A 57,671-nucleotide genomic window follows, 5' to 3' on the forward strand; every position below is an offset into this window, starting at 1 on the left:
ACAATACCGGTAATCAGGCTAGAGCACCTTAATGATGCCGAGCTCCGCGCTTATGCGCTTGCCGCTAACAAGCTGCCTTCCGTTGCGAACTACGACATGGATGCACTCAGGCTTGAGCTTGAGGAGATCAAAGCCGATGTGCCCGAATATGATCTGAGCCTGACAGGCTTTTCCCTCGGCGAAATCGACCGGATCGCAGGTCGTCATGCCGCGACGCTGTATGACGACTTGGACGAAGAGGAAGAAGTAGACACCTTGTCGCCCCCGAAGAGCGCACGTGGCGACATATACGCACTTGGAAAGCATCGCCTTGTTTGCGGCGACAGCCTTTCGCCTGAAACTTTTACAGCGGTATTGAATGGCGAGTTAGCGGCATGCTGCTTTTCAGACCCGCCCTACAATGTGAAGGTGAACGGTCATGTGTCTGGCTCAGGCCGGCACGCTGAATTTGCGATGGCTTCAGGTGAGATGTCCCGAGCCGAGTTCGAAGCCTTCCTCACTTCCGTGCTGAACAACATACATTCCAACGTACGCGAGGGAGCCATAGCTTTCCTCTGCATGGACCACGCCCATCTGGGAGAATTGCTCATCGCAGGCGATGCTGTTTTCGAGGAGCGCTTAAACATATGCGTTTGGGACAAGGGGCATGGCGGGATGGGTTCCCTTTACCGCAGCCAGCATGAGCTTGTCGGCGTTTTCAAGAAGGGCACGGGCTCGCACGTCAATAATGTCGCCTTGGGGAAGAACGGTCGCAATCGGACGAACGTGTGGAATTTCCCCGGCATGGCTGGGTTCAGCAAGGCGCGAAAGAAGGCCCTCAAACTTCATCCTACGGTCAAGCCCGTGGCGCTGGTAGCCGAGGCGCTTCTTGACGTCACTGGCGTCGGTGATTTGGTACTCGACCCGTTTGGAGGGTCGGGAAGCACCCTGATAGCAGCCGAGCGCACCGGCCGGCGTGCGTGCTTGATCGAATATGAGCCTCACTACATCGACCGCACCATCCAGCGATGGGAGCGACTTACCGGTCTGACAGCAGAACTGACCTACCGCGCTAGCGATGATGAATATGCCGCTCCAGAGGCTGCGACGCCAGCCCTCTCGTCCACCGATGACCAGGAGGCGATTTGATGAGCCGATACGATGATCGACCATATGAGGTCGGCAAAGGCAAACCTCCGAAACGTACCCAATGGAAACCGGGTGAGTCGGGGAACCCCTCGGGGTCTTCAAAGAAGAAGCGCCGCAGCAAAGAGATGGACCTGCCTGAACTCGTGCGTAGCTTCGCAAATGAGAAAATTACGGTGACCAGCGGTGGGAAAAGGACCAAGCGTTCGAAAAGGGATATGATTGCTCTACGCCTTATCAATGATGCGATTGAAGGCTCAGCGGGTCACCGGCTCAAAGCAATCCCATTGCTGCGTTCCCTCGGCCTGTTTGATGTCGAAGCGCAGTTCGATGACAGCAAGGAAGCGCAGCAAGCGAGGATCGCAGAAGTGCTTCGCAGGCTTCAGCAGGAAGCGGAGAGGGATGAAGAGATGGAGAACAGTTTCCCAACCCGTTGAGCCGCTGCCCCTTTGTTCGCGCATCGATCGTTCTTACTGCCTGAGGGTAGCCTGTTCGGTAGAAGCCGTGCCCCTGAGGAGTGTCTGACCTGCGCGACGGGCGGGCTCCCCATTTCAAGCGCCGCTCAAATCCAACGATTGGGAGGTACGGCAACAAGCCGCACCCCCCTTCCTAAAAGCTCAAGCCGCTTCCCAGACCCTGTTCAGGATCTTGGCGGCCATTGCCGCCTTGTCCTGCGGGAGGAACCGACCATAATGTTTGGCGACCATTTCGGGCGTGTCCTGGATGGCGTAGCTTGCCTGCTCGTAGGAGCCGGTCTGCTTAAGGATGTGGGTGGCAAGAACGTCCCGCACATTATGCGGCCCATGCGGAAGAAGACCGTCGATCGCGCCCCGCCCAGTAAAGGGGTTCAAGACGCCGTAGCGCTGGATCACCAGGAATATGCAGCCTCATCGCTTTCCCCGTTTCCGGCAAAAAAAAGGCCGGTCGGCGACCGGCCTTTCACGGGGAGTGATGCCTAGAAGGCCACAGCATATTTAGGCCTCGAAGCGGGCCATGCAAGCCTAAAAATGGTATATGTTACATATTATGTGAGATGCTTGGCCTAGTGACATATCGCGCCCGCACAGTTGCAGTAAGGGAAAAATAGCGATAGCATTCAATTTATCGACGCATAATGATGCGCTGTTCAAAGTTTGTTTCGCACATGCGTAAAGCAAGGAGAGGGATATTGGCGCGCCTGTCAGATAAAATTGCGATCGTTACCGGCGGTTCCAGGGGCATGGGCGCAGCGACCGTACGACAATTTGTGCGCGAGGGCGCGAAGGTCGTTATCGCGGACCTGCTGCCCGAAGGCGAAGCACTGGCCCGGGAATTAGGATCATCGGTACTTTTTCACCGGACCGACATTTCCAGCGAAGCCGATTGGCAGGCCCTGCTCACAGCGACGGAATCCGCCTTCGGCACGCCCGACATCCTTGTCAACAACGCGGCGATGCAGCGTTTTCGTTCGATCCTGGAATGCGAGGTTGATGATTTCCGCAAGGTTGTGGACGTCAATCTTGTCGGCGCTTTCCTAGGCCTGAAGGTCGTGGGTGGCGCGATGGTGCGTCAGCGGCGCGGCTCTATCATCAACATATCGTCGGTCGATGGCATGCGCGGCGCCAACGGCTATGCCGCCTATTCCGCGAGCAAATGGGGCGTGCGCGGACTGACCAAGGTCGCCGCGATGGAATTCGGTCCGCGCGGCGTGCGGGTCAATTCGGTGCATCCCGGCGGCGTTCATACGGTGATGGGCAACCCCACCGGCGCAGCGGTCGAGGACATCGACAAGGGATTTGGCATGGTGCCAGCGCAGCGCAGCGGCCAGCCTGACGAGATCGCCGCGGCCACGCTCTTCCTGGCGAGCGATGAAGCATCCTACATCATGGGCGCCGAACTGGCGGTGGATGGCGGCTGGACCGCGGGCATCTACAACCAGATGCTTTCCGGTGCCCCGGAAGACGCGGATTATGGCGCGCGCACCGCCGCGCATGACATCAACAAGGTTCTGGATGACGCCCTTCGCGCCAAGGCAGGAAATTGATCATGACCACAGTTCAAACGCTGATCGACGAAAGAGACATCAACCGGGGCCTCAGCAGCTTCGCCCGCATTCTTGACCAAAAGCGCTGGGACGACCTGCCCACCGTGTTCGCCCGCCACCTGACGTTCAACTATGGCTCGGCCGGCGAACAGGAAGGGATGCAGGCGCTTGAAGCGCAGATGCGCCAATATCTGGACGTTTGCGGCGGCACGCAGCATTTGATCGGCAGCATCCTGGTTAACGTGGACGGCGACCGCGCGGAAAGCCGCGCCTATGTTCAGGCCCGTCACCAGCGTCGGGATGATCCGGCGGGCGCGATTTTCGATTCCACCGGCGAATATCGTGATCGCTGGGAGCGGCGGCCGGAGGGGTGGCGCATCGTTCGCCGCGACGCGATCTGGTTCCTGCACAGCGGCGATCCGGGCGTTCTGGCGGCTGAAGAAAGTCAACTTGGATGAGCGCTGGTACCTCGCTCGCCGAGCGCTACGGCCCCCGCGCCCTGATATTGGGCGGATCGGAAGGGATCGGCGCGGAATTTGCAGACCTTTTGGCCAGCGCGGGGCTCGATCTCACCCTTGTGGCGCGGTCTGCGGGCGCGCTGAACGAAACGGCGGCCAGGATCAGGGACGCGCATGGGGTGGAGGTCGATGTGATCGAACTCGACCTCACCGCCCCCGATATACCGTCAAAGGCCGGCGACATCATCGCTGCGCGCGATTTTGGGCTCGTCATCTACAATGCGGGCGCGACGCATGGCGTCAATCTGTTCCTGGACCAGCCGGTCGATCGCGCACTCAATCTGGTGGCGCTCAATTGCGCATCGCCAGTCGCCTTTGCACATGCCGCGCTTGGCAAGATGCGGGAAAAGGGACGCGGGGGGCTGATACTTATATCGTCCATGTCGGGGCTCGTCGGCAGTGGTTATGTCGCGGCTTACGCCGCGTCCAAGTCTTTCGAGATCGTGCTGGCCGAGGGGCTGCACTGGGAATTGCAGCGCGACGGGGTCGATATATTGTGCGCCGTCGCCTCGCTCACCGACACGCCCGCCATGCAGCGCTCCGGTATGGTGGAGGTCGAGGGACTGACGCCGATGGACGCCCGGACCTTCGCAACCGGGGCGATCGACGCGTTGGGAAGCGCGCCGGTCTGGTATGCCGTGGGCGACGCCGCGGTCGAGGGGATGCGTGCGATGCCGCGAACCGCTGTCACGGCGAACGCCTCCGCCATGTCAGCCCAGCTATGGGGCATAAAGGTCGATAACTGACGGGTTCAGCGTTCCGCCGTGATCGCCCGGTGCGCGCAGTTTCGGCTTCGGCTGCAGAAGAGGAGAACAGGATTGCGAAGTGCCATTAAACCGGCGCGGACGGCGGGCCGGAGGGGACGGCCTTCGCGGAACGAGGAAAGGGAGATCACGCTGGCGATCCGCGACGCCGCTCTCGTGCTTTTTCTCGAACATGGTTATGGCGCGACGTCGATGAAACGCATCGGCGAACAGGCCGGCGTTGCCCCCAACACGCTATATGCCCGCTTCCCCACAAGGCGACGCTATTCCGCGCAATCGTCGAATGGAAAGCCGCGATCTGGAAGGTGACCAACCCACCCCACCCCGCCATGCCAAGCCGGGATCGTCCATGACCGAGGTGATCGAAGTCGCGCTGACGGGTGTCTTCGATGCGATGGAGCGCGAAGACATCAGCGCGATCGGGCGTTTGCTGGCGCAAGAAGCCGAACGCTTTCCCGAGCTGGCGCAAAATTCATCATGAGAATGCGACGCGCACCGGCCATGAGGGGCTGGTCCAATCCATCCAGCAGAGCAGCGACTGCCCTTTACGAAGATCAGATACATGACCTTGCCTACACCGTTCTCGAATGCTCATCGGGCCACCTCAATCTTCGGATGCTGAACAGCGGCGGCGGACAGGAATACAAAGGCGGGCTGCCAAGCGCATCCCAACTTTGCTTTCTCTTGGCGTCATGAGGAAATGACTAGGATTGGGGAAAAGCCCAACGTCATGGGAACGGCCCTATACCCTGTTCAGAACATGCGGACGCCCTCGGGCACGGTGGGTTCCGGGCCGATCAGAACGACCCAGTTCTCGCTATCGGGGAAGCGCAGCGCTAGAACCTCCGACACGAACGGCCCGATCCGGCGTGACTCAAGATTGACGACGCAGGCCACCTGCTGCCCGGCAAGGGCGTCTGCCTCATCGTCAGGCACGGATTCGGTCAGGCGGCTTACCGTGGCTCATGTGTAATTTGATCAATCAGCCCGCTCTGAGGAGCGGAGCCGTTAAACTGATAACATCAGAATATATAATCTCGAGCGCTCCAAGCGCCGCTCGGCGCACGCCTAGGGGTGCTGAACTGACACAGTCAGAAAAAAAAGATGACACGTTACATATATATGTAGAAATCTATGGGGGCGGCCATATTATGGCTTACGCATTTCACTGTATCACGCTTGCAACGCGTCCTGACCGACATATCGGCGAGCGCACATCAAAAAGGAGGGGATTTCTTCGTTATGCTTAATTTATCAGTTCACGCGCGACTGCTGACCGGTATCGCCATTGGCAGCCTGAGCGTCGCTGCATATGCGCAGGAAGCACCGCCGCAATCGCAGCCTTCGGCACTTAGCGGCTCCGACATCATCGTCACGGCCACTCGCCGCAACGAATCGTTGGTCGATGTGCCATTGAACGTGCAGGCGATCACGTCGGAAGATATCACGAATCAGGCCATCACCAACTTCAGCGACATCGATACGCTGGTTCCCGGCCTTTCGCTCGACACCACGGCGCAGGGCAATGAAGCGTCCATTCGCGGCGTCACCACGGCTTCCGTCTCTGGCGCTCCGCAGTCGCTCGACATTTATTTGAACGACGTGCCGGTGTTGGCCTTCTCGATCTTCTCTGCGCTTTATGACGTCGGCCAGATCGAAGTGCTGCGCGGTCCGCAGGGCACACTTCGCGGCAGGACGGCGCCGACCGGCGCGATCACCATTTCGACGCGGCGGCCCGACATGAACGCATTTGGCGGCTATATCGAAGGTCAGATGCTGTCCCACGAGCGGTTTGGCTACACCCTTCAGGGCGCTGTCGGGGGTCCGATCATTCCGGACGTGCTCGCCTTCCGGCTCGCGGGCTTCTACCAGCAGGATGATCTCAACGGCACCCGGAGCATCAACAACAACGTCGAATCGGAGCAGCGGATCAAGAGCGGTCGCGCCACCCTTCTGTTTACGCCGGGCGATCGCTTCGAACTACTGGCTACCTATCAATATAATGAGACCGACGAAGAGAAAGTTGCCCGCCTCGCCGGAGCGGGCCGCGGTTATAATGGTCCGCCGTTGACGGGTGAGGAAAATTCCGGGGTGGCCGAAGCCCCCGACTATACCAACAGGACATTCCACTTTGCCTCGATCAACGCCAAATATGATTTCGATTTCGCGACGCTGAACTATATCGGCGGCTGGACCAAATCGAAGAATACCCGCAAAGGCCGCCAGCAGATCGACCCGGGCAACGCCATTATCGGCTTCAACTATCTGCCGGGCAATATAGCTGACATCGAAGTTCAGCAGTGGTCGCACGAACTGCGGCTGCAATCGAACACGAAGCCGGGCGATTTCCTGGATTGGACGGTCGGCTATTACCGGGCCAATGGCGGTTCGCGCGTCGATCAGAACATCACCTTCGTCAGCGCGGGTCCGGGCAGCGGCATCCTGGGCGATCCGGCCATCGTCGGTCCCACAGGACCCGCCGTGCCCACCGCGTCGGACGTCAATCTGAACTATCTGACGCGGGGCGTTCTCCGGCTCCAGCCTGGTTCCTTCAGCATCTTCGGTGATCCCGGTCGTGACCTGGAACAGTCGCTTTTCGCCAGCACCACCTTCAACTTCGATTCGGGCACCCACGTCCGTCTTGGTGCGCGCTATATCTGGGGTCACAAGGATTATGACTTCAATCTCGCTTTCGACAGTCCGCTGCGCATCGCTCAGCCGCTGGGCTTCCCGACTGCCGGTGTCTGCGGCTTCCTCCCGCCGCCATTCCCCGGGGCTACATTCGCACCTTCAAGCTATCCGACCAGCTGCGATATCCTGATTCCCCTCCCCAACCCGCCTTCACTTGATCAGCAGGCGAAGCTCAACGACTGGGTGTACGACATCAACATCCGGCAGGAATTGGGCGAACATCTCAATGCTTATGCGAGCTACGCCCGCAGTTTCCGGTCCCCCGGCGCGAGTCAAGGCGATGTCCCAGCCCAGTTCGTGATCGTGAACGCCGAAAAGTCCGACAATTACGAAATTGGCTTAAAGGGCGAACTGTTCGATCGGCGTGCCCGCTTCACCATCGCGGCGTTCCAACAGGACTTTAAGGGCTACAATGCTACCGTATCCAACATTCCGTTCGTGAGTGGCGGTTTGGCTAACGGCACCGTGGCCGATGCTTTCTCCTTGACCTATAATGGCGATGCGCGCGTTCGGGGCTTTGAAGCGGACATCAGCGGCAACATCACCGACCGCTGGAGCGCTCGCGCATCAGTCGCTTATGTGAAGGGCAAGTTCCAGAACGCCTCGCAGCCATGTCGTGACGCCAATTTTGACGGCATACCTGATAATGGTACTCCGACCTTGGGAGACTTCCAGGGAGCAGGCGTGATAGTGGCGACCTGCGCGACCAATGGTCCGATCAATGGGCTGCCGAAATGGACGGCGACGGCGCAGACGGAATATTCGATTCCGATCGGTGACCGTGGCGAAGGGTTTATCCGTGGTTTGCTCAACTATAAGAGCGACGGCCTGATCGTTTCCAGCAATGCCAAGATTCCGGAATATGCAACCGTAGATATCTATGCTGGTGTGAACTACGATAATTTCCGGGCCAGCATCTTCGCGAAGAACCTGTTCGATACGACGCGTTTGGTCGATCAGGGCGGTTTGCTGAACACGTTGGGATCCGTTCCCACCGGATATCGCGAAGTCTTCTACACCCAGGGCCTGCAGATCGGCCTCAACCTGGGCTTCCGCTTCGGCGGCGGCTAAGCTTGCACAAGGAGCGGGCCGGCCAACAGTCCGGCCCGCTCCTCATTTCCGCTAAGATTCTCGCTTTTTTTCCAGTGAATTCCGACGGTAAGTAGATCTCGTCGGCTTCGATGAGCCGCACTAACCCGATCAGCAGCGCCATGATGGTTTGGTGCCAGTATAACAAGACTGCCAGCGGCGATGAGCGGGCCCGCACAAGTTTTCGGCCGTCCTGATCTGCGGCGGTTCTACCAAAAGCGAGGTGTTCGAAATGCTGATGGGCGATGAGCTCGCCCAGATGGTGTTCACGGACGCGCTCTGCGCAGGCGACAGTCTGAATAAAGTCCCCCTCCCTTCCGGGATGGGGGCTTTTCTTTTGCCTCAAATCGCGTTCCGCCGGGCAATCGCGCCAAGGTGGCGGCCGCTGGGTTTGACTGTGCGCTTGAAACTGGCGCGATCGACATCCACCAAGCCAAATCGCTGATGAAAGCCTTCGTTCCATTCCCAATTGTCCAACAGCGTCCAGTGGAAATAGCCGCGGACATCGGCGCCGGCGTCGATCGCCGCCTTTAATCCGGCCAGCGCGCCACTGATATAGTCGACGCGACGAGCATCATTATCGGTCGAAATACCGTTTTCGGTGACGTAGATCGGTACCTTTACCCGGGAAGCAGCATAGCGAACAATATTACCGATGGCAGGGGGATAATATTCCCACTTGCTCTTGGTGAATTCGGCATCCTTGCCTGCCTTGCGCGGTCCTTCCGGTCCAATCAGGTAACGGGTATAGCCTTGCACCCCCAGAAAGTCGCTACGTGCGGCCGCTTCTAGCCACTGTGAGTAGACTTCCTGGCGTTTCTGCGCGACTTTGGCTTCACCTCCGTCAACGGGCTGATCATCACCAATCGACACGATTGCTCCGACCGGGAACTTGCCAGGGCCAGCCTTGAGGGCCGCCATGGCAAGTTCGTGCGCCCGGATCATCGCCGGCACCGCTGCCTTCGGATCGCTGAACAGGAAGGACGAAAACTCATCGCTGCCCACTTTCTTGGCGGCGAGCTTCATCAGCGGGGCCGACATGGAGGCAATATCCATCGGCTGGCCGGTCGCGCTTTGCATGTCCGGTGACCATTTGACAACGAGCGGCGCGTTGGGCTCGTTGAACGGCACCGCCATGCCGATGAGGTCGCCCATATGCTTGGACACCCGTTCGGCGTAGCGCGCGAACAGTTCCGGCGCGTCCGGCTTGTTCCAGGCGCCACGGGCGGCGAACCAGCGCGGCGAGGAGAAATGATTGAGCGTCACATTGGGAAAGATGCCGGCATCGCGGCAGGCGGCGATACAGCGGCGGTAATGATCCAGTTCCGCCAGGGAAAACTGCCCTTCTTCCGGTTCGACGCGTGACCATTCGATGGAAAAGCGATAGGCGTTGAGGCCCATAGCCTTCACCAGCGCGACGTCCTCACCCCAGCGGTGATAGCTGTCGCAGGCATCGCCTGACCTCTCCCTAAAGGGAGAAGGCTTCATATTTTCTACGATCCACAGATCCGAACTGACATTGTTGCCTTCTGTCTGGTGCCCCGCGCTTGAGGCACCCCAGAGAAAGCCCGTGGGGAATCTTCCCTTCGGCGCGTTCCGTGTTGGAGCAGCAGCCGTGCTTGGGGCGGAGAGCAGGGCTGATCCAGCAGCCATGCCCATCAGGATCGATCGTCGATCCAGCGCGTCAGCGAAATCCATGAAATATCCTCTTCACATCCTTAGGGCCGCGCCGCGATCCTCGAAAACGGGACCGGCACCGTGACCGATGATGATTAAAAAGCAAGGTGCTTGTCAATTTAATAGAGCTGCAATAGCAGTCCGCGCGCATCTCATCGCTTCCAGAGGCGACCGCATCATACAATATTCTGGGGAGAGAATTTTACGCGACTTAGGCAGTTTGCGCGCTACGCAGCGATGGCGGGTTCGGTTGGTAGGATTTACCCCACCATCCCATCCAGCAGGCGAGCGAATTCAAGAATGATGCGGCAGATGCCGCGTCCGGCACCGTCATCGTCACCGCAGACGATCGCATTCGCATCAGTCGCTCAAATCTGATTGCCCCCTTCGGCGCTTTCGCTGAGGTCAGCCCACCTCCACCCGGATACGCGACAGCCGGATTTCCTGTATCCGCCAGTCGCCGCCGACGCGGACATAGCGCTCATGATAATGACCATAGCCGTGCATCCATTTGAAGGGCAGCGGCGAGCCCTCCTGAACCCACAGCTTGTCCTCCATAGCCCAAATACCCGTCGCGTGATCCGGCCCCTCAATCCAAATTTCTGGCATATGTCCGTGATGGACGGTCTGGACGTGCTGCAGGATCGGAGCAAGCTTGGCGACATAGGCGGCCGCCCCATGGGTCAGTTGGCTTTCGTCCTGCTGACCGGTGGATTCCCGAAAGTCCGCAACCAGATCGGGAGCGAAAGTCGCTTCCAACCCGGCCCAATCCTTCATGTCCATCGTCCGGAAATAGCGCGCTTTGAGCGCGTGAATTTCCGATGCGGCGGCAAGTTTTTCTGCTTCAGTCACAATCTCATTCCCAAGCTGAAAAGTCAGACCTTACCAGGTCACCTTGTTCGCGGCTTCAATGGCGGCCTGCGTGTCAGGCGGCAGCAGTACGCCGCGCTTCTCTGCCGCCTTTGCCGCTTCCGCGAAGCGTTTGTGGTAGACGTCCGGGGTTCCGTAGAGCGCCTTCAGCCGCTCCTTGGTGAACGGGAATGTCCGGCCCGAACCACCGATACATTCGCCTCGCCAATCATATCGGGCGACCGGCACATCCACCCATGGTGTGCGGAGCCCCCCCTTCACATTACCGTTCGCATCGAAATAGCCGGCCGGCTCAAGCACCGGCTCCTTCGGTCCTTCAAAAGACGCAAGCTGAGGGAAGCTGGGTGCTGCCTTGCCGCTCTTGATCCATCGGTCAACGGCTATGATTGCAGCGCCCGAGACATATTGCACCGGAAGGGTGTTGGCATAATCCACGGGACAACCGCCCGCGTTCAGGCCGAGATCGCGTGTATTGGCCTTACCCACGCGGTCCATATAGGGGCCGGTCGTATGGGAACTGCCCGCGGGCGCCCAAAAACGCAGCATCTTGCCTTCCGGCCGTGGTCCGCGTTCGGCAGAAGCCGTGGTAGTGTTAAGCACGATCACCGGCACGCCAACATCGTTGCGCACGACTGGGGCAGGCGTATCGACGCCCGTCAACTTCAAATGTGCACCCCTGTGAAGATCTTGCAAGAAAAAGCCGTCAAACACTCTCTGACTCGGCTGAATGGCGTTGATATAAATCGCCATCCGTTCGCCAGCGATCGTGTTGCCCACCCCAATTACGGCTTTCGGTTTTAAACCGGAGAATGGATCGGGCCCGCCTGCGATCATCTTGCTCTTCAGAGACGCGGCGATCTGAGTCAGTATGTCATAGGACATGTCTGTCGATGGCACCGACAAGCTGCCATAGCGCTGCGGATCCCAGCGGGCGAGCGTGGTGCCGACCGGGATTTGCCTGCCGGCATAGGTGATCATCTGCGGCGGCTTTTTGTCATCGATGCCTTCATGGTGCATCGACACCCCTACCCAGCCGAAGCCGTTGCGCAGCAGCGTTTCAGCGTTCCAGCGATAATTGGTATCCCGTTCAGTGCCGTAATATTCCTGCATATATTCGACAACGACGGTGCCATTGAACTTGGCGGCCGGTGGTTTACGGACGAGAATGCGCGTCTTGTAGGGCATATCTTCGCCCGAAACGACCTGCCAGCGGCCATCCGCGCCTAGCGTCGTGCCCGGCGCAACCGCATAGGCATGGGCTTTGCCCGAAACGAAATATTCGCTTTCGGTATAACCATAGGGCGCCAGATCGACGATCGATGCAGAATAGGGAACGCCGCGCGTCCCGCCCGTCACCGGCCCTTCGATCGTGACACTGCCGACGCTGGCGTGCTGCGCCTTCGCTTGTCCGCGCGCCGACAGGGCGCTCCCCGGCTGAACAAGCATCGTTGCCGCCAAGAGGGGCATCAACCATTTTCTGTTGGGTTTCATCTCTTCTCTCCGGCTATTTCTTAGGTAAAGCAAAGGCGACGATGCTGTTGCGCCCCTCCGTCATGACGGAACTCATCTTGGCTATTGCGGGGTCGTATGAACCGGCTGCCAGCGCGATGAACTGGCGCCCTCCTGATTTGTAGACAGCAGGCACGCCGCCCGGCACCGAGGGCAGGGGCGCTTGCCAGACCATGCGGCCGTCCACCATGCTCCATGCCCGCAGCTTACGATCCTGCGTCCCAGCGAACAGCAGATCGCCCGCCGTCGCGACGATGGTGCCGCGCGGGAAAAGCGCGCCTGAATTCTTGAGTCCGGGCAGTTCGCCGAAGGGAACCTGCCACAGCTTCCTGCCGCTGTTCATGTCATAAGCGGTAAGGGTGGACCATGGCGTCGCGTTCGCGGGAAACATCTTCTTGCTGAATAAGAAGTTGTAGCCGGTCTTGAGCTTGATCGGCCCGCTCTTCGCGGCTGCTGTCGACCCGTCCTGAACGTCCGGACCTGCAGCAGGTGGAGGCGCACTCGCCTTGCTCGCCTGCTCTCTGCTGAAGCCCAGGAAGAGCAACAGATCCTTCATCTCCTGCGGCTTCAGATTGAACGCGGGCATTACCGCGCGGCCTCGCGTGACGATTTCGCTCACCTGATACACCGTTCGACGCGCCGCGATCCCCGTCAGCGCCGGGATGGCAGGCGGTTGGCCAGCGCGTTTCTCGCCATGGCAGGACGAGCAGTTTTGCGCATAGACGGAGCCGCCGGGATCTTCGGCGCTCGCCCCCAGAAACATGGTGCGCGGCTTGTCAGAAGGCGGCTCCATCCGCAGAATCGCGGGAACATCCATCCCCACCACGAAAAAACGGCCGGTGCGCGGATCGACCGCGCCATTACCCCAATTAGTTCCACCCGAACTGCCCGGGATCTGCAATGTCCCCTGCCTGCTCGGCGGCGTGAATATCCCTTCGTTGCGTAGGCCCGCGATCACCGCCGCCACCTGCTTTCGCTCGGCCGCATCCAGATAAGGATTGAGGTCTGCTGCCGTCATATGCTGGCGCACGAACGGCTCGGGCGCCGTGGGGAACGGCTGCGTGGGAGAGGCCTCCTCCCCCGGAATGTCGCTTTTGGGAACCGGCCGCTCCTCAATTGGAAAGACAGGCCGCCCTGTACGCCGATCAAAGGTGTAGATAAACCCAGTCTTGCCAGCGACCGCGACCGCCTCGATCCGCTTTCCGCCACGATTGAGCGTCAGCAATTTGGGCGCTTGGGGCAGATCATAATCCCACAGGTCGTGATGCACGGTCTGGAAATGCCAAAGTTTTTTGCCCGTTCGGGCGTCTAGCGCAATCAACGAGTTGGCGTAGAGATTGCTGCCCTTACGATTGACGCCATAGAAATTATAATCGGCCGACGCGAGCGGTACGAAAAGGATACCGTTGGCAGTGTCGAGCGTCATTTCGCTCCAGTTGTTGACGCCGCCCACCTTGTTCCAGGCATCCTTGGGCCAGGTCTCATGGCCTGGCTCGCCAGGCTGTGGAATACTGTGGAAGGTCCAGCGCAGCTTACCGTTGCGGACGTCGAACGCGCGAATATAGCCAGGAGGGCCGTTCCATTCGTCGCCACCCGTCGTGCCGACGATGATGAGGTCATCGAAGATCCGCCCCGGCGATTGCGACTCAATCCGCTTGATAGTCGCTGGATCGCGCCCCAGACCCTGTTTGAGGTCGATCGAACCATTTTCGCCGAAGTCTGTCACCGGCTTTCCCGTCGCAGCGTTGATTGCGTAAAGACGATCATGCTGGTTGTAGAATAGCCTGCGCGGCTCCCCGCGCCCCCCGCTCCAGCTGCTCAGGCCGCGCATGCGCACGCCGTCGGCATCGACGCGCCAAAGCTCCCGCCCGGTCGCTGGATCCAGCGCCAATATGCCGCCGCTATAGGGCACGAACATACAGCCGCCGATGACCAAGGGATTGCCGTTGGACTGGCCATTGTTGGGTAACGGAACGCTCCATGCTAGCTGGAGCCGATGGACATTGGCGCTGTTAATATCATCAAGCGGTGAAAATTGCGCGGAATCGGGCCCGCCCAGATAATCGGACCAATCTCCGCCCGAATAGGGCACACCGGTTGCTCCGCACCCCCCGAGCAATGCCGCAACTATGGCGAGGCCGCTGATTGCAGCATAAGACTTTCGCCCGGACATCAAATATCCCCTCCAAAGGACTTTTCTCCCGCGCAAATTACGCTGCGGTCAGCGTCTAAACCCCCGTAACCTGCTACCTCCGAGACCATCGTACGCGGTAGCCAACATCGAGGAGCCGAAGAATAAAGTAGAGATATCTATATATATTATGGTTGGCAAGAGGTTGCATGAATTACCCGTCCATGACATTTCCTTCATGTGGAGATATGGAGCTGGTTTCGGCCCGGCAAACGTCCTTTGCCCGAAAGGCCGGTTCGAGAGGAAAAACGGTTTGCCAGAAGCTATGAAACAGGTGCGTACAATAGGACGGAGAGGACGCCCGTCGCGAGAGGGTGAGCGAGAGATCACCTTGGCTATCCTCGATGCGGCGCTCCAGCTTTTCCTGACTAACGGCTATGGCGCGACATCCATGAAGCGCATAGGCGAGGAAGCCGGCGTGGCTCCCAACACGCTATATGCGCGCTTTCCTGAAAAGGCGACGCTCTTCCGCGCGATCGTGGAATGGAAGACGGCTGTCTGGAAGGTTACCAATCCTCCTCGCTATGCAAAGCCCGGATCCCCGATATCCGAAGTCATCGAAGTTGCGATGAACGCTATGTTCGAAGCGATGGACCGCGAAGACGTAAGTGCGATGGGTCGCCTGCTGGCGCAGGAGACAGAACGTTTCCCGGAACTCGCCCAGATCTATAGTGAAACTGCAGCCCGGGTTGGTCAGGAGGGGCTTATAGAGTCCATGCGTGCTAGCAGCGATTGCGGTTTGTCCGAAAAGGAATTGTCAGACCTGGCCAATACCATGATGGAATGCGCATCGGGACACATGAATCGGCGGATGTTCAACGGGAATAGCGGCCAGGAGAGCCACAGGCGAGCGGCGAAGCGCATCGCCAAACTGCTGTCGTACGGAGCTGCACAGCGCTGAAAAAACCACGAGCGCACGGCGCGCAGGGCTAAAATGAACTGACCACTCTTGTTTATTTCGAAAACTGGCTCCATTCTGGCAGCAGCGCGCACGTCCCAAGATGGTGCCGCGCAGAAGCTAAGGAAATGCCTAAATGATCAAGTTCTTCACGCCGGCTCTTCTCAGCCTGGTGGCTGCAACTGCCGCTCAAGGCCAGCAGCCTGCAGCCACCACTGCAGCTACAGCGCAATATTCGACTGAAAAGACGGATGTCGGTGCATTGATCGGCAATCCCCAGACTAAAGCCATCGTGGACAAGCATATCCCGGGTTTCAGCAACAATCCGCAAATCGACATGGCGCGCGGCATGACCCTGCGCGCAATTCAGCCCTTTGCGGCCGATCAGGTTACCGACGCCGCCTTGAGCGCGATCGACAGCGAACTTTCCAAGCTACTCGCTAAGTAAAGACGTTCCGGCATTCAGTCAGAACATGCACCGGTCGGAGCGCACCTGGTGAGATGCTGGCCCGTGTATTTCGGGTGGGTGGGCGCGAGATCAGGCACCGGCTCGCGGCTGATTTAAAATGAATTGACTTCATTATTTTACCTTGCCGCCGCGAGCTCGTCATCTAGATGATCCCGACCGCACCGGGACTAGTATTGTCAGAGAGGAAAGATCATGAAGCGCGCTCTCAAACTTCTGCTGACGGCCAGTGTAGCGTTTGCAAGTATGCCCGGGCTGTCGCAGGACCTGTTACACGAAGGCTTCCAAAATCCTCCGCAGGAGGCCCGCCCCCGCGTATGGTGGCATTGGCTGAACGGGGCCATTTCAGAGCAAGGCATCAAGCAAGACCTCGATTGGCTGCACCGGTCGGGCATAGGCGGCGTGCAGATATTCTACGGAGCGATGCCCAATAATGACGGCGTCGTCACGCCGCCCGTCCGCTACATGTCGCCTGAATGGAAAACCGCCTTCCGCAGTGCCGTTGCGCAAGCCGCCGACAAAGGCATGGAAGTCACCATTCCCACCTCTGCCGGCTGGAGCGAAACCGGCGCGCCCTTCGTCAAAGCCGCAGATGGGATGAAGAAATTCGTCTGGACCGAAAGCGATGTGGTGGGGGGACGACGCTTTCAGGGCATTCTGCCACGCCCCTCCGACGCATCGGGGCCGATCGGGGGCATCGAATTTGGCGAAAACAGGCTGACGCATGGTGCGATCGGGCCCCAGCCGCCGCGCCTTTATGTCGATAGTCGCGTGATCGCCTATCATGTGCCGGCGACGGAACATGCGCTGCCCTTGCCCAAGGTCACGACTTCGAAAGGGGAGGTGCCCGCGGCCGGACTTTTCGACCGGCGATTGGTGAAGGCGATCGAGATCGACCGTCCCTCCAACAAGAATCCGGGCTGGGTCCGCTTCGATTATCCGAGGCCCGTCACCCTCCGATCGCTAACGGTGGTTCTGGAGCCCAAGAAGCCCGAAATTGCGGTTTCGACCGAAATTCCGGCTTGGCTGGAGGTCAGCGAGGACGGCGTCACCTTCCGCAAGGTGGCCGATATAACAGCGGGCTCCTTCACGCAAAATACGAACAGCTTCGCCCCCGTCACCGGCCGCATCTTCCGCGTGGTCCTGCAACCTGCGCCTGCCACGCTCCCCGCTTTGGACATGGCGCCCGGGGCGCTGCTGCAACCTGGTCTTGCCTTGTCTCCGCCCGGCAAGATGCTGACGATCTCGGAAATGGCCCTGAGTAGCGACGCCCGCATTGAACGGTTCGAGGAAAAGGCGGGATTCGCCTCGTTGCCGGATTATTATGCGGTTCCGACTCCTGCCGTGGGTCCGAGAGACGTCATCGATAGATTGAGCGTCATCGATTTGACCAGCCGGATGAAAGCTGATGGAACCCTGGACTGGACGCCGCCCAAGGGGCGCTGGCGCGTGGTCCGACTGGGCTATTCGCTGACCGGCCATATGAACGGCCCCACCACTGCCGAGGCGACGGGCCTGGAGGTCGATAAGCTGAGCGCCCCACGCGTACAAGCCTACATGAAGCGGTATCTCGATGAATATACCCGGACGCTCGGTCCCGATCTCGTCGGCAAGCGAGGCTTGCAGGCGACGCTCAACGACAGCATCGAGGCTGGATTTCAGAACTGGACCGACGACATATTGGACCAGTTCGCCAGAAGGCGGGGCTATGATCCCGCATCCTGGCTGCCGGTCCTTACCGGCCGCATTGTCGATAGCGCCGCCGCCAGCGATGCATTCCTATATGACTTCCGTCGCACCCTCATGGATTTGATGGCGGAGGCGCATTACGGTTCAGTCGCGCAGGTCGCCCATGCGCGCGGCTTGACGGCCTATGGCGAGGCATTGGAAGCGCCGAACCGTCCATCGTTGGGCGATGATCTGGCGATGCGGAGCCACGCTGACGTGCCGATGGGCGCGATGTGGATGTTCAAGCCCGGCAGGGGGCCGCAACCCGCCCACGCCGCCGACATAAAGGGCGCGGCTTCCGCCGCACATCTTTACGGGCGGACTTATGTCGGAGCGGAATCGATGTCGTCCATGTTCCAATATTGGGCGGCGAGCCCGCGCGAATTGAAGCATGTCGCCGACACCGAGTTCGCGCTGGGCGTGAATCGTTTTTCGATCCACAGCAGTGTTCATCAGCCCTTGATCGACAAAGCGCCCGGTCTCAGTTTGTGGCTGTTCGGCCAATATTTCAACCGCAACGAAAGCTGGGCGAAACAGGCGCGCCCATGGATCGACTATCTTGCTCGCACCTCCTGGATGCTCTCGCAAGGTCGCTACGCCGCGGACGTAGCTTATTTCTATGGCGAGGAAGCCCCGATCGTGACGCTCGCCGACCAGGGCCGCCTGAAGGATGCGCCCACTCGGTACGGCTATGACTTCATCAACGCGGACGCGCTGGCGGAGCTGACTTCCGTCAAGGACGGCACGATCGTCACGCCCTCCGGCATGCGCTATCGGATCTTGCAACTGGGCGGTGCGTCGCAACGCATAACCTTGCCGACCCTGCGCCGGATCGCCGAACTGGTGGAGGCAGGTGCGGTCGTCGTGGGGGACAAGCCGTTATCCTCACCCAGCCTGGCCGACGACATCGGGGCATTTAAGGTGCTGGCGGACAGGCTTTGGAGCGGTGGCCCGGAGACGCGCGTCGGCGCTGGCCGCGTCCTTTCGGCCATGCCGGTGGAGGCCGCTCTTGCCCGGATCGGGGTAACGCCCGACCAAGAAGTGCTTGGCCAAGCTGGAAACGCGTTGCGTTTCCTGCACCGGTTTCTGGATGAAGGTGACCTGTGGTTCGTCAGCAACCCCGAAGGGAATGCCTTCACGGGCGATGTGGCGTTCCGTGCTACCGGGCGTGCGCCCGAATTGTGGGATGCCGAAACCGGGACCAGCAGCCCCCTGTCCTACCGGACGGAAAACGGCCGCACCATCGTCTCGCTGCGTCTCGCCGGCAGCGGATCGGCGCTGATCGTGTTTCGCCAGCCCACCGACCAAACGACGCGCACCGTGACGCCACCTGCCGAACGCACGCTGGCGACGATTGATGGCCGCTGGTCGGTCACCTTCCAGCCCGGTCGTGGCGCGCCCGAAGGCGCCGTGAAGATGCCCGCAGGCTCCTGGACCGACAGCAAGGAGACGGGCATCCGCTATTTCTCGGGCGTGGCAACCTATTCCAGGACAGTCCGCGTCCCCCGTACGAAGGCGGGGAGCCGGACCATTCTGTCGCTCGGCGAGGTAAATGACCTGGCAGAATTGTGGGTCAACGGGACGCACGTGCGGACGCTGTGGCACGCACCCTATCGCGCCGACGTGACCGATGCGCTCAGGCGCGGCGGTAATCGTTTCGAAATCAAGGTGGCGAACCGCTGGGTGAACCGCCTGATCGGCGATGCGCAGCCTAGGGCAGCCAAGATCGGTTGGATTGTCGCGCCCGCCTATTCGGCCAAGGCTCCCCTTCTGCCATCCGGCTTGAATGGACCGGTCACTTTGATCGAAACGCACAATTGAGCAACACCTGACAGCAACGGAAACAGGGGGAAAGGTAATGAAGCGCGCGCTGAAATGGGCCATTGGATTAATCGTTGGGCTGTTCCTCGCCCTGATGCTGTTCGCCGTCATCGCGATCGGTCCGGCCAATTTCGGCCGCCTGGTCCTGGGCATCGGGCGCGATTATGATCATCAGCCGCCGGTCCTGCCAAAGACCCTCTCGGGAACGTCGATCCTGATTTTCTCCAAGACCAATGGCTATCGCGACGATCCCCAAATTAAGGCGGCGAATGCGGCGATAGAAGCGATTGCGCGCAAGCGGGGCTGGACCAGTTACACGACCGAGAACGCCGCCATCTTCAATCCCGAGCAGTTGAAACGCTTCAAGGTGGCGGTCTGGAATAGCGTCAGCGGCGACGTACTATCCCCCGAGCAACGCGAGGCGTTCAAGGGCTGGCTGGAGGCTGGCGGCGGCTTTGTCGCGCTGCATGGTTCGGGCGGGGACCTGGACTATGCCTGGAAATGGTATGTCAACGACCTGATCGGCGCGCAGTTCATCGGCCACACCATGGGTCCGCAGTTCCAGCGCGCGACGCTGATCGTCGAAGACCGGCAGCATCCCGCGACGCGGCACCTTCCTGAGCGCTGGTCGCGGACTGACGAATGGTATTCTTTCGCCTCCAGCCCGCGCGCCAAAGGCTATCACATTCTCGCGACCCTGGATGAAGGAAGCTACCGCCCGAAGATGAAATTCCTGCCTTTCACAAAGGCACGCGATCTGCAGATGGGCAAGGATCATCCGATGATCTGGACACATTGCCTCGGCAAAGGCCGAGCCTTCTACTCCGCACTGGGGCACCCGGCTTCCGCCTATACCGAACCGGAGCATCTGCGCATGATCGACGGTGCGATCGCGTGGGCTGCGGGACTGGAGGGGCCGTCCTGCGGAAAGTCCATAGCTGCTTCGGTTCGTTGATCCGCACTGGTCTAGATCGTCAGCCATTTCGACAGTTGCCGACCCATTGTCGCCATTCAACTGGTAATTCGTCGTTCTCAGGTCCCGTCGGTCCGCCTTTCCATTTGAGACGTTTTAATTCTGAAAACCAGAACGGCGATTTGCCACACCTTTGGAATTGTGCTGGCACGCGATAGGCGAAGTAGCCGGGCCGCTCATTTGAGAGGGTCAGAAACTCGCCCATATAGCTCTACCATTCACCCGGCCTCGTCAATGGATTCACCTCCCTTATCTTCGAACAGCTGTACAATGCTGCGTGAAGTTTCTCGGGTGTGAAAGGCTTTTCCAAAATAGCGACGTCCAGGCCGTCCTGAAGCAGCTCTCGTGCATCTGCATAGCCGGTGATAATCATCGCAGCCAGTTCGGGAAGAATGCGCCGCACCTGCTTCACTAGCTGTGTTCCAGAGATTTTGGGCATCGCATAATCAGTGACGAGTATATCAAACTGGCCTATATCGCTGCGGATCATGTCCAAGGCAGACAATCCGTCTGCCACATCAGTCACCCGATGGCCCATATCCTCCAGCAGGGCCGCCGTTGTCGCACGCACAGCGTCATGATCATCGACCAGCAATATGCGCAGGGCCGTTTGCGGGCTACTTAGATCATCGTTAGACAGAAGGTTCAGTTCTGGCGCTCGCTCCAGCTGCGCCTCAGGCAACCAGATCTCAACGCAGGTGCCGGCGCCGAATTGACTGTTCACCCGTACAGTGCCGCCGGATTGTTGTGCAAAGCCGTATACCATGCTGAGGCCCAACCCGGTTCCCTTCCCCACCGCCTTCGTGGTGAAGAACGGCTCCATTACCTGATCCAGCAAATGTGGCGCTATTCCGCAGCCGGTGTCGGTGACGGTAAAAGTGACGTACCTTCCGGCTGACAGGTCGCTCAGATCTTCATTTTCGATCACTTCCGCATTCCGGGCGCCGACCGTGATGATGCCGCCGTCGGGCATTGCATCACGGGCGTTGATGATCAGGTTCATCAGCGCCAATTCAAGCTGCGCGGCATCGGCGAACACATCAGCGGTGCCGTCCTGCACGTCCCATCTGAGTTCGACCAGGCCGCCCAAGGTATGATCGAGCAAGCTTGTCACGGATGTGGCAAGCTGATTGACGTCGATCACACCTGGCGCCAGCTTCTGGCGACGGGCAAAAGCGAGCAGATGCTTCACCAACTCTGCACCCTGTTCGGCAGCGTGACGCATCATGTTGATGATGCTCTTCTGCTTTTCGTCTAGCGCCACCCGCCTCTCGATCATTCCCAGACCGCCAAGCACCGCCGCCAGAAGATTGTTGAAGTCGTGCGCAATGCCGCCGGTCAACTGGCCGATGGCATCCATCTTACGGACCTGATTCAGCTGGACCTCCAAGTCCTTCCGTTCGGTGACATCAAAAAGCGTACCCGCATATTCAACAGGATTGCCGGAGGAGTCTCGAAGCAATACTGCCTGATCTATAAAGTGCCTGTACTGCCCATCGGCACACTGCCAGCGATATTCGACCGACATGGATCGCTCGGTGGGACGCTGTGCAACCGCTTCCAGAACGCGCTCGCGATCTTCCGGGTGGAGCCGGTCGACCCAAATAGACGGGGAATGCTGAATTTCTTCAAAGTTGAAGCCCGTCACCGCCTTGAAATTGCCACTGACGAACTTGGGCATGCGCGGACTGACGTGGAGCTCCTCCAGATAGAGGATGATCGGCAGGGACTGAAGGATGGCTGCCTGGCGCTGCCCGATCAGGCGCAGTTCCTTTTCGGCGCGCAGCCGCTCAAGATTGGCTTGCAAGGCTGCGTCGAGCAGTGCCTGCTCCTTGCGGGCCTTGCGTTGCACTTCCTTATTCATGGTGAACAGGTCCACGAACACGGCAACCTTCGAGCGTAGCACGACGGGCTCGACGGGCTTGAACACATAGTCAACGGCACCGAGCGTATAGCCACGCAAGAGGTGCTCATTTTCCTTGTTCACGGCTGACAGGAAAACGATGGGCACTCGCTTAGTCTGCTCTCGCGACCGGATCATCTGGGCGGTCTCATACCCGTCCATTCCCGGCATGAACACGTCGAGTAGGATGACTGCAAAGTCACCCTTAAGAAGGTGGCGCAATGCTTCTTCGCCCGACTTTGCGACCACGACCTCTGCCAGATCCTCCAACACATGGGTGATCGCGAGCAGATTGCGTTCATCATCGTCCACCACCAGCACGCGCGCCAATTCGGAGCCCGGCCCTTGCACCTTGTCGCCTGCCTCGGCCGCTGCGGACGCGATGGCAAAGTTTTCCTGCATGGAAGTAATCGTCACCTTAATTGCGCTCCGCCGCCACCAGCGGGATGATATTATCCTCCTCCCGGGCCCGCGAAATCCACACTCTCAGCAGCGCGAGCAGCAAATCGATGTCGACCGGCTTGGCGATATAGTCCGAGGCTCCAGCGTCCAGGCATTTCTGCCGGTCCCCCTTCATCGCCTTGGCCGTCACCGCGATCAGGGGCAGCGCCGCAAGTTCGGCGCGCTTCCTGATCTGCTGCATCGTTTCATAGCCATCCATTTCGGGCATCATGATGTCGATGAGGGCGATATCGATACCGGGCGTCTGCTCCAGTATCAGGATACCGTCTCTGCCGCGTTCGGCATGTACAACCTCCACACCATAGCTCTCTAGAACGCTGGTGAGCGAGTAGATGTTGCGGATGTCGTCATCGACGATCAACACCTTCGCGCCTTGGAGCTCCGGTACTCCCCGCACGAGTTTCTGCTCTTCCAGCCTCCCTCGCGCATCCACTCCGACACTCACAGGCGCGCTCCTCATCGCAGCAGCCAGCTTCTTGAACACTTTCGCCAATTGCGCCCTTTCGGCAGGCTTCTCCGTGACACCGAATGCGCCAAGGTCGAGGGCGCGCGCCACTTTTTCTGCGCCCGAAATCACGTGCACGGGTACATGCATGGATTCAGGATCATGTTTGAGGAGGTCGAGTAACACGAAGCCGTCAATGTCCGACAATCCGAGGTCCAGCGTGATGGCGCTGGGCTGAAGTTTGCGTACCATTGCGAGTGTACCGGCACCCGCGGCGGACACGACCGCCTTCAGACCTACCGATCTGGCAATGTCGAGCAGGATGGATGCGAAGGTGGCATCGTCCTCTACGATGAGCACAAAAGGCTCGCCATTCAGATGATCGCGATCGTCTGTCAGTTCAAAAGAAGATGGCAGCGCGGACGGTACCAATGCCCCGCTATTGTCATAGCGCGGCTGGGTTGCCTGTTGCGGCAAGTCTACAGGGGCGACTGCCTCAAACGGAAGGAACAAGGTGAAGGTCGAGCCGTCGCCCGGTGTCGAGCGAACTTGCAGCTCTCCGCCCAAAAGACGTGCAATTTCGCGGCTGATGGAAAGTCCTAGACCCGTGCCGCCATATTTCCGGCTCGTCGTGCCATCTGCCTGCTGGAAGGCTTCGAAGATCAGTTTCTGCTTGTTCTCTGGAATGCCAATACCTGTGTCGGTAACCGCGATTTCAATCGCCTTATCGACCGCGCGCAACACGGGATGGTTCGAGCTCCACCCTTTGGTGGCGGACCGGACCGCGAGGGTGACGTTGCCAACCGAAGTGAACTTGAACGCGTTGGAAAGCAGGTTGAGTACGATCTGCTGAAGCCGCTTCTCGTCCGTGCGGATCGTCGTTGGCAGATCGGAGTCGAATTTAACGTTGAAATCAAGGTTCTTGTCCGCAGCAAGCTGCCGGAAGGTTCGCTCCATGTGCTGGCGGAGCGTCTGCATCGGCATCTCGCCCACTTCGATTGACACGGTGCCAGATTCGATTTTGGAGAGGTCAAGAATGTCGTTGATGAGGTTCAGCAGGTCAGAGCCGGCGGAGTTAATGGTGCGGGCGAACTCCACCTGTTTTTCGTTCAAGTTGCCCTGAGGATTGTCCGACAACAACTTTGACAAAATCAGGAGAGAGTTCAGCGGTGTCCGCAGCTCGTGCGACATGTTAGCCAAGAATTCGGACTTGTATTTGGAAGTGAGCGCCAGCTGCTCGGCCTTCTCTTCCAGAGCCCTTCTGGCCATTTCGATTTCGAGATTCTTCCCCTCCACCTGCTTCTTTTCATTTTCCAGGAGCTGCGCCTTTTCCTGAAGCTCCTCGTTCGTGTTGTGCAATTCCTCCTGCTTGGTGGTCAATTCTGTCTGGCGAGCCTGGAGCTCCTGCGTCAGCAACTGCGATTGCTTGAGCAGGCCTTCAGTTCGCATCGTCGCCGCGATCGTATTAAGCACGATGCCCACAGACTCCATCAGCTGATCGAGAAAGCTCTGATGGGTCTCGTTGAATTCCGCGAAAGAAGCCAGCTCAATCACGGCTTTCACCTCATCCTCGAACAGTGCAGGGAGGATTGCGACGTTCGCGGGTGTCGCATGCCCCAAGCCTGATCCTATGCGCAGGAAGTCGGATGGAACTTGTTCGAGCAAAATCGGCCGCTTGTCTGCCGCCGCTTGGCCCACCAGGCCCTCTCGCAGCATGAATTTCGATTTCAGTTCGTCCTTGCTCTCCGCACCATAGCTTGAGGCGAGTTCAAGAACGGTCTCGTCTCCTTCCCGCGTGCTTACATAGAAGACCCCATATTGGGCGTTCACCAGCGGCGCGAGCTCGGACATGATGAGATTGGAGACGGTCGTCAGGTCGCGTTCGCCCTGCAGCATGCGACTGAAACGGGCGAGGTTCGTCTTGAGCCAATCCTGCTCGGCATTTTTGAGCGTCTGGTCCTTCAGGTTCCGAATCATCTCGTTGATATTGTCTTTGAGCGCCGCCATCTCGCCCGACGCCTCCACGGCGATCGATCGGGTGAGATCGCCCTTGGTAACAGCGGTCGCCACGTCAGCGATCGAGCGCACCTGATTGGTGAGGTTGGCGGCGAGCTGGTTCACATTGTCTGTCAGGTCGCGCCACAGGCCTGCTGCGCCCGGCACGCGCGCCTGTCCGCCCAGCTTGCCCTCGATCCCCACTTCGCGCGCCATGTTGGTCACCTGATCCGCGAAGGTGGCGAGCGTTTCGATCATAAAGTTGATCGTTTCTGCCAGCGCCGCGATTTCACCCTTGGCATCGACGGTGAGCTTACGCTTCAGATTGCCCTGAGCCACTGCGGTCACGACGTCGGCGATGCCGCGTACCTGATTGGTGAGATTGGTCGCCATCAGGTTGACGTTGTCGGTCAAATCCTTCCAGGTTCCGCCCACGCCGGGCACCTGCGCCTGACCGCCAAGCTTTCCTTCGGTGCCGACCTCGCGCGCCACGCGCGTAACCTCTGATGCGAACCCGTTCAGCTGGTCCACCATGACGTTGATGGTGTTCTTGAGCTCCAGGATTTCGCCCTTCACATCGACGGTGATTTTCTTGGATAGATCGCCGCGTGCCACGGCAGTAGTCACATCTGCGATATTACGGACCTGACCGGTAAGATTTGCCGCCATGAGGTTGACATTGTCGGTAAGGTCCGCCCATGTGCCGGCGACACCACGCACTTGGGCCTGACCACCCAGTTTGCCCTCGGTTCCCACCTCACGCGCCACGCGCGTCACTTCCGAAGCGAAGGAGTTGAGCTGATCGACCATGGTGTTGATGGTGTTCTTCAGCTCCAGAATCTCGCCCTTCACGTCCACGGTGATCTTCTTGGATAGGTCCCCCAGCGCCACGGCGGTTGTCACTTCGGCGATGTTGCGCACCTGACCGGTCAGGTTCGCCGCCATCGCGTTCACATTGTCGGTCAGGTCCTTCCACGTGCCGCCCACGCCAGGAACCTGCGCCTGCCCCCCCAGCTTGCCTTCCGACCCGACCTCGCGCGCCACGCGGGTTACTTCGGACGCAAAGCCGTTTAGCTGGTCCACCATCACGTTGATGGTATTTTTGAGCTCGAGGATTTCGCCCTTCACGTCCACGGTGATCTTCTTGGAAAGGTCGCCCTTCGCCACGGCCGTCGTCACCTCGGCGATGTTGCGCACCTGCCCCGTGAGATTGCCCGCCATCAGGTTGACGTTGTCGGTCAGGTCCTTCCAGGTCCCCGCGACGCCCTCAACCTGCGCCTGCCCGCCAAGCTTGCCGTCCGAACCCACTTCGCGCGCCACCCGGGTCACTTCGGAGGCGAACCCGTTCAGCTGGTCCACCATGGTGTTGATGGTGTTTTTGAGCTCCAGGATCTCGCCCTTCACCTCAACCGTGATCTTCTTGGAAAGGTCGCCCTTCGCCACGGCGGTTGTCACGTCCGCGATGTTGCGCACCTGCCCGGTCAGGTTCGCCGCCATCAAATTTACATTGTCTGTCAAATCCTTCCAGGTCCCGGCGACCCCTGGCACCTGCGCCTGGCCCCCGAGCTTGCCTTCGGTGCCAACCTCACGCGCCACACGCGTCACTTCGGACGCAAAGCCGTTCAGCTGGTCCACCATGACGTTGATGGTGTTCTTTAACTCCAGAATTTCGCCCTTTACGTCCACCGTGATCTTTTTGGACAAGTCGCCCGAAGCCACCGCCGTCGTCACCTCGGCAATGTTGCGCACCTGACCGGTAAGATTGTCGGCCATCAAGTTCACATTGTCGGTGAGGTCCTTCCAGGTACCCGCAACGCCCGGCACCTGCGCCTGGCCGCCAAGCTTGCCTTCCGTGCCGACCTCGCGCGCCACGCGAGTCACTTCCGATGCGAACCCGTTCAGCTGATCCACCATGACGTTGATGGTGTTCTTCAGCTCCAGAATCTCGCCCTTCACGTCCACCGTGATTTTCTTGGATAAGTCACCGGATGCCACCGCAGTCGTCACCTCAGCGATATTACGCACCTGACCGGTAAGATTGTCGGCCATCAGATTGACGTTGTCGGTGAGATCCTTCCAGGTGCCCGCGACGCCTTCCACCCGCGCTTGGCCCCCTAGCTTGCCTTCCGTACCCACCTCACGCGCCACACGTGTCACTTCGGAAGCAAAGGAGTTCAGCTGGTCCACCATGGTGTTAATGGTGTTCTTGAGCTCCAGGATCTCGCCCTTAACCTCCACCGTGATCTTCTTGGACAAATCACCCGACGCCACCGCCGTCGTCACCTCGGCGATATTGCGCACCTGTCCGGTCAAGTTGGTGGCCATGGCGTTCACATTGTCAGTGAGGTCCTTCCAAGTGCCCGCGACGCCCTTCACCGTGGCCTGACCGCCAAGCTTCCCTTCAGTACCGACCTCACGAGCAACACGCGTAACCTCCGAAGTGAAGGAGGCGAGCTGTTCGACCATGGTGTTCACCACCTTGCCGATACGCAAAAATTCGCCGCGCAGCGGGCGTCCATCAATCTCGACCGTCATCGACTGGGACAGGTCGCCCTTTGCCACCGCCCCGATGACCCGCGCCACCTCTGCCGTGGGCTGGACCATGTCCTCAATCAGTTCATTTACCGCCAGCAGCTTTGTTTCCCATCCGCCGGTTGCCCCACGAACATGACCGCGCTGCGTGATTTTGCCCTCTTTGCCAACGACCCGGGACAATCGGTCGAACTCGTTGGTTATTTCTTCCTCAAGTGTAACGACCTCATTGAACAAGGTCGCAATCTCCCGGTCGGGTCCGTGGACATCCTCTGGCAGGCGAACTGAGAAATCACCCCGGCGGAAACTTCGCAGGGCGGCAACGATTTCACGACGGTCAAGGGCACCGCGGGGCGATTCTGCGTTCACCAAGCACTCCTGCATCTCCATCGAACGTGGAGATATGATTAGGCCCCCCGACCTGCGCTTCTGATAGCAGCGACGAACCGTTACGAGAAGTGGACAAAAACGGCGCAAATTCAATTGCAACACAGGTCAGAGCAGCTAGAAGGCACGCGCATTCGGGGGAAAATCGCAGTGGGAGACGGCAAACGGCATGCCCAGCCGGCAAGAAACCTCGGCCTTCATCCGCTCAGCCTTTCGCTCGGTCTGGTCGCTCGAACTGATGTGCGTTCTGCGGAAAGACCCGGAGCGCCCGTGGAGCCAACCAGAGCTTGTTGCAGCCATGCGCAGCAGTGATTTGGTCGTTCAGCAAAGTGTAGACCTGCTTCTCACGGCCGGCTTGGTGGTGACCGATTCGGCCGGCTCTGTTCGGTATCAGCCTGCCAACGAGGCTACAGAGCGCATGGCGGCAGCTGCAGAAGCGCTGTACATCCAACGCCCTGACGCCGTTCGAAGGATGATCGTGGCGCCGGCCTCGTCTGCCCGTCTGTTCGCGGACGCATTTCGACTTCGGAGGGAAGAATGACTGGAGCCATTTTCCCCTCGATTGTGTACGCGCTATGCTTTGCGACAAGTTCGGCTTGCGCCTATCTGCTTTGGCGCAGCCACGCGGCAAGTGGCTCACGGCTGCTCTTCTGGAGCACCGCATGCTTCACTCTACTGGCGCTCAATAATCTCTTCCTCGTTATCGATCTGGCACTTATCCCATCCGCCGACCTCCAGCTTGTGCGTCTGCTACTCTCGCTTTGCGCCGTCGGAGCGCTCCTCTTCGGATTCATATGGGAGAGCGAGGAGGATATATGACCTTGCCAGCTTTTCTTTCCGGGGCCGTTTCGTTCGGATTTTTGCTTATCTCGCTGTTTTTCTTGCGCTTCTGGAGAGAAACCCGGGATCCTTTGTTCGTTACGTTCGCAGTTTCGTTTTTGCTGCTTGGGGCCGGCCAAATCTTCCTTGCGCTTGGCGGCATACCCGATGAACAGAGGAGCTTCGTGTACCTTGTACGGTTCGCCGCCTTCCTGCTGATCATCCGAGCTGTCGTGGCCAAGAACCGCGCGACTTAGACGTGGATCGGCGACCGCTTCCCGCAGGTCGAGCACCCTCATCTGGCAGGGGACACCGAAATCGTGAGGGGCTAGGAGGGTACGCTTTCAACGGCATAGGGGCGCTAACGGCTGCTAAGATTCCTTACGCTGAGCGTCCGGAATCGACGCTGCGATGATCCAAACATGACAGTCGCAAAAGTCCCAGCTGAAGCCAAAAGCGATAGTCCATTAGCGATTATCGCTGGCCCAAAGCGGCGACCATTCGGCATGATTCAAGAATCCTGATGCCGCGTAGATGAAGCAGCTTTTAACCTACCCTCACCAAAGCGGCAGCTTCTTTCCACATTCCACTTGCCTGTTCGCTGAAGTCGAGCAATGTGGCCTCGCTTCCCGTGAAAGCCGGGAAGCGGGGCGTGGAAACCCCTCTACTCATGCTCGGTCACGGATTTTCCGGGGCCGGGTGGCATGCGCGCATGTCCAGCCGGCAACGGTAAAGGCGCATGCGCCTGTGAGTAGCAGGTTTCCAACATCCGGCTTCTGGCCGTCGCCCCGAGAGGACATAGGAGCGACGAATGAGCCGGGACGACAGCGGGAAAGATGGGGCGAAGATCGGGCGCTGCCCGGTTCGTTACATCAAGCTCGGCAGCGGCGGCCGCTGGGAATCCACGGCACTGCGAGAGGGCACGCTGGAATGGGGCAGCGAAGCCGACCCAGGTGAACTTGCCCGAGCTACGAACTGGGATGACGCTAGGCAGCACTATCTCCAGCATGGCGCATCACCCAGCACAGCAACGGGTTACACGCGCGAGCTGCGAGACTTCTTCACGCTAGGTTCCGACACGTTGTGGATTACCTTTGCCCGCGATCAGCTCTGGTGGGCCTTCGCTGAACCAGAGGTGGGACATAGAGGCGTTGCCACCGCTGATCACGCGTCCTTCTTCCGCCGCACCATCGGACCCTGGCGATCAAACAACATTCTAGGCGAACCGCTCATCCAGCATCGCCTCAGCAGCGCGCTCACCAAGGTCGCCAGCTATCCGCAGGCAATGTGCAGGGTTGAGGCGGAGGACTATCTCTTCCGCCTTATCAATGCTGAACTGGATGAAGCCGTTCTGCTCGCGCAGTCGGCTCTCGAAGGCCTCCACGCGAATTTGGAGCCGGTAATCAGGCAGCTGCACTGGCAGGACTTCGAGCTGCTGATCGACCTCATCTTCAGCCGCTCCGGATGGCGTCGGGTCTCGCGGCTCGGCGGCACGCTCAAGGATCATGACCTGCTCCTTGAACAGCCCATCACCGCTGAGCGGATCAGCGTCCAGGTAAAATCGACCAGCAGCCAGCGGGTGCTGGACCGCTACGCCAAGAGCTTCAACGACAATGATGTCGCGCACCGCCTTTTCTTCATAAGCCACGACGAACAGGCGCTGGCCTCTCCAGATCCGCGGATCATCACATGGTCGGTTAGTGACGTTTCACGGCAAACCGTTGCCGCCGGGCTGACCGACTGGCTGATGGAGCGCGCCGCATGAGCAAGGCGCCACATTCCGCACCCCCTGCTCAGCCTGTCGCTCAACCAAGGCGCCGTTGGGGCTGCTGGCTCGTCATCGCTCTCATCATTGCCTTCTTCGCCGTTGGCTTCCGGGCGACGCAGAAGGAGGCCGAAGCCTGGCAGCGGTTGCGCCCAGCTAATGTGAGCGCTGATCAGTGGAGCGAGCGCCTTGACCTCTGCAAAGAAGCCTCGATGGAGATGACACAGTGCGCCTCACAGTCGATGAAGACGATCAAAGCCGCCGTCGAAAAGGTGCGGGCAGAACGCCATGCCGCCTTCTGCGCCAAGGACGCGACCGCTCTTGCTGGTCAGCATGCAGAAGAGGCTGTGCGTGCTAACCTGAAATCGCCGGCGTCGGCTGACTTTGACGGGGCGGACCGCCGCGTAACGCATAACGGATGCCTTTACACCGTGCGAGGGACTGTAGACGCGCAGAACAGCTTTGGCGCGCTGCTGCGTTCAAGCTACAAGGTCAAGCTGCTGCGTATGGAAAATGACGAGTGGCTCGTGACCAAGGTGAGCATCGACTGAAATCGACGCCAACAATGGGGAAACCCGTTGCGGCACTCCGTGAGCGCGTTCAGGTGATCGGCTTGTTGAGGTTGACGGCCTCGGACCCCATCGCAGCATAATATTTGGCGCTGACGCAGTTAGCCACCACAGTCGGGTAGTCAGCGGACATGGCTGCGCGGGATTGCAGGATGCTGGCTTGCTGCGCCTCGCAATCCGACGCGGATACATAGGTCACCGGCTCGGCCTGGATGCGCTCGCAGACGGCAAGGTCATCCGAGCAACCGAACAGAACCAGGACGAGACCAGCGACTGCGCTCATGAAGGGTAGACGCGGGTCAGCCGTCGAAGTTCCGGTCGCTACCAACGCAGATTTTCTCGCGAGGTGAGGCACTTTCTAGTCGACTCCGTCCGGGAACAGAGCGAACGCTGGGACAAGAAAAATGCGGCCGGAACGAGCCGCTTGCCCCGATCGGCTTCGCCACGGGGCTGTGGGTGGTGGGAACGGCGCTTTTGCCGTCCCAGGCAGGAGACCACTCATGACCATCAGCTCAACACTCACGGATATTCAACGCATGCTGCTCACGGCTGCAGAGCAGCGCGAAGACGGCAGCCTTTTGCCTTTGCCGGAGGGAATCGGCAGCACCAAGGCGGGCCTTCGAAAAGAACTCCAGGCGCTCATTCATGCCGACCTTGCTGCTGAGGTCACAAGCGTCTGCCCGACGACGATGTGGCGCAAAATGGGCCGTAGGCCGCTGGGGCTCGCGATCACCGACGCTGGCCGCGCTGCTGTCGCCGCCCAGACCCATGATCCGGAAATAGGGGGACCGCCGCTTCAGCAGCCTCGGCATACCAAATCCGCTTTAGTCCTTGAGATGCTGCGGCGTGAGGCAGGCGCAACGCTGAGCGAACTGGCCAGCGCGACCAACTGGCTGCCGCACACCACGCGCGCCGCGCTGACCGGATTGCGGAAGAAGGGTCATGGTATCGAAAAGCGCCAACGAGGTGAGCTCAGCTGCTATCATCTGGGAAGCCAGGCCTGATGGCGAAGGTCGATTCTCAACTGGCAGCACTGTCGGCGATGAAGCCAACAGAGCTGAAAGCAGAATGGCGGCGCGTGCATGGGGCTCCGCCGCCGCGCGTCGCCTCCAGCCTTCTCGCACGGGCGCTAGCCTATGGCCTGCAATGCGCGGCGCAGGGTGGCATTGGCGAAAAGATGCGGCAGCGGCTAACGGGAATGAGGGCGGCGCGTGCGGCTCCCTCCCCTGCCCTGGCGCCTGGCATTCAGCTGGTGCGGGAGTGGGGCGGAGAGAGTCATCATGTGCTGATGGAGGAGAAGGGTCGCTGCAGCTATAGGGGGGAAACCTTCCCCTCGCTCTCAGCGCTCGCGCGGCACATCACTGGGGCACACTGGTCAGGGCCGCGTTTCTTCGGGATCACGCTATGACCCAGAAGAAGCGTCTGCGCTGCGCCATCTACACCCGCAAATCGACCGATGAAGGATTGGACCAGGCGTTTAACAGCCTGGACGCGCAGCGGGAGGCCTGCGCTGCCTATATCCTCAGCCAGAAAAGCGAAGGCTGGTCCTTGCTCCCGACCCTTTATGATGATGGTGGTTTTTCAGGTGGCGACATGAACCGCCCTGCCCTTGTCCGCCTGCTCGCCGATGTGCGGGCCGGCAAAGTGGATATCGTCATCGTCTACAAGGTGGATCGGCTTACCCGCAGCCTCAATGACTTCGCCCGCATCGTCGATGTGTTCGATAGGACCGGAGCCTCCTTCGTGTCAGTCACGCAGCAGTTCAACACCACCACCAGCATGGGGCGCCTGACCCTCAACGTGCTGCTGAGCTTTGCCCAGTTCGAGCGCGAGGTGATTGGCGAACGCATCAGGGACAAGATCGCGCAGTCCAAAGCCAAGGGCATGTGGATGGGCGGACCGGTGCCGCTTGGCTATGATGCGGTGGATCGCAATCTGGTGGCCAATGCTGCCGAGGCGAAAACGGTCGAGCACATCTTCCGCCGCTACCTCGCCGTTCCCTCAACGACAATATTGCTGAAGGAACTGAAGGCTGCCGGTATCGTGAGTAAGCCCCGGACGATGCGAGAAGGTACGGAACGAGGCGGCTGCCCCTTTGTGCGCGGACCGCTGCATCATCTGCTGGGCAATCCCATCTACATCGGCAAGATTCGCCACCGCGGTCAAATCTATGACGGCCAGCATCCGCCGATCATCGATCAGGCGCTTTGGGACGCCGTGCAGGCCAAGCGCTCCGCCGCGCTTGGTGATCGTAAGGGAAGAGGCCATAGCCAGCATAGCAGCCTACTCACCGGCATGATCCGCGATCATGTCGATCGCCCTCTGTCACCCAGCCATGCGGTTAGGAACAAGAAGCGCTATCGCTACTATGTCTCAGGCACGGCCTCCGTCGTCGATGGTGTCGAAGGCGATACTCCAGTACTGCGGTTGAACGCCAGGGAACTGGAAGAGGCCGTAGTGGAAGCCACCGCGCATCTGCTTGGCGATGAGCGCGCCATTATGGCTTTGCCCAGCGTTGATGCACTTGCGCTTCAACGCCGCTTCGAACGAGCGAAGAACCTTGCATCGGCATTGGGGGGCGGGAGCAAGTCTGAGGTCCGCCATCAACTGCTGACGCTTGGCGTGGCCATCACCGTTCACCCGGACCGCATCGACGCTTCGCTTAGTCAGGGCAAGCTCGCGGCAGTGCTCGATGGCACAACGTCACCACAGCCCGACGACGGCGACCGGATCACCATCCCAGTCATGACAACACCAGTGCGACGCGGTCCGACACTTAAACTGGTGATCGGGCCGCAGAAAGTGCGCCAGCCGCAAACTGATCTGGATCTCATCGCTCTGCTGCACAAGGCTGAGGCCGCCCGGCTAAAGCTTTTCACCCAGGGCGATGTGTTATCGCCAGCCCATCGAGAAGACGAGCGCATCGCGCGCATCGCCTTCCTAGCGCCTGACATCGTTGGCGCCATCCTCGAAGGTAGGCAGCCCCCGATGCTGACAGCCCGCCGACTGATCAGACATGCTGGCATTCCCCTGGACTGGAAAGACCAGCGCGAGGTCCTCGGCTTCTAGCCCCATTTCAAAATCGTGTGCCGCTCCACAAGGCCTCGTGAGACGCGGGGCCTTTTTCCTGTTTCCTGCAGGTGGAGTGGCGTCTCTATGGCCAACGGATTTCTGTTCAGGCCCTGAAACCTCGCAGAAGCGCGCCATTGTGACGTGCTGCGTCGTGCCGCGGCCGAGATATCGAGGATATTGGGAATGAGTGGTGCCGCTTACGTGACTCGAACACGTGACCCCATCATTACGAATGATGTGCTCTACCAACTGAGCTAAAGCGGCGTTGGGTGGGCCAGATAACAGCGGTTGGTGCGCAGGACAAGCGGGCATTGCATCTTTGCGCATCATCTTTGCAGGCATGCTCCTTCGCCGCTCCCTCATCGGCCGCCGCCTTCTTCACGGCATGTTTACCATCCCATGGCAGTGTCGAGTCTCAGGAAAGCTTTTCTTCTGGGTTAGGACCAGCCGGATGGACACTCTGCGGGGGCAGGAAATCTCCAGCGATCAGGATGATTTCGACTATGCCGACAATGGCGCGATCGAACCGCCGAGCGAGGTCGGCTCCGATGAGCGGCGCATGCAGGTGCGTGCCTATAATTATTGGGCGTCCCTGCTTGGGGACCGCGCGCTTCCTTCGATCGAGGATTTGTCACCCGATCAGCTGGAGGATTTTGGCCCGAACAGCGTGCTTCTCGATTTCAGCACCGGGCTAGACAATCCCGCCGTCGTCTATCTCGGCACCGCGCTCCGCCGGGAGTGCGAGGTCACCGGGTCGATCCAGTTCATTAACGATGTCCCGTCGCGCTCGCTGCTGTCACGCCTGACGGATCATTATCTTCAGATCATCGCCAACGCCGCGCCGATCGGGTTCGAGGCAGGGTTCGTCAATCAGCGAGGAGCGGAGATACTTTATCGCGGCATCCTCATGCCCTTCTCTTCGGATGGCGAGACGATTGATTTCGTCTTCGGCGTCATCAGCTGGAAGGAGCTGGCGAGCCAGGCCTTCGCCGACGAGTTGGGCCGCGAAGTCGATGCCGCCCTGCGCAGCAGCGCCGCGCCCCATGCGGTCGCGCCGATCTGGGCCGATGGTCCTGCGGCGGGCGAGGATGAAGACACGCTCGACCTGTCCGGCATGGAAAGCCCGGCCGAGGACGCGCCGCTTGCCGACTGGCTCGCCCTCGCCCGCGACGGGGCGGAACAGGCCCGCACCAGCGAAGCCCGCACCCATGGCGCCCTCTACCGCGCCATCGGCCTTGCCTATGACTTCGCGCTGATGAGCGAGGCGTCGCCGGCAGATTATGCGGAGATGCTGGCCGACGCCGGTATCAAGGCCCAGGCCCGCAGCCCGCTTACCGCCGTGGTGAAGCTGGTCTTCGGCTCCACCTATGACAAGACGCGCATCACCGAATATGCGACCGCGCTTGAGCATGCGAAGAGCGCCGGGCTCGGCCTCGGCGCGCTTGGCGACTATCTCGGCGCATATCCCGGCGGCCTCAAGGCCCTGATCCGCGACGAACGCGCCCAGCGCCGCGCCGCCCTGCCCGCTGCGAAGGACCCGCGCCAAACCGCCCGCGCCGCGATGAAGGCGGCTGCGCCCCTCGATCCCATCGCAGTCCGCACTGATGAAGACGGCCTCGCCGTCGTCGTCGCCCGGCGGGAAGCGGACGGCAGCCTCGCTATCGTTGGCGCGCTGCCCGACGGATTGGACCTTGGCCAGCGAGTCATCGTCGCCGCGGCAGCATAAAGACTTGATCATTTTATTTCGGCCAAATGTAATTTTCTTACCATTCCGGTTGAGCCGCTCCAAACCCTGGCGCATAACCTAAGGCCAGCCGGAGAGTCGCGCGGCAACGTTCCAGCGTCTTCTCCGTTCAGGCAAAGCGGCAACAGCCGCAGCGGGAAGAGGGTTACGCATGACGGCATTGTCCGAGCCGAAGTCCGGCCAAGTAGACGCATCGATCCGCAAGGCGCTTGAGGCCGCGCTCGAACGGGGCGCGCTCCCGGGCGAGAGCGACGATTTCGGTCATGACGCGGCGACCGCCGCCGCCACCTTCCTCGCCCGCACCGCTGACGTCCGCAGGTCCGGCCAGCTCGCCATCGCCATCGAAACGCTCGGCGAAGGGGCGACCGGGCGCTACATGCGCATCGCCATCGTCAATGACGACATGCCGTTCCTGGTGGATTCGATCGCCAACGCGCTCGCCGCCCATGACATCACCATCTACCGCCTGCTGCACCCGGTCCTGTCGGTCGATCGCGCGGACGGCGGCAGGCTCGGCGCCATCCTGGACGACGAAGCCCCCGGCGCCCGCCGCGAATCCATGATCTATATCGAAGCGGACCGCGCCGATGCGAAGGGCCGCCGCGCACTGGAAAAGGCGTTGCGCGACACACTGGCCGATGTCCGCATCGCGGTCGCCGACTGGCCCCGGATGCGCGAAGCGATGAGCCGGGATGCAGACGCGATCCCCGATGGCGAAGGCGCGGCGCTGCTCCGCTGGTTCCTCGCCCGCCATTTCACCCAGACCGGGCATGAGCGCCGCCACCGCGACGGCAGGGCGGACGATCGGCTTGGCATATGTTCGCTCGGCGACACGCCGCTGCTGTCGCCCGCCTCGCTTGAAGCCGCCTTCACCTGGTTCGAGGAAGGCCGCCGCAACCCGCTCATCATCAAATCGAACATCTTGTCGCGCGTCCACCGCGCCGTTCTGCTCGACCTCATCATCGTGCCGGTGCGCGAAGGGAAACAGGTCGTCGCCCTGTCCATCCATGCCGGCATGTGGACCAGCGCGGCGCTGTCCGCCAGCCCTGACAAGGTGCCGCTGCTCCGCTCCGCCCTGTCGGCGCTGATGGACAAGTTCGGCTTCGATCCGGGTGGCCATGCGGGCAAGGTGCTGGTCCACGCGCTCACTGCCCTGCCGCATGACATATTGATCGGCTTCGATCATGAAACGCTCGAACGGCTGGCGCTCACCTTCATGTCGCTGACCGATCGTCCGCGTCCGAAACTGGCGCTCGGCACCAGCGCGCTTGCCCGGCATCTCTATGCCTTCGCCTGGCTGCCACGCGACGAACTAAGCACGGCTCGCCGCCTCGCGGTACAGGACATGCTCTCGCAGGCCGCCAACGCGCCGGTGCTCAGCTGGTCGATCGCCCTTGAGGAAAGCGGCCTCGCACTGCTCCGCATCACACTCGACCTGCGCGATGGCGGCGTCGTGCCCGACGAAGCCCCGCTCGACCGGCAATTGAAGCAGATGGTGCGCGGCTGGGTCCCCGCCGTCGAGGAAGCTCTTGCCGATACCGAGGAGCCGGGCCGCGCCGCCGCGCTCGCCCAACGCTATGCGCCCGGCTTCCCCATGGCGTACCGCAATGGTGCTGGCCCTTCCGAAGCGGCGATCGACATTCGCCTGCTCCACGGCCTGGGCGGCCCCGGCGACAAGTCGATCCGCATCTACCGCAATGGAGAGGATAGGCCCGAACAACTGCGCCTGAAGCTTTACAGCCACGATGTCATCGCGCTGTCCGAAGTCGTCCCCGCTTTCGAGAATTTCGGCTTCCGCGTGATCGACGAAATGACGACGGCGGTCGATGGCGGCGCGCAGGGCCATGTGCAGCGCTTCGTTCTGGAACTCCCGCCGGGCGGCAGCGGCGACGCGGTCGTCGCCCGCGCCTCGGTCGTCACGGAAGCCATCGCCCAGGTGCTGGAGGGCCGGGCTGAAAATGACCGCTTCAATGAGTTGATCGTGACGGCGGGCCTCGCGCCGCACGCCGTCGTGCTCTTCCGCGCGCTGTTCCGCTACCTCCGCCAGACCGGCATGGCCTATGGCATGGCGACCTTTGCCGAAACGCTGCGGCGGGAACAGGACATCGCCCGCCAACTCGTCACCCTGTTCGAGGCCCTGCATGATCCGGCCGTGAAGGATGGTCCCGCCCGCGCCGAACAGGCGCAGGCGGCGATCACCGCTGGCCTTGAAAAGGTCAGCGCCATCGACGAGGACCGGGTACTGCGCCTGCTGCGCGCCGTCATCACCGCGACGCTGCGCACCAATTTCTTCAGCGAAGCCGCAGCCGAAGCACTCGCCTTCAAGCTCGACAGCGCGCAAGTGCCTGGCCTTCCCGCTCCCCTTCCCTGGCGCGAAATCTGGGTCTACTCCCCCCGCGTCGAGGGCATTCACCTGCGCGCGGGGCCGATCGCCCGTGGCGGCCTGCGCTGGTCGGACCGGCGCGACGATTTCCGTACGGAAATCCTTGGCCTCATGAAGGCGCAGCGGGTGAAGAATGCCGTCATCGTGCCCACCGGTGCAAAGGGCGGCTTCTATCCCAAGCAGCTTCCCAATCCGCAAGTCGATCGCGACGCCTGGATGGCGGAAGGCACCGAAAGCTACCGCATCTTCATCCGCGCGCTGCTGTCCGTCACCGACAATATTGTGAAGGGCAAGGTCCGCCATCCTGCCCGGGTCGTCATCCATGATGGCGACGATCCCTATTTCGTCGTCGCGGCGGACAAGGGTACGGCGACCTTCAGCGACGTAGCCAACGCCATCGCGCTCGACCATGATTTCTGGCTGGGCGATGCTTTCGCCAGCGGCGGATCGCACGGCTATGATCACAAGGCGATGGGCATCACCGCGCGCGGCGCCTGGATCAGCGTCCGGCGGCACTTTGCCGAAATGGGCATCGATGTGCAAAGCGAGCCCGTCACCGTCGTCGGCTGTGGCGACATGTCGGGTGACGTGTTCGGCAACGGCATGCTGCTGTCGAAGTCGATCCGGCTGCTCGCCGCTTTCGACCATCGCCACATCTTCCTTGATCCCGATCCCGACCCGGCGAAAAGCTGGGAGGAACGCAACCGCCTGTTCCAGCTGCCCCGGTCGAGTTGGGACGATTATGACAAGTCGCTGATCTCAAAGGGCGGCGGCGTCTTCCCACGCACCCTGAAAAGCATCACTCTGACGCCTCAGGTTCAGGCGATCCTCGGCGTCGCGGATATGGAGATGGAGCCAACCGCCCTCATTGGCGCGATACTCAAAAGCCCTGCGGACCTTCTATGGTTTGGCGGCATCGGCACCTATGTGAAGGCCGCGGCGCAGAGCCATGGCGAAGTCGGCGATCCCGCCAATGATCGCCTGCGCGTCAATGCAGAGGAATTGCGCGTCAAGGTCGTCGGTGAAGGGGCCAATCTCGGCGTCACCCAGGCGGCCCGCATCGCCTTCTCGCTGCGTGCCGGGCGCATCAACACAGACTTCATCGACAATTCGGCGGGCGTCGATTGCTCGGACAATGAAGTGAACATCAAGATCGCGCTGAACAAGGAGATGACCGAAGGCCGTTTGACCTTCGAAGCGCGCAACAAGCTGCTGGAAAGCATGACGGATGCCGTCGCCGACATCGTGCTGGAGGATAACCGGCTTCAGGTGCTTGGCCTTTCCATCGCCGAAAGCGGGGGCGCGGCCGACCTTGCCAGCTATGTCCGGCTGATCGAAACATTCGAGGAAAGCGGCCGCCTCGACCGGCAGGTCGAAGGGCTCGCAGCGAACGATGTGCTGCTCCGGCGTGGACAGGACGGCCTTGGCCTTACCCGCCCCGAACTCGCCGTGCTCCTGTCCACCGCCAAGCTCGCGCTTCAGGATTCGATCGAACAGGGGCAACTCGCCCTTGATCCCAGCATGGGGCCTGAACTTGCCGCCGCCTTCCCCCCTGCCATGCAGAAGAAGGAAGGGGATGCGATCGCGGCGCATACGCTCGCCAGGGAGATTGTCGCGACAAAGGTCGCCAACCGCATCGTCAACCGGCTCGGCCTCATCCACCCTTTTGAACTGGCCGAAGAGGAAGGCTGCTCGCTGGCCGACCTCGCCAGCGCCTTCCTGATCGCAGAGCGGCTCTATGACATCGGCACCCTCTGGGCCGATATCGACGCCACCGCCATGTCGGAGAGCGCCCGCCTCGCGCTGTTCGCCGATGTCGCCATCGGCGTACGCACACAGATCGCCGACATATTGCGCAGTCTGCCCGCAGGAACACTGCCCGGCGCAGGTCACGCGCTGCTTGCCAAGGGCGTCGAAAAGCTCGCGCGGGAGGTTGACGGCCTCCTCACCAGCGAAGCCTTGCGCCGCACCAGCGCCGTGGCCGATCGCCTGGCCACCCTCGGCGCGCCGGAGGATCTCGTGCGCCGCACCGCCGGTCTCTTCAAGCTCGATGGCGCGGTCGGCATCGCCGCCCTTGCCGGGCAGTTGAAGGTCGACGAAGTCGCGCTCACCCGCGCCTTCACCCATTTGGGCGAAGCGGTCGGCATCGACTGGGTCCAATCGACCGCCGCCCGCATGTCGCCCAGCGACCCGTGGGAAAGGCTGCTCATTTCCGGCGTCGCCCGCGACATGCAGCAGGTCCGGCTCGACTTCCTCGAACAGGGCGGCAAGCTCAGCGATGGCAGGTCCGGCGGCAAGGACATCATCGCCCATGTCGATGCATGGCTCGCCGAAAAACAGCCCCGCATCACCCAATTCCGCGCCCTCGTCCAACGCGCCAAGGCCGCAGCCGCCCCCAACGTCGCCATGCTCGCCGAAATAGCGGGCCAGGCACGGGGGCTGCTGGGCCGCTAAACCTCGTTCACCATCTTCGCCCTCTCTCCGGTCTTACCTCGTCATCCCAGCGAAAGCTGGGATCTCGTGCCTCAATGCGCTTTCCAGCCAAACGCACACAAAACACGCGCCAATCCATACACTTTAATACAATTTACCCTCTCTCCCCGTTTGCAATTGCGAGTCGTTCGCGTTATCCGGTCCACCTCATCATCAGGACCGATCCATCCCATGCATGCCCCCGTTCACCTTCAGCAGCAGAAGAAAAAGAAAAAGACCTTCTGGCTGAAGCAGCTGCACAGCTGGCATTGGATCAGTTCCGCGATCAGCCTCATCGGCCTCCTGCTCTTCGCCTTCACCGGCATCACGCTCAACCACGCCGCCGACGTCGAAGGATCGCCGCAGACCGTGGAAAAGTCCGCGACTCTGCCCGCCCCGCTCCTGAAGCAGGTGGCTCCGGACAACCAAGCCGACAGCAAAAAGCCTCTCCCCGCGCCTGTCGCCGCCTGGGTCGAAAAGGAAATCGGCGCTCGCGCTGCGGGCGATGCGGAATGGTCCGCCGACGAGATCTACCTCGCCCTCCCCCGCCCCGGCGGCGACGGCTGGGTCTCGATCGACCGGCAAAGCGGCGCTGTGACCAGCGAAAGCACCAGCCGCGGCTGGATCAGCTATCTCAATGACCTCCACAAGGGCCGCAACACCGGCACTGCCTGGAAATGGTTCATCGACATCTTCGCCATCGCTTGTTTCGTCTTCGCAATGACTGGCCTTCTCCTCCTCCAGCTCCACGCTGCCAAGCGCCCGAGCACCTGGCCTCTGGTAGGAGCAGGCCTCATTATCCCAACGCTTTTAATTCTTCTCTTCCTTCATTAATTTAGGGGACCAGCAGCCAATGCAAAGCCGCTACAAACTCATTCTTGGCAGCAGCGCCGCCTTCGGCGCGGCCGCCATCCCCGCCACCGCGCAGACGCTGAACGTCAACGTCGCCATCCCGCGCCTCTCCGTCGCCGAATATCACCGCCCCTACGTCGCGATCTGGCTGGAAAAGGAAGGCGCCACCCCGCGCACCCTGTCGGTCTGGTATGATGTCGACAAGGCAAAGGGCGAAGGCACCAAATGGCTCCGCGACATCCGCCAATGGTGGCGCGTCTCCGGACGGTCGCTCAAAGTTCCCGCGGACGGCATCACCGGCGCCACACGCGCTCCGGGTGACCAAAAGGTCGCCTTCACCACGGGCAAAGGCCCGCTCGGCCAACTCACACCGGGCAACTACACGCTCGTCGTAGAGGCCGCCCGCGAAGTCGGCGGCCGCGAACTGCTCCGCCTGCCGTTCAGCTGGCCGGCAAAGCCCGGCACTGTGGTCCGCGCAAAGGGCAATAACGAATTGGGGCAGGTCAGCCTCAGCGTCAGCAAATAAGGGGATTCCGATGAAAGCCAAATATCTGATCGCAGCGGCCCTCACTGCGTCGATGGCCACAAGCGCTGAGGCGCACCGCCAGTGGATGTTGCCGTCCTCGACCACCTTGTCCGGCACGGACAGCTGGGTCACTGTCGATGCTGCGGTATCGAACGACCTCTTTTACTTCGAACATATGCCGATGCGCACCGACGCGGTCGCAGTGACGCAGCCAGATGGATCGACTGGCAAGATCGAAAACGCCGCGACTGGCAAATATCGCTCCACCTTCGATGTTCACCTGACGCAGCCCGGCACGTATCGCGTCGCCAGCGTTTCGACGGGCATCATGGGCAGCTACACCTTGAACGGTGAGGTGAAGCGCCTGCCCCGCGGCACAACCAAGGACAAGCTGTCGGCGGCCATCCCGGCGGGAGCCACAAATGTCCAGACAGTCGAGGCTTCCAACCGCAACGAGATTTTCCTCACGCTGGGAGCGCCTACCACTACGATATTCAAGCCGACCGGCGTTGGCATAGAATTGGTGCCCGTCACCCATCCGAACGATTTGGTCGCAGGCGAGGCAGCGACCTTCCAGTTTCTCGTCGACGGGAAGCCCGCTGCAGACCTTAAGGTAACAGTGATCCCCGGCGGCATCCGCTACCGTGACGCGTTGGGCCAGCAGGATCTGGTCACCGGCAAGGACGGAAAAGTTTCGATCAACTGGCCACAGCCCGGCATGTACTGGTTGAATGCCTCAATAGGCGGAAATCGCGAAGGTGGCGAAGGCGCACAGGCGGCATCGCCCGCCACTCCGGCACCGCGCCGCGCCTCCTATGTCACCACCTTGGAAGTGCTGGCCCCCTGACCGGCATTCGCGTCGCCATCCCTGACATTCCGCCTCCTCCGCCTCGTTCGGCTCAGCGGGATGGAACGGGGTACATTACAGAGCTTTCCGGGCCGACCATGGGCACAAGCTGGTCGGCCCGGATTGTCGATGCTCCGCCGGGCTGCGGAGACGCAATCGAAGATGTACTCGCGCGCATCATAGCGCAGATGAGCAACTGGGAAGCAGATTCCGACATCAGCCGCTTCAACGCATTGCCGATCGGGGCTTGGACGACGCTGCCGTCAGACATGATGACGGTTCTCACGGCCGGATTGGCCATGGCGCGATTGTCCGGCGGTGCGTTCGACCCGGCCCTCGGACAGATGGTTGAACGGTGGGGTTTCGGCCCCACAGGCATCACAGGCCCTGAGATAGTGCCTGCTCATCTCGCACCATGGACCATGATCGAGATCGCCGATCAGAGCGCTCGCCGCCTGGCTGACGTGAAGCTGGACTTCTCTGGAATAGCCAAGGGTTTTGCAGTCGACGCGGTGGCAGAAGCCCTCCGCGATCTAGGCGCCCGGCATTTTCTGGTCGAGATCGGGGGGGAACTGCGCGGCGAAGGATTTAAGCCCGATCACCAGCCCTGGTGGGTCGATGTCGAGGCGCCGCCGCGTCTCTCAGCGCCCATCCTGCGCATCGCCTTGTGCGGCCTTTCTGTAGCCACGTCAGGCGACTATGTTCGTTTCCGCGCAGAGAACGAGACGCATTTGTCTCACAGCATCGACCCGTCAACTGGCAGGCCGATCGGCAATGATGTCGCGTCTGTCACGGTCTTGCACGAAAGCGCTATGCTGGCTGACGCTTGGGCAACTGCGATCACGATTTTGGGGCATGAGCGTGGCATGGCGTTGGCGACGCGTCTTGATGTCGCCGCCCGCCTCATTCTCCGCGCGGGCGATGGCGTCATGGAGTATATGACGCCTGCCCTGGCTTCGATGCTTGATTAGCCGAGCCGCTTCAGGCGTCTGCCCATCGCCGCAGCAGATTGTGATAGACGCCCGTCAACCGGATCACCTGGGCATTGTCATGGCCAAGATCGACGGCCAGAGCCTGTATGCTGCTGTCCAAGTCAAACATCATCTGACGCGCAGCGTCGTCCCGGACCATCGACTGGATCCAGAAGAAGCTGGCGGTTCGCCGCCCGCGCGTAACCGGCTCCACGCGATGAAGCGACGACGAAGGGTACAAAACCGCATGCCCTGCCGGGAGCTTCACCTGCTGCACGCCGAAATTCGTTTCGATAGTCAATTCGCCGCCGTCATAGCTTTGCGGGTCTTCCAGGAAGACCGTGATCGATAGGTCCGACCTGACCCTGAAGCCGGTCCCCGCCTGCACCCGGACGGCGTTATCCACATGAACGCCAAATGCCTGCCCGCCTTCATAGCTGTTGAACAGCGGGGGGAATATCTTGAGTGGCAATGCAGCAGCGATAAAAAGCGGCGAGCGCCCCAATGCCTCCAAGACGATCTGCCCCGCCTGCTGAGCTTCATGCGCATCTTCGGGCAATTGCATGTTGCGCTTGGCGAGCGCCGATTGATGGCCCGACGTCACATTGCCGTCGATCCACTGCGCTTGCCCAATCAGCGCGCGTGTGCGCTCCACATGTGCAGCATCGAGCAGGTCGGGAATGACGGTGAGCATATCGAAAACTCTGTTGAACAGCTCTGGGGTCAGGCGCCTTCGGTGCGCAGGACGAAGGGAATTTCCACCACGCCCTTCACTTTGACGGGCTGCCCATCGCGGATTGTCGGTTTCCAGCGCCATGTCCGAACTGCGTCACGCGCAGCCGCATCCAGGCGTGAAAAGCCGCTACTCTGGGCAATCGTCAGGCTCTCCACCGCGCCATCAATCCCCAAGGTCAAGGCCAACAACACCGTCCCCTGCTCGCGCTTGCGGCGGCTCTCGATCGGATAGCGAGGTGGCTTGCCAGACACCATCTGCGTCGCGAGATCGCCACCTTGCACGGTGCTGGGCGCAGCCGAAGCAGATGAGACGACGGTAGCCGGAGCGGGGCTGATAACAGGGACCACGGGAGCCCGGACGGGTGTCGGCTCAGGTGTCGTGGCGATCGGCACCGGCGGCATCGGGACGTGCACCAGAGGCGGCGGCGCTACCACTTGCGGTGCTGAAGGTGGTGGTGGTGGAGTGTCATCGGCGGGCGGGGGCGGAGGCGGCATCAGGTTAACGACGGAAAGGCGGGTCTCCCGCACGCGCTGAGCATGTTGCCGCGCCTGCATCAGGACGAAAATCAGAATGCCATGAACAAGAATGATGAGCAAAACAGCAGGAAGATTGATCGACCGCCGCTCGCCATAGCGAGGTCCCGCAGTCGCCGTAACCTCATCTAGCCTGGTACGTGGGAGAAGATGGGGAGCATCCGACGGGAAAGTGGCGGGTGCGATATCATCTGCAATGAACCGTTCGGCCGCACCAAGCATGCCCATTCCCCTTTTATGGCTACTGCCTGCGGACGAAGCACATAGCGCGGGTTCTAATGCGAATCAATCGCACCCCTCTCTTTTCTTAAGGTCAGGCGGGTGGCGACCCGAGGAGAGGAGTGCATCGCCACCCGCCCTTTCCCCCGGCAAGGGACAAGCGCCGGGGGATTTTCGCAGGGTTAGAAAGTATAGTTTAGGCTGAGCACCGCCGAACGGGTCGGAGCAGGCTGCGCCCAGCTACCGTTCACATTGTTGCGCACCGTCGTCACATATTTTTCATTGGTGAAATTCTGGACGTTGAGCTGCGCCTTGAGATTTTCGGTGATGGGATAATTCGCCATGAACCGGTGAATGGTGTAGCTCGGCACATAGTAGCCGACATAGGTGCCAGCAGTAAGTTGCGCGAGAGTAGGTTGGTTCAGCAGGAACTTACCCTGGTAAGTGATGCCGTAGCCCAGTTCCAAGCCGAAGTCGAAGCGATAGGTTGTGAACAGGCTGCCAGAATGCTTGGGGGTGTTGGTGAGCGCATACCCGCGGGTAGGATCAGGAAAAGCCAAGCTGTTTGCGCAATTGCCAGCAGTCGTGCTGGTCGATCCGGGATTATCGAGACAGTAGTCCGATACACCCTGTCGGATCTTGCTCTTCAGGTACATGTAGTTCGCGGAGATCGTCCAGTTACTGGTGATATTGCCGGATGCGCCGAGAGAAATACCTTCGACTCGCTGATTACCATCGGTCGCCTGATCCGGCAGCAGTGGGTCACCCGAAAGCACCTTGATCTGATTGCGATCATTACGGAAAGCCGCCGCAGTCAGCAGGAGCTTGGCATCGAACAGATCAGCCTTAACACCAATTTCGTAATTTTTGGTAGTTTCAGGCTTCACATTGCAATTTCCGCCGCCCGTGCCTGTGTCAATGGCACACGAACCGTCCACTGAAGCCTTCGAGGGCAGTTTAGAATTGCCATAGGCGACATAGAGGCTGGTGTTCGGTGTCGGTTTGACGACCAAACCGGCGCGGTAGGAGAAGAGGTTATCATCAACCCTGGCCGGCGTAGTGACGCCAGTTGGATCACCCAGAGTAGCTGAGCCAGCCGTCGTATTGAAGCTGACCGTCCTGCTGGTGCCTTTCACCTTCTCATAGCGAATACCGCCGTTGAACTCGAGCCAATCGGTCAACTTCATAGCATCGAACAGGTAGGCAGCGTAGCTTGTTTGCTCTCCCAACGTCCGCGTAGCGCGGATAAAATTGAACGGGCCGACATAGTTGTTGCTGCCATAGACAAAGCCTGCGGGGCCCTGCACCACTTCGCCCGGATTGGATATGCTTACGAGCGGATAGGCAGTTCCGAATGGGTTTGTACCGTCGGCCGCACGAAGGCTGTTGCCCGCGAGTTGGTTATATTTTTCCCAAAGCGCCGAGGCGCCGAGAACCAGCGTGTGCTCTATCCCGCCCGTCGCAAAATCAGCGCTAAGATCGATCTGATTGTAGGCCGTCTCGTTATTGATAAAGCGCGTGTTGCCACGACCATTGCCGCGATTGGGCATGAAGAAGCCTGGAGGCACAGTGACTGTGCCCGTCGAAGGAGTGAAGATGCATGGAGCCGGGCTCGAGGAGAAGCAAAAATCCCCCGTAGGCTGGCTCGTAATCGTGTCTTGATGGATCTTCTCGTAGCGAGTCAGATTGCGGATCTTCAAGCTATCATTGAACGCGTGGCTAAAAATCGCTTGCAGCGACTTAGTCGTGCTGTCCTGCCTATCGACATTGGCAAAGCCATAATAGCCGGACCGATCGAACTCATCCAGAATGCCGCCCTGCGCAGGATAGTAGCGGAGGCCATATTGAGGCATCGCATCGTCGTCGAGATATTCGCCCTGCAACGTAAGGTTGGTAGGACCATCGATGCCGATGGTAATTGCTGGAGCAATACCCCAACGCTTGTAATATTCAACATCACGGCCAGGCACGTCATTTTCGTGATAGACGGCATTGATGCGAACAGCAATGAGGTCGTTAAGACGCTTATTGGTATCAACAGTCGCCCGGTAATAATTATCCGTGCCTATTCCGGCATTCAAAATGATCTGGTCATCAGCTAGCGGGCGCTTTGTAACCAAGTTGATGGTTCCGGCCACAGACCCGCCACCATTCATAACGGAGTTCGCGCCGTTGGTGACTTCAACCTGCTCGATATTATAGACTTCATTGCGGTTGAGGAATGCTCCTGAGCGCACTCCATCAACCGTGACATCATTTTTGGCGTCTTGACCACGCAGGATGATGCGATCGCCGTAACCGAAGCCACCTTCCCCCGCGCCGAAGGTGATGCCCGGCACTGTGGAAAGTACGTCGCGCAGGGTCAGAAGGTTTTGTTGTTGGATCGTTTCCTTGCCGATCACCGTGATCGTCTGCGGCGTGTCCAGCAACGGGCGAACATATTTGGGGGACTCCGCTCGTTCGACCTTGATCTCCGACGCGTCGATCGCTGTGTCCGTTACCGTCATCCCACCTAGCTTCGGGCCCGGGGCACCATCCTGCGCATGCGCGGTAGACGCAAAGGCGATCGCGCTTACGCAACCAAGTGCCAAAAATGACGGGATCGACTTGGAACTGCTGGACATCGAACAGAAACCCCCTTCTTCGTTAATTGCTGAGGAGGCAGCTATTGCGAACTGTTCGCAGAGTCAACGCTATTGCGAATAATTATTATTTTTTGGTGCCGCAAAAAGCCAGCATCTGATAGCACTCGCCAAATTGGGAGGGTCGGAAACGGCCAGCCTTGCTAGGTCGATTTGCGCAATCAGCGCGTTAACCGGCACCCCCTTGCGCGCGGCGCTCGCACGAAGGGCTTGCCAGAATATGGGTTCCAGGCTGATCGCGGTCTGATGCCCGGCGATAGTCACGCTACGCTTAACAGGAGGGGCGAACGGCGTTTCCGCTAAGCCCGGCTCCCCCTCTATTCCCTCGTCTTGGACCATCAGTACATATGCTGGCCGCCGTTGATGGACATGGTGCTGCCCGTGACGAAACCTGCCTCTTCGCTGCACAGAAATGCCACACCGCGTGCGATCTCTTCAGCCTGACCGAGGCGACCGACAGGGATTTTTGCGACGATCTTCTCCAACACCGGGGCAGGCACTGCGGCCACCATGTCGGTGTCGATATAGCCGGGCGCGATGGCATTTACGGTGACGCCGAACTTGGCGCCCTCCTGTGCAAGAGCCTTTGTGAAACCATGAATGCCGGACTTGGCTGCGGCATAGTTCACCTGCCCATATTGTCCGGCTTGGCCATTGATCGATCCGATATTGACGATCCGGCCCCAGTTCCTCTCTCGCATGCCTCCAAAGGTAGCCTTGGCCATGTTGAAGCAACCGCCAAGGTTGATACGCATGACCTCGTTCCAATCGTCGAAGTTCATTTTCGCAAGTACACCGTCGCGCGTGATGCCCGCATTATTCACCACGATATCGACCGGTCCCAATTTTTCAGCCACCGCAGCGCAACCGTCCAGACAAGCCTGATGATCGCCGACATCCCAGCGGAAGGCGTCGATCCCTGTCCTGTCTGTAAATGCGCGCGCCTTCTCGTCGTTTCCAGCGTAGTTGGCGGCAACTTTGCAGCCCAATTCCTTGAGCGCCAGGCTGATCGCCTCTCCAATACCCCGCGTTCCGCCCGTTACGATAGCTACCCTGTTCATGTCAGTTCCCCTCTCGAATTGGACGAAACTCATCTTGAACCCACCCCGCCAGTTCACGGCCGATCAGGTTCCGGTAAAGGATCATAGCTTCCGGCGAGGCGTTCAGACAGGGCAAATGAGCGAATGCCTCGCCACCGGCCGCCAGAAAATCTTCCCGGCCGCGCATCGCGATTTCCTCAAGCGTTTCCAGGCAATCCGCCGAAAATCCGGGGGTGAGAACGGCGACGGATCGAACAGCCTGAGCCGGTAGCTCTCGCAGGGTTTCATCCGTTGCTGGTCCCAGCCATTTCGCACGCCCGAACCGCGACTGAAACGACAGCCTCACTTCTCTTCCGAGCGCATCCTGAAGAAGCTCAACGCTGGCGCGGCACTGGTCATAATAGGAGTCGCCCAGGGTTCGCGTACGCTCAGGCATACCGTGGAAGCTGGCAAGCAGCATGTCCGGCTTGAAATCCAGCGCAGCCAACTGCCGCTCGGTGGAGGTGCGCAACGCTTCAATGTAGGAAGGGTCAGCATAATAGGGCGGCAAGGTGCGGATTGCAGGCTGGACGCGCAGGCGCGCGAGGGCGGCATAACAGGCATCGAGCGCTGTTGCAGTCGTCGCTGCGCAATATTGCGGATAGAGCGGCGCCAGCAATATCCTGCTGCATCCCTCTGCAATCATCGCGTTCAGCCGGTCGGCGATGGACGGCTTCCCATAGCGCATGGCCCAATCGACCCTGATCTCAGGTCCCGTAAGTTCCTGCAGCCTTGCGGCGGTCTCACATGTGTAGACCGCGAGCGGAGAGCCTTCATCGAGCCAGACTTCCCGATAAGCCTTCGCGGATTTGGCTGGACGGGTGAGAAGGATTGGTCCGCGCAATATGGGTTGCCACAATAGCTTTGGGATCTCCACGACCCTTTGGTCAGACAGAAACTCACCCAAATAGCGCCTCACAGATGCAGTATCCGGTGCATCGGGCGTGCCCAGATTGATCAGAAGAACGCCGATATTTGCCATGTTTGATGTCATGTCCGTGACAGGATGGGGAGTTGACGGAAACGCTGACCCGTGACGGTGAAGAGGGCATTGGCGATAGCTGGAGCAACCGGGGGAGCCCCAATATCGGTAAGACCAGCAGGAGGTGCCGTGCTACGGATCATCTCCACGGTTATCTCGCCAATATCCTGCAAGCGGGGCAGCCCCATGCGGGAGAGAACCGAACGCGTCGGCATTCCCTTTGCATAAGGCACCGATGTACCCATGGCCGTTGCCAGGCCGAACAGGAGGCCGCTTTCGACCTGTTGACGTGCGATGTCGGGATTGACCTGTTCACCGCCATCGACCGCAGCGATGACCCGGCCGACGCTCAGTTTGTTTCCATCGATGGCGGCTTCGACCATGACAGCGATATAGGTGCCATTGATTGCATGCACTGCTAGGCCCTGACCGCTTCCTTCGATGCCCCCCTGCCATCCGCCCATGGCTCCGACCGTGGTCAAGCAATGCGCCAGTCTCGGATTGCCACCCAGCATCTGGATACGAAAGGAGAGCGCTTCCATCCCCGCCAAGTGAGCAAGTTCGTCAATGAAGCTTTCGGTGAAGAAGGCGCCGTAAAGATGCGCATTGCCCCGGGTGAAGCCTAGCGGCAGGCCGACATCGGCGGGAAAATGATCTACCGCCCAATTCGGCATGGCATATGGCAGCTCCATGCCTGCCACCGCGAGCCGCGTTGAAGCATCAGCTGCGGCACGGCTTGCTTCATGAGGGGATTTGCCGCCCGCGATCCGCTTCCATGTCTGTGTCATCGCGCAAGGCGCCGCCACTTTCGCCAGCCATCCTTCGATCGCGCCATTGCGGCCGAGCTTTGCCGCCATCCTAGCATGTGCCGGAGCGCCGGGACGGTCCTGGATTACATCTTCCAGCCTGGACCAGAGCAGTTGGACAGGGCGTCCAACTTCCCTGGCAATCAAGGCGGCCTGAACGCCCACCTCGAAATCCATCCTGCGGCCGAACGACCCGCCAGCGTGGAGGGGGTAAAGCACCACCTGCTCCTCCGGCATATCGAGGGCATCCGCTATCGCCGTACGCGCCAGCGCTGGAGCTTGGGCGGGCATCCATATCTCCGCGACACCCTCGCCGACCCGAGCAGTTGCGCAGGGGGGTTCCAGCGTCAGATGCAGGCCCGGCGCAACGCTGAACTCGCTGGCAAGGATCGTCGCATTGTCGAACAGCGGCTTGAGATCACCGCGCGAATAAAGCCGTTGACCAGAGGAGCCTGAAAAAGCCTGTTCAAGAGCCGCATCGATGCCCGCGCTGCTTACAGGAGACCCCGATAGCTCGAAGACTGGATCACTCAGGTCGAGCGCCTTGTTCGCTGCCCACCAGTTTGTCGCGACGGCTGCGACCCAACGATCAGTACGCACCAGCTTGCTAAAGCCGGTGACAGATTTTGCCGCCTGCTCGTTCACGCGCGTAAGCACGGCGTCGCCTATCGGTCCCTGGCGAATGGAAGCGAAAAGCATGTCGGGCAATCGGACGTCGGCGGCAAAATTGTGGCTGCCGTCAATCTTCGACGGCGTGTCGAGGCGCGGCAGATCCTGTCCGAACAGCCGGTCAGCCTGACCTTGCCGGAAGGGCAAAATCTCCGGCAAGTCCAATTCTGCCGCCTCGGCTGCGACCTCACCGATCTTGAAGGTGCGTCGCCCTCCATCAGTGATGATGCCATTTTGAATATCACAGCTTTCCCAAGGCACATCCCAGCGTGCCGCGGCGGCTTTACACAAAAGCACGCGGGCGGCGGCGCCTGCCTCTTGGTAGGCTGTACGGAACATCGGGACAGATGTGCCAGCACCGGTCAACATCAAGGCACGCCGCGTCGCATATTGCCCGATCGCCCACTCGCCCGCCCCACCGGCCAGCCTCGACCAATCATCAGCCAGCCACTCTCTGGCCAGCAACGTATTGGCGTAGAGCGGACTGACAGGCGCGCTTTGGACGCCAACGGTTCGCCAGTCGGCACCCAGTTCGTCCGCTAAAATCTGTGGCAGCAGGGTCGTCACGCCCTGCCCGGTCTCTGCTTGCGGCACGATCACAAGGATCCTGCCCGCCTTGTCGATCTTGAGGAAGGCGTTAAAGATCGTTTCGCCCGCAACTGCATTCAGATTGGGGCGATAGGTGCGTGGCCATGCGCCCCAAGCAAGCAACAGGCTTCCTGCCGCGCCGGCGCCGACGAGCAGCGTCCGCCGATCGAGCCCCCTTCCCGTGCCGTTACGATTTGCCTGCCTCCGCAGTGCGCGCGTCATGATGATTGTGATAAAGAGGCTTGGTGCTGCTGGAAAGCGCTAATCCGCGCTAATCCGTGGGATATTGAATCGCGGAATGTCGATGGCCGGGCAGCGGTCCATCACGACCTTCAATCCAGCAGCTTCCGCGCGCTCCGCCGCCTCTTGGTTGATCACGCCCAGTTGCATCCAAACCGCCTTGGCACCCGCCGCGATCGCATCATCAACGGCCTCGCCAGCGGCTTCACTGCGCCGGAAAATGTCGACCAGATCAATCGGAACGCCAATGTCGGCCAGGCGCGCCCAGACAAACTCCCCATGCACATGCTCCCCGGCGATCTGGGGATTGACCGGTAATACGCGATAGCCATGGTCCTGCAGGAATTTCATCACGCCGTAGCTCGGTCTGCCGGGCCGGTCGGAGATGCCGACCAAGGCAATCGTACGCGTCTTATCAAGCAGATCGGCGATATCCTGCGGCTGCGTCAGCGGCATGACTCTGTTTCCTTCCTTGCCATAGGGTGAAAGACGCCGGACCCCGCAGAACCGTTCCCACGGCTCTTGCTCACCTTCGTAGCCAGTCGGCGACTTGCTTTGCCACGGCGTGGAATGCCTCGCCGGAAGCGTCATCGCCCGCGGCAGGAGGATCACCCGCATCCGACCGGCGTCGAATGTCTATCGCCAGCGGGATGCGCCCCAAAAAGGCCATGCCCATGGCTGCGCCCGCAGCTTCCGCTCCACCTGCGCCGAACGGATCGGAGATTTCCCCGCAATGGGGACAGCTATAGCCCGCCATATTCTCGACAAGCCCGATCAGCGGCACGTTCGTTTGCTCAAAAAGACTGACCGCACGGGTGGCGTCGATAAGCGCCAAATCCTGCGGCGTAGACACGATAACAGCCCCGGCGGGCTTATGCTTTTGCACCATGGAGAGTTGAACGTCCCCGGTCCCGGGGGGCATGTCCACGATCAGCAACTCAACGTCGCCCCAATCGGCATCGATGAGTTGCGAAAGGGCGTTGCCCGCCATCGGCCCGCGCCAAGCCAGTGCTTTGCCGGGTTCGACCAGATGTGCCATCGACAGCATTGGAATGCCGAACGGGCTCTCCACTGGGATAAGATGCTTGTCCCGCGCCTGCGGCTTCTGATCTTCGCTCGCCATCAACCTGGCTTGCGACGGGCCATAAATGTCGGCATCGACCAATCCCACCGCGAAGCCCAGTCGCTTGAGCGCCACGGCGAGATTTGCCGAAAGGGTGGACTTGCCCACCCCTCCCTTGCCGGAAGCAACGGCAATGATCCGGAGCGCTTTTCTTTCGGCCGTCATGGCGATGCGCACATCCTGCACGCCCGGCACCAGCAAGCCGCCTTCCTTGATCGCGGCAGCAACGGCATCCCGCCGCTCGGGAGAAAGGCCGCCCACATCCAAGGCCAGGCTCATGACACCATCCTTGATCCGGGGCGCGCTGGCGCGGCCATCGGTCAGTGTCTTCAGGCGGGCGGCAAAACTCTCAAGATCGGTCATGACAGCGCCTCCTAGGCAATAATCGTTGCGAAGGGCACTGTTTTTCGTGGCCCTCCCTTCCTATAGAGACGGGATGAAGAGATTTTTCGGGTGGATGCCAGGCATCGCCAGCGCCATGGTCCAAGGCCCCTGGGGCGGCAAGAGCGATGGCCCTGACGGCAGTGACGGTTCGGGCAAGGGCGGCGACGGCGGCCCACGCAATCCATGGACGCAACCGGGCCGCGCTCCCGGCGGCAAAGGACCTTCCGCTATAGAGGAACTGCTGCGCCGCAGCCGCGAAAGCTTCGGCCAAGGTGGCGGCGGTGGTGGATTCGGCAACCTACCGCCGCGCCCCGCCGGAAAAACGCTTTGGCCCGCTGCGGTTGGCATTCTCATCCTGTTGTGGCTGGTGCTCACCTGCTTCCACCGCGTGGGGCCACAGGAACGCGGCGTCGTGACGTTGCTGGGCAAATATAGCCGCACGCTCTCGCCTGGGATCAGCCTGACTCTGCCTGCGCCGCTGGAAAATGTGACGACCGTCGACGTGGAGGAAATCCGCGCAATCGACATCGGCTCACCCAGTGCGCAAAGCGAAAATCTGGTGCTGACCGGCGACCAGAATATCATCGACCTTGCCTATTCGGTCCGTTGGAACATTCGCAGCCCTGAGCTTTACCTGTTCCAACTGTCCGATCCCGACGCAACTGTCAGGGAAGTCGCGGAAAGCGCCATGCGGTCCGTCGTCGCCAGCGTCAGCCTGGACGATGCACTGGGGGCGGGGCGTACGGAAATCGAACAGCAGGTCGAGCAGCGGATGCAGGAGATATTGGACGGATACAGGTCCGGCATCCGGGTGCAGGGCGTTGCCATCAAGCAAGCCGACCCGCCGACTGCAGTCAACGATGCGTTCAAGGCTGTTTCGGCCGCTCAGCAGACCGCCCAAACCTATCTGAACGAGGCAAGGGCGGCCGCGCAGCAGGTGACGGCCAAGGCTCAGGGTGAAGCCGCTGCGTTCGACAAGGTCTATGAACAATATAAGCTGTCGCCGGACGTGACGCGCCGCCGCATGTATTATGAAACCATGGAGGGCGTCCTGTCCAACGTCGATAAGACGCTAATCGAAAGTGGCAATGTCACCCCCTTCCTGCCGCTGCCGGAGTTGAAGCGGCGCGCGCAGGGAGCGGCTGCATCGTCCGGTGCGGCTGCTGCGGAAGGAGGTCAATAATGCCGACGCTCGTCCGCCATCCGGTTGCGCTTGCACTTTCCGTCATTGCCCTCCTGCTGCTTCTCGGCAGCACGATCGCGATCGTTCCGGAAACCAAGCAAGGCGTGATCGTGCGCTTCGGCGACCCGAAGAAGATCGTCAATCGCTACCGTCCCAATGAGGATTTCGGCAAAACCGGCGCAGGCGTGATCCTGCGCTGGCCGTTCATCGATCAGATCGTCTGGATCGACAAGCGCGTCTTGTCCGTAGAGATGGAGAGGCAGCAGGTGCTGTCGACCGATCAGCTTCGGTTGCAGGTTGATGCGTTTGCGCGCTACCGCATCGTCGATCCGCTGCGCATGTACATCGCAGCAGGCAATGAGGAACGTGTGTCCGATGCCCTGCGGCCCATCCTGGGTTCGGCCCTTCGCAACGAGCTTGGCAAGCGCCCATTCGCCGCCCTGCTCTCGCCTGAGCGCGGCCAAGTGATGGACAATATCGAAGCCGGGCTTAACCGGGTGGCGCGGCAATATGGCGCCGAGATCGTAGACGTCAGGATCAAGCGCGCCGACTTGCCGGATGGCGCGCCGCTGGAAAGCGCCTTCACCCGGATGCGCACTGCGCGCGAACAGGAAGCGCTGACTATCAGGGCGCAAGGCGCGAAGCAGGCGCAGATCATCCGGGCGGAAGCCGATGCGAATGCGGCGCGGATTTACGCGGAAAGCTTCGGCAAGGACGCGCAATTCTACGACTTCTATCGGGCGATGCAGGCTTACCGCTTCACGTTCGCGCCCGACCGGACAGGTTCCACCACCATGGTGCTGTCGCGTGACAATGAATTCCTGAAGCAATTCCAGGGAAGGGACCGATAAGCCGTAAGATGCAGAAGAGGTTCAGGGATCATTCGGAACCAGCTTCATTCAATGAGGGTTAAGGCTGGGCGGCGCATCCGACTCTCTTCCGAGTCCCGCCCTTCCTTCGCCAAGATCACGAGAGGACCGTCACGAGTGCGTTACGCTTATGCCCTTACCGGTGCCCTGCTTCTCGGTGGCACCGCCATCGCGGTAACATCCAGCCCGAACGTCGGCGCGCAGGTCGCGCAAAATGAAGGCATGCAGGCCGCGGCACCTGCCGGCGCGCCTGCCAGCTTGGCCGACATGGTGGAAAAGCTTCAGCCTGCGGTGGTCAATATTTCCACCAAGCAGCGCGTGCAGGTTCAAAATCCTTTCGCGGGCACGCCCTTCGGCGACCTGTTCGGCCAGGGTCCTGGTGCCAAGCCGCAGACGCGGCAGGCGCAGTCTCTTGGCTCAGGGTTCATCATCTCGGCTGACGGCTATATCGTCACCAATAACCACGTCGTGTCCGCCGGCGCCGAAGGGGCTTCGGTCGATGCCATCACGGTGACCCTCACCAATCGAGAGGAATATTCGGCAAAGCTGATAGGGCGTGATCCCGCCACCGATATCGCGGTGTTGAAGATCGAGCCGAAGAAGGCGCTGCCGTTCGTCAAGTTCGGCGACAGCACGAAGGCGCGCGTCGGCGATTGGGTGATCGCCATCGGCAACCCCTTCGCCCTGTCGGGCACCGTCACCGCGGGCATCATCTCAGCCGTCCATCGCGGCACGGGCGGGACCTATGACAAGTTCATCCAGACCGATGCGTCGATCAATCAGGGCAACAGCGGTGGCCCGATGTTCGACATGCGCGGCAATGTGATCGGCATCAACAGCCAGATCCTTTCGCCATCGGGCGGCAATGTGGGCATTGGATTTGCGATCCCGTCCGAACAGGCGGCGCCGATCGTCGCCACGCTCCGCAAGGGACAGAGCGTGAAGCGCGGCTATCTGGGTATCCAGATCAGCCCGCTTGGCGAAGACCTTGCAGATTCCCTTGGTCTTGCAAAGAACCGCGGCGAGTTCGTCCAGGGCGTCGAACCTGGCAAGGGCGCGGACCGCGCAGGCATCAAGGCGGGCGACGTGATCGTCAGCGTGGCGGGTCAGGAAGTGACGCCCGACCAGAACCTGTCGTCGATCGTCGCATCGCAGCCGATCGGATCGCGGGTGCCGATCGTCCTCTTGCGCAATGGACAGCGCCAGACGGTAACCGCCATTGTTGGCCAGCGTCCATCAGAGGATGAGCTAAACAGCTTCGCCCAGCAACAGGACGATGATTTCAACCAGCAGCAGCCGGACGACCAATCCGGTGGTGCGCAAGCGACGCAGCAGTCGCTTGGCATTTCGGCCATCCCGCTGACGCCTAACATCGTCCGCCAGCTGGGCATCGCCGCCGACACGCGCGGCGTCGTAATCACCGCTGTCGATACTTCCACGGACGCGGGAGCAAAGGGCCTCCGTCGTGGCGATGTGATCATCACCGCCAACAACCGTCCGGTCGCCAGCCAGGCAGATTTGGACGCGGCCG

The 57,671-nt window shown here is 60.5% G+C and carries 48 protein-coding genes and 1 tRNA gene (1 of these 49 running past the window's edge); 29 read left to right on the top strand and 20 right to left on the bottom strand.

Annotated features, from left to right (window positions below):
* Both NCHOL11_RS10400 and NCHOL11_RS10405 read left to right on the top strand, forming a co-directional pair.
* Positions 1–1,128 (top strand): DNA modification methylase (locus NCHOL11_RS10400; protein ID WP_176502223.1); only part of this gene is annotated, 1,128 nt, incomplete at its 5' end.
* Positions 1,128–1,562: a DUF5681 domain-containing protein gene (locus NCHOL11_RS10405; protein WP_141397847.1), complete on the top strand. Its 435-nt coding sequence runs from the start codon at positions 1,128–1,130 to the stop codon at positions 1,560–1,562. The genes NCHOL11_RS10400 and NCHOL11_RS10405, both read left to right, overlap by 1 nt.
* Positions 1,563–1,742: 180 nt before the next feature.
* On the opposite strand, the gene NCHOL11_RS10410 is transcribed toward NCHOL11_RS10405, so the two are convergent.
* Positions 1,743–1,997: a hypothetical protein gene (locus tag NCHOL11_RS10410; RefSeq protein WP_255254767.1), complete on the bottom strand. Its 255-nt coding sequence runs from the start codon at positions 1,995–1,997 to the stop codon at positions 1,743–1,745.
* Positions 1,998–2,293: 296 nt separating this feature from the next.
* Between NCHOL11_RS10410 and NCHOL11_RS10415 the strand changes: the two genes are divergently transcribed.
* From NCHOL11_RS10415 to NCHOL11_RS18575, 5 genes are read left to right on the top strand one after another with little or no spacing between them, the layout of a single operon-like run.
* Entirely contained in the window at positions 2,294–3,148 is an 855-nt protein-coding gene (locus NCHOL11_RS10415; RefSeq protein WP_097092241.1) for an SDR family NAD(P)-dependent oxidoreductase, read from the top strand.
* A 2-nt stretch (positions 3,149–3,150) separates the two neighbouring features.
* A complete protein-coding gene (locus NCHOL11_RS10420) occupies positions 3,151–3,606 on the top strand; it encodes a nuclear transport factor 2 family protein (protein WP_097092242.1) in 456 nt (151 codons plus the stop codon).
* Complete coding sequence (locus NCHOL11_RS10425) at positions 3,603–4,412, top strand: SDR family NAD(P)-dependent oxidoreductase (RefSeq protein WP_097092243.1); 810 nt, start codon at positions 3,603–3,605, stop codon at positions 4,410–4,412. The genes NCHOL11_RS10420 and NCHOL11_RS10425 overlap by 4 nt, the downstream gene beginning before the upstream one ends.
* 18 nt (positions 4,413–4,430) lie before the next feature.
* The gene (locus tag NCHOL11_RS18810) at positions 4,431–4,739 is read left to right on the top strand and encodes a helix-turn-helix domain-containing protein (RefSeq protein ID WP_097092244.1); all 309 of its coding nucleotides are present in this window, start codon (positions 4,431–4,433) and stop codon (positions 4,737–4,739) included.
* A gap of 40 nt (positions 4,740–4,779) precedes the next feature.
* The gene (locus NCHOL11_RS18575; protein ID WP_255254768.1) at positions 4,780–4,911 is read left to right on the top strand and encodes a hypothetical protein; all 132 of its coding nucleotides are present in this window, start codon (positions 4,780–4,782) and stop codon (positions 4,909–4,911) included.
* 272 nt (positions 4,912–5,183) lie between these two features.
* Here the strand turns inward: NCHOL11_RS18575 and NCHOL11_RS10440 are convergent, their stop codons facing one another.
* Positions 5,184–5,366: a hypothetical protein gene (locus NCHOL11_RS10440; protein WP_097092246.1), complete on the bottom strand. Its 183-nt coding sequence runs from the start codon at positions 5,364–5,366 to the stop codon at positions 5,184–5,186.
* A gap of 306 nt (positions 5,367–5,672) precedes the next feature.
* Here NCHOL11_RS10440 and NCHOL11_RS10445 point away from each other — a divergent pair, with 306 nt between their 5' ends.
* On the top strand, positions 5,673–8,192 hold the full coding sequence (locus NCHOL11_RS10445; RefSeq protein WP_176502225.1) for a TonB-dependent receptor: 2,520 nt from the start codon (positions 5,673–5,675) through the stop codon (positions 8,190–8,192).
* Between the two features lie 360 nt (positions 8,193–8,552).
* On the opposite strand, the gene NCHOL11_RS10455 is transcribed toward NCHOL11_RS10445, so the two are convergent.
* From NCHOL11_RS10455 to NCHOL11_RS10470, 4 genes are all read right to left on the bottom strand, one after another.
* Entirely contained in the window at positions 8,553–9,908 is a 1,356-nt protein-coding gene (locus NCHOL11_RS10455; protein WP_097092249.1) for a glycoside hydrolase family 1 protein, read from the bottom strand.
* 384 nt (positions 9,909–10,292) lie between these two features.
* Positions 10,293–10,739: a nuclear transport factor 2 family protein gene (locus tag NCHOL11_RS10460; RefSeq protein ID WP_097092250.1), complete on the bottom strand. Its 447-nt coding sequence runs from the start codon at positions 10,737–10,739 to the stop codon at positions 10,293–10,295.
* A gap of 30 nt (positions 10,740–10,769) precedes the next feature.
* Positions 10,770–12,224, bottom strand: coding sequence for an alpha/beta hydrolase domain-containing protein (locus tag NCHOL11_RS10465; protein WP_217991065.1), 1,455 nt, complete (start codon positions 12,222–12,224; stop codon positions 10,770–10,772).
* A gap of 37 nt (positions 12,225–12,261) precedes the next feature.
* On the bottom strand, positions 12,262–14,439 hold the full coding sequence (locus tag NCHOL11_RS10470) for an outer membrane protein assembly factor BamB family protein (RefSeq protein ID WP_097092252.1): 2,178 nt from the start codon (positions 14,437–14,439) through the stop codon (positions 12,262–12,264).
* A gap of 349 nt (positions 14,440–14,788) precedes the next feature.
* Between NCHOL11_RS10470 and NCHOL11_RS10475 the strand changes: the two genes are divergently transcribed.
* The 4 genes from NCHOL11_RS10475 to NCHOL11_RS10490 all read left to right on the top strand — a co-directional run bounded on the left by NCHOL11_RS10475 (position 14,789) and on the right by NCHOL11_RS10490 (position 20,325).
* Entirely contained in the window at positions 14,789–15,358 is a 570-nt protein-coding gene (locus tag NCHOL11_RS10475; protein ID WP_176502226.1) for a TetR/AcrR family transcriptional regulator, read from the top strand.
* Positions 15,359–15,491: 133 nt separating this feature from the next.
* Positions 15,492–15,803, top strand: coding sequence for a hypothetical protein (locus NCHOL11_RS10480; protein ID WP_097092254.1), 312 nt, complete (start codon positions 15,492–15,494; stop codon positions 15,801–15,803).
* A 213-nt stretch (positions 15,804–16,016) separates the two neighbouring features.
* The gene (locus NCHOL11_RS10485; RefSeq protein WP_255254769.1) at positions 16,017–19,370 is read left to right on the top strand and encodes a glycosyl hydrolase; all 3,354 of its coding nucleotides are present in this window, start codon (positions 16,017–16,019) and stop codon (positions 19,368–19,370) included.
* Between the two features lie 37 nt (positions 19,371–19,407).
* Entirely contained in the window at positions 19,408–20,325 is a 918-nt protein-coding gene (locus tag NCHOL11_RS10490; RefSeq protein WP_097092256.1) for a ThuA domain-containing protein, read from the top strand.
* A gap of 19 nt (positions 20,326–20,344) precedes the next feature.
* Here NCHOL11_RS10490 and NCHOL11_RS18390 read toward each other — a convergent pair whose 3' ends face one another.
* Genes NCHOL11_RS18390 through NCHOL11_RS10500 form a run of 3 tightly spaced genes read right to left on the bottom strand, consistent with a single transcriptional unit; the run spans position 20,345 to position 28,049 of the window.
* Positions 20,345–20,548 (bottom strand): hypothetical protein, encoded by a 204-nt coding sequence (locus tag NCHOL11_RS18390; protein WP_141397848.1) that lies wholly within the window; start codon positions 20,546–20,548, stop codon positions 20,345–20,347.
* Positions 20,549–20,554: 6 nt separating this feature from the next.
* The gene (locus NCHOL11_RS10495) at positions 20,555–22,663 is read right to left on the bottom strand and encodes a response regulator (protein ID WP_141397849.1); all 2,109 of its coding nucleotides are present in this window, start codon (positions 22,661–22,663) and stop codon (positions 20,555–20,557) included.
* Position 22,664: 1 nt separating this feature from the next.
* On the bottom strand, positions 22,665–28,049 hold the full coding sequence (locus NCHOL11_RS10500; RefSeq protein WP_255254770.1) for a HAMP domain-containing protein: 5,385 nt from the start codon (positions 28,047–28,049) through the stop codon (positions 22,665–22,667).
* Positions 28,050–28,236: 187 nt separating this feature from the next.
* Between NCHOL11_RS10500 and NCHOL11_RS10505 the strand changes: the two genes are divergently transcribed.
* The 5 genes from NCHOL11_RS10505 to NCHOL11_RS10525 all read left to right on the top strand — a co-directional run bounded on the left by NCHOL11_RS10505 (position 28,237) and on the right by NCHOL11_RS10525 (position 31,202).
* Positions 28,237–28,608 carry a hypothetical protein gene (locus NCHOL11_RS10505; RefSeq protein WP_097092258.1) on the top strand — a complete coding sequence of 124 codons (372 nt, stop codon included), beginning with the start codon at positions 28,237–28,239 and terminating at the stop codon, positions 28,606–28,608.
* Positions 28,605–28,886, top strand: a complete 282-nt coding sequence (locus NCHOL11_RS18580) for a DUF5985 family protein (protein ID WP_097092259.1) — start codon at positions 28,605–28,607, stop codon at positions 28,884–28,886. The genes NCHOL11_RS10505 and NCHOL11_RS18580 overlap by 4 nt, the downstream gene beginning before the upstream one ends.
* Positions 28,883–29,143 carry a DUF5985 family protein gene (locus tag NCHOL11_RS10515; RefSeq protein ID WP_097092260.1) on the top strand — a complete coding sequence of 87 codons (261 nt, stop codon included), beginning with the start codon at positions 28,883–28,885 and terminating at the stop codon, positions 29,141–29,143. The genes NCHOL11_RS18580 and NCHOL11_RS10515 overlap by 4 nt, the downstream gene beginning before the upstream one ends.
* Positions 29,144–29,697: 554 nt before the next feature.
* Positions 29,698–30,651 (top strand): restriction endonuclease, encoded by a 954-nt coding sequence (locus NCHOL11_RS10520; protein ID WP_097092261.1) that lies wholly within the window; start codon positions 29,698–29,700, stop codon positions 30,649–30,651.
* Positions 30,648–31,202 (top strand): hypothetical protein, encoded by a 555-nt coding sequence (locus tag NCHOL11_RS10525; protein WP_097092262.1) that lies wholly within the window; start codon positions 30,648–30,650, stop codon positions 31,200–31,202. The genes NCHOL11_RS10520 and NCHOL11_RS10525 overlap by 4 nt, the downstream gene beginning before the upstream one ends.
* A 49-nt stretch (positions 31,203–31,251) precedes the next feature.
* Here NCHOL11_RS10525 and NCHOL11_RS10530 read toward each other — a convergent pair whose 3' ends face one another.
* Positions 31,252–31,503 carry a hypothetical protein gene (locus NCHOL11_RS10530; RefSeq protein ID WP_097092263.1) on the bottom strand — a complete coding sequence of 84 codons (252 nt, stop codon included), beginning with the start codon at positions 31,501–31,503 and terminating at the stop codon, positions 31,252–31,254.
* A gap of 217 nt (positions 31,504–31,720) precedes the next feature.
* On the opposite strand from NCHOL11_RS10530, the gene NCHOL11_RS10535 reads away from it, so the two are divergent.
* Genes NCHOL11_RS10535 through NCHOL11_RS10545 form a run of 3 tightly spaced genes read left to right on the top strand, consistent with a single transcriptional unit; the run spans position 31,721 to position 34,289 of the window.
* Positions 31,721–32,224: a DUF3489 domain-containing protein gene (locus NCHOL11_RS10535; protein ID WP_097092264.1), complete on the top strand. Its 504-nt coding sequence runs from the start codon at positions 31,721–31,723 to the stop codon at positions 32,222–32,224.
* The gene (locus NCHOL11_RS10540) at positions 32,224–32,628 is read left to right on the top strand and encodes a DUF2924 domain-containing protein (protein ID WP_097092265.1); all 405 of its coding nucleotides are present in this window, start codon (positions 32,224–32,226) and stop codon (positions 32,626–32,628) included. Before NCHOL11_RS10535 ends, NCHOL11_RS10540 begins: the two co-directional genes overlap by 1 nt.
* Complete coding sequence (locus NCHOL11_RS10545; protein ID WP_097092266.1) at positions 32,625–34,289, top strand: recombinase family protein; 1,665 nt, start codon at positions 32,625–32,627, stop codon at positions 34,287–34,289. Before NCHOL11_RS10540 ends, NCHOL11_RS10545 begins: the two co-directional genes overlap by 4 nt.
* A 191-nt stretch (positions 34,290–34,480) precedes the next feature.
* Here the strand turns inward: NCHOL11_RS10545 and NCHOL11_RS10550 are convergent.
* Positions 34,481–34,556, bottom strand: a tRNA-Thr gene (locus NCHOL11_RS10550).
* A gap of 187 nt (positions 34,557–34,743) precedes the next feature.
* On the opposite strand from NCHOL11_RS10550, the gene NCHOL11_RS10555 reads away from it, so the two are divergent.
* The 6 genes from NCHOL11_RS10555 (at position 34,744) to NCHOL11_RS10580 (ending at position 44,087) form a co-directional block, all read left to right on the top strand.
* Entirely contained in the window at positions 34,744–36,018 is a 1,275-nt protein-coding gene (locus NCHOL11_RS10555) for a PAS domain-containing protein (RefSeq protein ID WP_097092267.1), read from the top strand.
* 169 nt (positions 36,019–36,187) lie between these two features.
* Complete coding sequence (locus tag NCHOL11_RS10560; RefSeq protein ID WP_097092268.1) at positions 36,188–40,873, top strand: NAD-glutamate dehydrogenase; 4,686 nt, start codon at positions 36,188–36,190, stop codon at positions 40,871–40,873.
* Between the two features lie 210 nt (positions 40,874–41,083).
* Positions 41,084–41,725 carry a PepSY-associated TM helix domain-containing protein gene (locus NCHOL11_RS10565; RefSeq protein WP_097092269.1) on the top strand — a complete coding sequence of 214 codons (642 nt, stop codon included), beginning with the start codon at positions 41,084–41,086 and terminating at the stop codon, positions 41,723–41,725.
* Between the two features lie 19 nt (positions 41,726–41,744).
* Positions 41,745–42,269 (top strand): DUF2271 domain-containing protein, encoded by a 525-nt coding sequence (locus tag NCHOL11_RS10570; protein WP_097092270.1) that lies wholly within the window; start codon positions 41,745–41,747, stop codon positions 42,267–42,269.
* A 10-nt stretch (positions 42,270–42,279) separates the two neighbouring features.
* Positions 42,280–43,116, top strand: a complete 837-nt coding sequence (locus NCHOL11_RS10575) for a DUF4198 domain-containing protein (protein ID WP_097092271.1) — start codon at positions 42,280–42,282, stop codon at positions 43,114–43,116.
* Positions 43,117–43,214: 98 nt separating this feature from the next.
* Positions 43,215–44,087: an FAD:protein FMN transferase gene (locus NCHOL11_RS10580; RefSeq protein WP_097092272.1), complete on the top strand. Its 873-nt coding sequence runs from the start codon at positions 43,215–43,217 to the stop codon at positions 44,085–44,087.
* 10 nt (positions 44,088–44,097) lie between these two features.
* Here NCHOL11_RS10580 and NCHOL11_RS10585 read toward each other — a convergent pair whose 3' ends face one another.
* From NCHOL11_RS10585 to NCHOL11_RS10625, 9 genes are all read right to left on the bottom strand, one after another.
* A complete protein-coding gene (locus NCHOL11_RS10585; RefSeq protein WP_097092273.1) occupies positions 44,098–44,781 on the bottom strand; it encodes a Fe2+-dependent dioxygenase in 684 nt (227 codons plus the stop codon).
* A 29-nt stretch (positions 44,782–44,810) separates the two neighbouring features.
* Positions 44,811–45,578, bottom strand: coding sequence for an energy transducer TonB (locus tag NCHOL11_RS10590; protein ID WP_097092885.1), 768 nt, complete (start codon positions 45,576–45,578; stop codon positions 44,811–44,813).
* Between the two features lie 179 nt (positions 45,579–45,757).
* Positions 45,758–48,199, bottom strand: coding sequence for a TonB-dependent receptor (locus NCHOL11_RS10595; RefSeq protein ID WP_097092274.1), 2,442 nt, complete (start codon positions 48,197–48,199; stop codon positions 45,758–45,760).
* Positions 48,200–48,268: 69 nt separating this feature from the next.
* Complete coding sequence (locus tag NCHOL11_RS10600; RefSeq protein WP_097092275.1) at positions 48,269–48,556, bottom strand: ribbon-helix-helix domain-containing protein; 288 nt, start codon at positions 48,554–48,556, stop codon at positions 48,269–48,271.
* The gene (gene phbB / locus NCHOL11_RS10605) at positions 48,556–49,278 is read right to left on the bottom strand and encodes an acetoacetyl-CoA reductase (protein WP_097092276.1); all 723 of its coding nucleotides are present in this window, start codon (positions 49,276–49,278) and stop codon (positions 48,556–48,558) included. Before phbB ends, NCHOL11_RS10600 begins: the two co-directional genes overlap by 1 nt.
* A 1-nt stretch (position 49,279) precedes the next feature.
* Positions 49,280–50,278, bottom strand: coding sequence for a ferrochelatase (gene hemH, locus NCHOL11_RS10610; protein WP_097092277.1), 999 nt, complete (start codon positions 50,276–50,278; stop codon positions 49,280–49,282).
* A gap of 8 nt (positions 50,279–50,286) precedes the next feature.
* On the bottom strand, positions 50,287–52,563 hold the full coding sequence (locus NCHOL11_RS10615) for a xanthine dehydrogenase family protein molybdopterin-binding subunit (RefSeq protein ID WP_097092278.1): 2,277 nt from the start codon (positions 52,561–52,563) through the stop codon (positions 50,287–50,289).
* A 39-nt stretch (positions 52,564–52,602) separates the two neighbouring features.
* Complete coding sequence (locus tag NCHOL11_RS10620) at positions 52,603–53,037, bottom strand: CoA-binding protein (RefSeq protein WP_097092279.1); 435 nt, start codon at positions 53,035–53,037, stop codon at positions 52,603–52,605.
* Between the two features lie 70 nt (positions 53,038–53,107).
* Entirely contained in the window at positions 53,108–54,067 is a 960-nt protein-coding gene (locus NCHOL11_RS10625) for an Mrp/NBP35 family ATP-binding protein (protein ID WP_097092280.1), read from the bottom strand.
* A 73-nt stretch (positions 54,068–54,140) separates the two neighbouring features.
* On the opposite strand from NCHOL11_RS10625, the gene hflK reads away from it, so the two are divergent.
* From hflK to NCHOL11_RS10640, 3 genes are all read left to right on the top strand, one after another.
* A complete protein-coding gene (gene hflK / locus NCHOL11_RS10630; RefSeq protein WP_176502227.1) occupies positions 54,141–55,271 on the top strand; it encodes an FtsH protease activity modulator HflK in 1,131 nt (376 codons plus the stop codon).
* On the top strand, positions 55,271–56,122 hold the full coding sequence (gene hflC, locus NCHOL11_RS10635; protein ID WP_097092281.1) for a protease modulator HflC: 852 nt from the start codon (positions 55,271–55,273) through the stop codon (positions 56,120–56,122). The genes hflK and hflC overlap by 1 nt, the downstream gene beginning before the upstream one ends.
* Positions 56,123–56,257: 135 nt before the next feature.
* Positions 56,258–57,671, top strand: the 5' portion of a protein-coding gene (locus tag NCHOL11_RS10640) for a Do family serine endopeptidase (protein WP_097092282.1). 101 nt of this gene lie beyond the right edge of the window; only the first 1,414 of its 1,515 coding nucleotides appear in the window; the start codon lies at positions 56,258–56,260; the stop codon falls past the right edge of the window.

It is taken from the genome of Novosphingobium sp. Chol11, from assembly GCF_900218065.1.
GTDB classification, from domain to species: domain Bacteria; phylum Pseudomonadota; class Alphaproteobacteria; order Sphingomonadales; family Sphingomonadaceae; genus Sphingobium; species Sphingobium agri.

What these genes read in the sequence shown, in the direction of transcription:
- NCHOL11_RS10470 (WP_097092252.1), bottom strand. Translation starts at nt 14,439, where the DNA reads ATGTCCGGGCGAAAGTCTTATGCTGCAATCAGCGGCCTCGCCATAGTT.
- NCHOL11_RS10520 (WP_097092261.1), top strand. Translation starts at nt 29,698, where the DNA reads ATGAGCCGGGACGACAGCGGGAAAGATGGGGCGAAGATCGGGCGCTGC.
- NCHOL11_RS10530 (WP_097092263.1), bottom strand. Translation starts at nt 31,503, where the DNA reads ATGAGCGCAGTCGCTGGTCTCGTCCTGGTTCTGTTCGGTTGCTCGGAT.
- NCHOL11_RS10515 (WP_097092260.1), top strand. Translation starts at nt 28,883, where the DNA reads ATGACCTTGCCAGCTTTTCTTTCCGGGGCCGTTTCGTTCGGATTTTTG.
- NCHOL11_RS10545 (WP_097092266.1), top strand. Translation starts at nt 32,625, where the DNA reads ATGACCCAGAAGAAGCGTCTGCGCTGCGCCATCTACACCCGCAAATCG.
- NCHOL11_RS10600 (WP_097092275.1), bottom strand. Translation starts at nt 48,556, where the DNA reads ATGGTCCAAGACGAGGGAATAGAGGGGGAGCCGGGCTTAGCGGAAACG.
- NCHOL11_RS18390 (WP_141397848.1), bottom strand. Translation starts at nt 20,548, where the DNA reads ATGGGCGAGTTTCTGACCCTCTCAAATGAGCGGCCCGGCTACTTCGCC.
- NCHOL11_RS10560 (WP_097092268.1), top strand. Translation starts at nt 36,188, where the DNA reads ATGACGGCATTGTCCGAGCCGAAGTCCGGCCAAGTAGACGCATCGATC.
- NCHOL11_RS10570 (WP_097092270.1), top strand. Translation starts at nt 41,745, where the DNA reads ATGCAAAGCCGCTACAAACTCATTCTTGGCAGCAGCGCCGCCTTCGGC.
- hflK (WP_176502227.1), top strand. Translation starts at nt 54,141, where the DNA reads ATGAAGAGATTTTTCGGGTGGATGCCAGGCATCGCCAGCGCCATGGTC.
- NCHOL11_RS10575 (WP_097092271.1), top strand. Translation starts at nt 42,280, where the DNA reads ATGAAAGCCAAATATCTGATCGCAGCGGCCCTCACTGCGTCGATGGCC.
- NCHOL11_RS10540 (WP_097092265.1), top strand. Translation starts at nt 32,224, where the DNA reads ATGGCGAAGGTCGATTCTCAACTGGCAGCACTGTCGGCGATGAAGCCA.
- NCHOL11_RS10485 (WP_255254769.1), top strand. Translation starts at nt 16,017, where the DNA reads ATGAAGCGCGCTCTCAAACTTCTGCTGACGGCCAGTGTAGCGTTTGCA.
- NCHOL11_RS10565 (WP_097092269.1), top strand. Translation starts at nt 41,084, where the DNA reads ATGCATGCCCCCGTTCACCTTCAGCAGCAGAAGAAAAAGAAAAAGACC.
- NCHOL11_RS10535 (WP_097092264.1), top strand. Translation starts at nt 31,721, where the DNA reads ATGACCATCAGCTCAACACTCACGGATATTCAACGCATGCTGCTCACG.
- NCHOL11_RS10425 (WP_097092243.1), top strand. Translation starts at nt 3,603, where the DNA reads ATGAGCGCTGGTACCTCGCTCGCCGAGCGCTACGGCCCCCGCGCCCTG.
- NCHOL11_RS10420 (WP_097092242.1), top strand. Translation starts at nt 3,151, where the DNA reads ATGACCACAGTTCAAACGCTGATCGACGAAAGAGACATCAACCGGGGC.
- phbB (WP_097092276.1), bottom strand. Translation starts at nt 49,278, where the DNA reads ATGAACAGGGTAGCTATCGTAACGGGCGGAACGCGGGGTATTGGAGAG.
- NCHOL11_RS18575 (WP_255254768.1), top strand. Translation starts at nt 4,780, where the DNA reads ATGACCGAGGTGATCGAAGTCGCGCTGACGGGTGTCTTCGATGCGATG.
- NCHOL11_RS10580 (WP_097092272.1), top strand. Translation starts at nt 43,215, where the DNA reads ATGGGCACAAGCTGGTCGGCCCGGATTGTCGATGCTCCGCCGGGCTGC.
- NCHOL11_RS10465 (WP_217991065.1), bottom strand. Translation starts at nt 12,224, where the DNA reads ATGCCCCTCTTGGCGGCAACGATGCTTGTTCAGCCGGGGAGCGCCCTG.
- NCHOL11_RS10490 (WP_097092256.1), top strand. Translation starts at nt 19,408, where the DNA reads ATGAAGCGCGCGCTGAAATGGGCCATTGGATTAATCGTTGGGCTGTTC.
- hemH (WP_097092277.1), bottom strand. Translation starts at nt 50,278, where the DNA reads ATGGCAAATATCGGCGTTCTTCTGATCAATCTGGGCACGCCCGATGCA.
- NCHOL11_RS10590 (WP_097092885.1), bottom strand. Translation starts at nt 45,578, where the DNA reads ATGCTTGGTGCGGCCGAACGGTTCATTGCAGATGATATCGCACCCGCC.
- NCHOL11_RS10595 (WP_097092274.1), bottom strand. Translation starts at nt 48,199, where the DNA reads ATGTCCAGCAGTTCCAAGTCGATCCCGTCATTTTTGGCACTTGGTTGC.
- NCHOL11_RS10525 (WP_097092262.1), top strand. Translation starts at nt 30,648, where the DNA reads ATGAGCAAGGCGCCACATTCCGCACCCCCTGCTCAGCCTGTCGCTCAA.
- NCHOL11_RS18580 (WP_097092259.1), top strand. Translation starts at nt 28,605, where the DNA reads ATGACTGGAGCCATTTTCCCCTCGATTGTGTACGCGCTATGCTTTGCG.
- NCHOL11_RS10555 (WP_097092267.1), top strand. Translation starts at nt 34,744, where the DNA reads ATGGACACTCTGCGGGGGCAGGAAATCTCCAGCGATCAGGATGATTTC.
- NCHOL11_RS10615 (WP_097092278.1), bottom strand. Translation starts at nt 52,563, where the DNA reads ATGACGCGCGCACTGCGGAGGCAGGCAAATCGTAACGGCACGGGAAGG.
- NCHOL11_RS10625 (WP_097092280.1), bottom strand. Translation starts at nt 54,067, where the DNA reads ATGACCGATCTTGAGAGTTTTGCCGCCCGCCTGAAGACACTGACCGAT.
- NCHOL11_RS10405 (WP_141397847.1), top strand. Translation starts at nt 1,128, where the DNA reads ATGAGCCGATACGATGATCGACCATATGAGGTCGGCAAAGGCAAACCT.
- NCHOL11_RS10620 (WP_097092279.1), bottom strand. Translation starts at nt 53,037, where the DNA reads ATGCCGCTGACGCAGCCGCAGGATATCGCCGATCTGCTTGATAAGACG.
- NCHOL11_RS10505 (WP_097092258.1), top strand. Translation starts at nt 28,237, where the DNA reads ATGCCCAGCCGGCAAGAAACCTCGGCCTTCATCCGCTCAGCCTTTCGC.
- NCHOL11_RS10455 (WP_097092249.1), bottom strand. Translation starts at nt 9,908, where the DNA reads ATGGATTTCGCTGACGCGCTGGATCGACGATCGATCCTGATGGGCATG.
- NCHOL11_RS10585 (WP_097092273.1), bottom strand. Translation starts at nt 44,781, where the DNA reads ATGCTCACCGTCATTCCCGACCTGCTCGATGCTGCACATGTGGAGCGC.
- hflC (WP_097092281.1), top strand. Translation starts at nt 55,271, where the DNA reads ATGCCGACGCTCGTCCGCCATCCGGTTGCGCTTGCACTTTCCGTCATT.
- NCHOL11_RS10480 (WP_097092254.1), top strand. Translation starts at nt 15,492, where the DNA reads ATGATCAAGTTCTTCACGCCGGCTCTTCTCAGCCTGGTGGCTGCAACT.
- NCHOL11_RS10445 (WP_176502225.1), top strand. Translation starts at nt 5,673, where the DNA reads ATGCTTAATTTATCAGTTCACGCGCGACTGCTGACCGGTATCGCCATT.